At 71.7% G+C, this 57,316-nt stretch carries 51 protein-coding genes and 1 tRNA gene (2 of these 52 only partly in view); 16 read left to right on the top strand and 36 right to left on the bottom strand.

Going from position 1 to position 57,316, the window contains the following annotated elements; all coding sequences use genetic code 11:
* The 8 genes from BJ959_RS11900 to BJ959_RS11870 form a co-directional block, all read right to left on the bottom strand.
* On the bottom strand, positions 1–1,160 hold the 5' portion of the coding sequence (locus tag BJ959_RS11900; protein WP_341799985.1) for a DUF58 domain-containing protein. Its footprint begins 253 nt before the window's first position; only the first 1,160 of its 1,413 coding nucleotides appear in the window; its start codon is at positions 1,158–1,160; the stop codon falls past the left edge of the window.
* Positions 1,157–2,125, bottom strand: coding sequence for an AAA family ATPase (locus BJ959_RS11895; protein ID WP_153982420.1), 969 nt, complete (start codon positions 2,123–2,125; stop codon positions 1,157–1,159). Before BJ959_RS11895 ends, BJ959_RS11900 begins: the two co-directional genes overlap by 4 nt.
* Positions 2,122–8,016, bottom strand: a complete 5,895-nt coding sequence (locus tag BJ959_RS11890) for an Ig-like domain-containing protein (RefSeq protein WP_153982419.1) — start codon at positions 8,014–8,016, stop codon at positions 2,122–2,124. Before BJ959_RS11890 ends, BJ959_RS11895 begins: the two co-directional genes overlap by 4 nt.
* A 7-nt stretch (positions 8,017–8,023) precedes the next feature.
* Positions 8,024–9,397, bottom strand: a complete 1,374-nt coding sequence (locus BJ959_RS11885; RefSeq protein WP_341799984.1) for a serine/threonine-protein kinase — start codon at positions 9,395–9,397, stop codon at positions 8,024–8,026.
* Between the two features lie 77 nt (positions 9,398–9,474).
* Positions 9,475–10,260, bottom strand: a complete 786-nt coding sequence (locus BJ959_RS11880; protein ID WP_153982417.1) for a protein phosphatase 2C domain-containing protein — start codon at positions 10,258–10,260, stop codon at positions 9,475–9,477.
* Positions 10,257–10,850, bottom strand: coding sequence for an FHA domain-containing protein (locus BJ959_RS13040; RefSeq protein WP_153982416.1), 594 nt, complete (start codon positions 10,848–10,850; stop codon positions 10,257–10,259). The genes BJ959_RS11880 and BJ959_RS13040 overlap by 4 nt, the downstream gene beginning before the upstream one ends.
* Before the next feature lie 30 nt (positions 10,851–10,880).
* Positions 10,881–11,012: a hypothetical protein gene (locus BJ959_RS12890; protein ID WP_279535903.1), complete on the bottom strand. Its 132-nt coding sequence runs from the start codon at positions 11,010–11,012 to the stop codon at positions 10,881–10,883.
* Positions 11,013–11,147: 135 nt separating this feature from the next.
* Complete coding sequence (locus BJ959_RS11870) at positions 11,148–12,581, bottom strand: gamma-aminobutyraldehyde dehydrogenase (RefSeq protein WP_153982415.1); 1,434 nt, start codon at positions 12,579–12,581, stop codon at positions 11,148–11,150.
* Between the two features lie 123 nt (positions 12,582–12,704).
* On the opposite strand from BJ959_RS11870, the gene BJ959_RS11865 reads away from it, so the two are divergent.
* The 6 genes from BJ959_RS11865 (at position 12,705) to BJ959_RS11840 (ending at position 18,439) form a co-directional block, all read left to right on the top strand.
* Entirely contained in the window at positions 12,705–13,172 is a 468-nt protein-coding gene (locus BJ959_RS11865; protein WP_153982414.1) for an Lrp/AsnC family transcriptional regulator, read from the top strand.
* Between the two features lie 89 nt (positions 13,173–13,261).
* Positions 13,262–14,683, top strand: coding sequence for an aspartate aminotransferase family protein (locus BJ959_RS11860; protein WP_153982413.1), 1,422 nt, complete (start codon positions 13,262–13,264; stop codon positions 14,681–14,683).
* A 27-nt stretch (positions 14,684–14,710) separates the two neighbouring features.
* The gene (locus tag BJ959_RS11855) at positions 14,711–16,078 is read left to right on the top strand and encodes an FAD-dependent oxidoreductase (protein WP_153982412.1); all 1,368 of its coding nucleotides are present in this window, start codon (positions 14,711–14,713) and stop codon (positions 16,076–16,078) included.
* A 16-nt stretch (positions 16,079–16,094) separates the two neighbouring features.
* On the top strand, positions 16,095–16,634 hold the full coding sequence (locus BJ959_RS11850) for a TspO/MBR family protein (protein WP_153982411.1): 540 nt from the start codon (positions 16,095–16,097) through the stop codon (positions 16,632–16,634).
* 109 nt (positions 16,635–16,743) lie between these two features.
* A complete protein-coding gene (locus tag BJ959_RS11845) occupies positions 16,744–17,346 on the top strand; it encodes a TspO/MBR family protein (protein ID WP_153982410.1) in 603 nt (200 codons plus the stop codon).
* A gap of 28 nt (positions 17,347–17,374) precedes the next feature.
* On the top strand, positions 17,375–18,439 hold the full coding sequence (locus tag BJ959_RS11840) for a hypothetical protein (protein WP_153982409.1): 1,065 nt from the start codon (positions 17,375–17,377) through the stop codon (positions 18,437–18,439).
* Here the strand turns inward: BJ959_RS11840 and BJ959_RS11835 are convergent.
* Positions 18,436–19,410, bottom strand: coding sequence for an aldo/keto reductase (locus tag BJ959_RS11835; protein ID WP_153982408.1), 975 nt, complete (start codon positions 19,408–19,410; stop codon positions 18,436–18,438). The genes BJ959_RS11840 and BJ959_RS11835 overlap by 4 nt on opposite strands.
* Before the next feature lie 94 nt (positions 19,411–19,504).
* On the opposite strand from BJ959_RS11835, the gene BJ959_RS11830 reads away from it, so the two are divergent.
* Positions 19,505–20,005, top strand: a complete 501-nt coding sequence (locus tag BJ959_RS11830; protein ID WP_153982407.1) for a methylated-DNA--[protein]-cysteine S-methyltransferase — start codon at positions 19,505–19,507, stop codon at positions 20,003–20,005.
* Positions 20,002–20,586 (top strand): DNA-3-methyladenine glycosylase I, encoded by a 585-nt coding sequence (locus BJ959_RS11825; protein WP_153982406.1) that lies wholly within the window; start codon positions 20,002–20,004, stop codon positions 20,584–20,586. The genes BJ959_RS11830 and BJ959_RS11825 overlap by 4 nt, the downstream gene beginning before the upstream one ends.
* A 59-nt stretch (positions 20,587–20,645) precedes the next feature.
* Here BJ959_RS11825 and BJ959_RS11820 read toward each other — a convergent pair whose 3' ends face one another.
* The 12 genes from BJ959_RS11820 to BJ959_RS11765 form a co-directional block, all read right to left on the bottom strand.
* Positions 20,646–21,464: a peroxide stress protein YaaA gene (locus BJ959_RS11820; RefSeq protein ID WP_153982405.1), complete on the bottom strand. Its 819-nt coding sequence runs from the start codon at positions 21,462–21,464 to the stop codon at positions 20,646–20,648.
* A gap of 25 nt (positions 21,465–21,489) precedes the next feature.
* The gene (locus BJ959_RS11815) at positions 21,490–21,750 is read right to left on the bottom strand and encodes a F0F1 ATP synthase subunit epsilon (RefSeq protein ID WP_153982404.1); all 261 of its coding nucleotides are present in this window, start codon (positions 21,748–21,750) and stop codon (positions 21,490–21,492) included.
* A 2-nt stretch (positions 21,751–21,752) separates the two neighbouring features.
* On the bottom strand, positions 21,753–23,216 hold the full coding sequence (gene atpD, locus BJ959_RS11810) for a F0F1 ATP synthase subunit beta (RefSeq protein WP_153982403.1): 1,464 nt from the start codon (positions 23,214–23,216) through the stop codon (positions 21,753–21,755).
* Positions 23,217–23,239: 23 nt separating this feature from the next.
* On the bottom strand, positions 23,240–24,139 hold the full coding sequence (locus tag BJ959_RS11805; RefSeq protein WP_153982402.1) for a F0F1 ATP synthase subunit gamma: 900 nt from the start codon (positions 24,137–24,139) through the stop codon (positions 23,240–23,242).
* An 83-nt stretch (positions 24,140–24,222) separates the two neighbouring features.
* Positions 24,223–25,857, bottom strand: a complete 1,635-nt coding sequence (atpA, locus tag BJ959_RS11800; protein ID WP_153982401.1) for a F0F1 ATP synthase subunit alpha — start codon at positions 25,855–25,857, stop codon at positions 24,223–24,225.
* Between the two features lie 62 nt (positions 25,858–25,919).
* Positions 25,920–26,711, bottom strand: coding sequence for a F0F1 ATP synthase subunit delta (locus BJ959_RS11795; protein ID WP_153982400.1), 792 nt, complete (start codon positions 26,709–26,711; stop codon positions 25,920–25,922).
* A 2-nt stretch (positions 26,712–26,713) separates the two neighbouring features.
* Positions 26,714–27,268 (bottom strand): F0F1 ATP synthase subunit B, encoded by a 555-nt coding sequence (locus tag BJ959_RS11790; RefSeq protein WP_153982399.1) that lies wholly within the window; start codon positions 27,266–27,268, stop codon positions 26,714–26,716.
* 10 nt (positions 27,269–27,278) lie between these two features.
* Entirely contained in the window at positions 27,279–27,515 is a 237-nt protein-coding gene (atpE, locus tag BJ959_RS11785; RefSeq protein ID WP_153982398.1) for an ATP synthase F0 subunit C, read from the bottom strand.
* Positions 27,516–27,574: 59 nt separating this feature from the next.
* Entirely contained in the window at positions 27,575–28,414 is an 840-nt protein-coding gene (atpB, locus tag BJ959_RS11780) for a F0F1 ATP synthase subunit A (RefSeq protein ID WP_153982397.1), read from the bottom strand.
* Positions 28,415–28,553: 139 nt separating this feature from the next.
* A complete protein-coding gene (locus BJ959_RS11775) occupies positions 28,554–29,036 on the bottom strand; it encodes a Cg1360 family ATP-synthase-associated protein (RefSeq protein WP_153982396.1) in 483 nt (160 codons plus the stop codon).
* A complete protein-coding gene (locus tag BJ959_RS11770) occupies positions 29,033–30,277 on the bottom strand; it encodes an MraY family glycosyltransferase (RefSeq protein WP_153982395.1) in 1,245 nt (414 codons plus the stop codon). Before BJ959_RS11770 ends, BJ959_RS11775 begins: the two co-directional genes overlap by 4 nt.
* Positions 30,274–30,942 (bottom strand): L-threonylcarbamoyladenylate synthase, encoded by a 669-nt coding sequence (locus tag BJ959_RS11765; RefSeq protein WP_153982394.1) that lies wholly within the window; start codon positions 30,940–30,942, stop codon positions 30,274–30,276. Before BJ959_RS11765 ends, BJ959_RS11770 begins: the two co-directional genes overlap by 4 nt.
* Positions 30,943–30,976: 34 nt before the next feature.
* On the opposite strand from BJ959_RS11765, the gene BJ959_RS11760 reads away from it, so the two are divergent.
* Positions 30,977–31,600 carry an HAD family hydrolase gene (locus BJ959_RS11760; protein ID WP_341799977.1) on the top strand — a complete coding sequence of 208 codons (624 nt, stop codon included), beginning with the start codon at positions 30,977–30,979 and terminating at the stop codon, positions 31,598–31,600.
* 400 nt (positions 31,601–32,000) lie between these two features.
* Here the strand turns inward: BJ959_RS11760 and BJ959_RS12485 are convergent, their stop codons facing one another.
* The 9 genes from BJ959_RS12485 to lysA form a co-directional block, all read right to left on the bottom strand.
* Entirely contained in the window at positions 32,001–32,399 is a 399-nt protein-coding gene (locus tag BJ959_RS12485) for a ribonuclease HepT family protein (RefSeq protein WP_221234922.1), read from the bottom strand.
* A complete protein-coding gene (locus BJ959_RS11750; RefSeq protein WP_341799975.1) occupies positions 32,399–32,869 on the bottom strand; it encodes a helix-turn-helix domain-containing protein in 471 nt (156 codons plus the stop codon). The genes BJ959_RS12485 and BJ959_RS11750 overlap by 1 nt, the downstream gene beginning before the upstream one ends.
* A 47-nt stretch (positions 32,870–32,916) precedes the next feature.
* Positions 32,917–33,780 carry a peptide chain release factor N(5)-glutamine methyltransferase gene (gene prmC / locus BJ959_RS11745; protein ID WP_153982393.1) on the bottom strand — a complete coding sequence of 288 codons (864 nt, stop codon included), beginning with the start codon at positions 33,778–33,780 and terminating at the stop codon, positions 32,917–32,919.
* Between the two features lie 13 nt (positions 33,781–33,793).
* Entirely contained in the window at positions 33,794–34,876 is a 1,083-nt protein-coding gene (gene prfA, locus BJ959_RS11740; protein WP_153982392.1) for a peptide chain release factor 1, read from the bottom strand.
* A gap of 7 nt (positions 34,877–34,883) precedes the next feature.
* A complete protein-coding gene (rho, locus tag BJ959_RS11735) occupies positions 34,884–36,821 on the bottom strand; it encodes a transcription termination factor Rho (RefSeq protein ID WP_153982391.1) in 1,938 nt (645 codons plus the stop codon).
* Positions 36,822–37,000: 179 nt separating this feature from the next.
* Positions 37,001–37,954, bottom strand: a complete 954-nt coding sequence (gene thrB / locus BJ959_RS11730; protein WP_153982390.1) for a homoserine kinase — start codon at positions 37,952–37,954, stop codon at positions 37,001–37,003.
* Positions 37,951–39,033, bottom strand: a complete 1,083-nt coding sequence (gene thrC, locus BJ959_RS11725) for a threonine synthase (RefSeq protein WP_153982389.1) — start codon at positions 39,031–39,033, stop codon at positions 37,951–37,953. The genes thrB and thrC overlap by 4 nt, the downstream gene beginning before the upstream one ends.
* The gene (locus BJ959_RS11720) at positions 39,033–40,355 is read right to left on the bottom strand and encodes a homoserine dehydrogenase (RefSeq protein ID WP_153982388.1); all 1,323 of its coding nucleotides are present in this window, start codon (positions 40,353–40,355) and stop codon (positions 39,033–39,035) included. Before BJ959_RS11720 ends, thrC begins: the two co-directional genes overlap by 1 nt.
* Positions 40,356–40,371: 16 nt before the next feature.
* Positions 40,372–41,820, bottom strand: a complete 1,449-nt coding sequence (gene lysA, locus BJ959_RS11715) for a diaminopimelate decarboxylase (protein ID WP_153982387.1) — start codon at positions 41,818–41,820, stop codon at positions 40,372–40,374.
* Between the two features lie 292 nt (positions 41,821–42,112).
* Between lysA and BJ959_RS11710 the strand changes: the two genes are divergently transcribed.
* The gene (locus BJ959_RS11710) at positions 42,113–43,486 is read left to right on the top strand and encodes an MBL fold metallo-hydrolase (RefSeq protein ID WP_153982386.1); all 1,374 of its coding nucleotides are present in this window, start codon (positions 42,113–42,115) and stop codon (positions 43,484–43,486) included.
* 24 nt (positions 43,487–43,510) lie between these two features.
* Here BJ959_RS11710 and BJ959_RS11705 read toward each other — a convergent pair whose 3' ends face one another.
* From BJ959_RS11705 to BJ959_RS11695, 3 genes are read right to left on the bottom strand one after another with little or no spacing between them, the layout of a single operon-like run.
* Positions 43,511–44,395, bottom strand: a complete 885-nt coding sequence (locus BJ959_RS11705; RefSeq protein WP_153982385.1) for an LmeA family phospholipid-binding protein — start codon at positions 44,393–44,395, stop codon at positions 43,511–43,513.
* Positions 44,396–44,397: 2 nt separating this feature from the next.
* Positions 44,398–46,065 carry an arginine--tRNA ligase gene (gene argS, locus BJ959_RS11700; RefSeq protein WP_153982384.1) on the bottom strand — a complete coding sequence of 556 codons (1,668 nt, stop codon included), beginning with the start codon at positions 46,063–46,065 and terminating at the stop codon, positions 44,398–44,400.
* 45 nt (positions 46,066–46,110) lie between these two features.
* Positions 46,111–46,968 carry a transglutaminase-like domain-containing protein gene (locus tag BJ959_RS11695; protein WP_165879012.1) on the bottom strand — a complete coding sequence of 286 codons (858 nt, stop codon included), beginning with the start codon at positions 46,966–46,968 and terminating at the stop codon, positions 46,111–46,113.
* A gap of 54 nt (positions 46,969–47,022) precedes the next feature.
* Between BJ959_RS11695 and BJ959_RS11690 the strand changes: the two genes are divergently transcribed.
* Positions 47,023–47,095, top strand: a tRNA-Arg gene (locus BJ959_RS11690).
* Positions 47,096–47,195: 100 nt separating this feature from the next.
* Here BJ959_RS11690 and BJ959_RS11685 read toward each other — a convergent pair.
* Together BJ959_RS11685 and BJ959_RS11680 are read right to left on the bottom strand one after the other, a co-directional pair.
* A complete protein-coding gene (locus BJ959_RS11685; RefSeq protein ID WP_166194845.1) occupies positions 47,196–48,419 on the bottom strand; it encodes an IS256 family transposase in 1,224 nt (407 codons plus the stop codon).
* 474 nt (positions 48,420–48,893) lie between these two features.
* Complete coding sequence (locus BJ959_RS11680) at positions 48,894–49,385, bottom strand: putative ATP-dependent zinc protease (RefSeq protein ID WP_153981993.1); 492 nt, start codon at positions 49,383–49,385, stop codon at positions 48,894–48,896.
* Positions 49,386–49,410: 25 nt separating this feature from the next.
* On the opposite strand from BJ959_RS11680, the gene BJ959_RS11675 reads away from it, so the two are divergent.
* The gene (locus BJ959_RS11675) at positions 49,411–50,601 is read left to right on the top strand and encodes a RimK family alpha-L-glutamate ligase (protein ID WP_153981992.1); all 1,191 of its coding nucleotides are present in this window, start codon (positions 49,411–49,413) and stop codon (positions 50,599–50,601) included.
* A 52-nt stretch (positions 50,602–50,653) separates the two neighbouring features.
* Here the strand turns inward: BJ959_RS11675 and BJ959_RS11670 are convergent, their stop codons facing one another.
* Positions 50,654–52,093 (bottom strand): helix-turn-helix domain-containing protein, encoded by a 1,440-nt coding sequence (locus BJ959_RS11670; RefSeq protein WP_153981991.1) that lies wholly within the window; start codon positions 52,091–52,093, stop codon positions 50,654–50,656.
* A 112-nt stretch (positions 52,094–52,205) separates the two neighbouring features.
* Here BJ959_RS11670 and BJ959_RS11665 point away from each other — a divergent pair, with 112 nt between their 5' ends.
* The 4 genes from BJ959_RS11665 to BJ959_RS11650 form a co-directional block, all read left to right on the top strand.
* The gene (locus tag BJ959_RS11665) at positions 52,206–54,065 is read left to right on the top strand and encodes a phosphoenolpyruvate carboxykinase (GTP) (protein ID WP_153981990.1); all 1,860 of its coding nucleotides are present in this window, start codon (positions 52,206–52,208) and stop codon (positions 54,063–54,065) included.
* A gap of 115 nt (positions 54,066–54,180) precedes the next feature.
* Positions 54,181–54,708 carry a sigma-70 family RNA polymerase sigma factor gene (locus BJ959_RS11660; protein WP_153981989.1) on the top strand — a complete coding sequence of 176 codons (528 nt, stop codon included), beginning with the start codon at positions 54,181–54,183 and terminating at the stop codon, positions 54,706–54,708.
* On the top strand, positions 54,692–55,501 hold the full coding sequence (locus tag BJ959_RS11655; protein ID WP_153981988.1) for a hypothetical protein: 810 nt from the start codon (positions 54,692–54,694) through the stop codon (positions 55,499–55,501). Before BJ959_RS11660 ends, BJ959_RS11655 begins: the two co-directional genes overlap by 17 nt.
* 125 nt (positions 55,502–55,626) lie before the next feature.
* Positions 55,627–57,316, top strand: the 5' portion of a protein-coding gene (locus BJ959_RS11650) for a TPM domain-containing protein (RefSeq protein ID WP_153981987.1). 422 nt of this gene lie beyond the right edge of the window; the window shows 1,690 of its 2,112 coding nt (coding positions 1–1,690); the start codon lies at positions 55,627–55,629; its stop codon lies beyond the right edge, outside the window.

Below are 57,316 nucleotides of genomic sequence, written 5' to 3'. Positions count from 1 at the left end.
ATGCCGAGCGCCGCAGGACTGTGCTCGACGACGGCGAGGTCGTCGAGCAACCGGGTAGGGGTCAGGGTGGCGAGCGGGCGCAGGGCCACGACAGCGCGCTTCGCGAACTCGGGGGTGACGGCGCTGACGACCACCGAGACGTCGCGACCGTCGCGGATCGCGCGGCTGCCGAGGCTGCCCGTGACGCTGACCGCGAGCTCGAACTCGGCGTCGGAGCCGAAGTCGATGCTGGCGACGCTGAGTGCGACGATCAGGTGGCTGCGACGGGTCTCCTCGAACTGGCGCACCATGTAGGTGCCGGTCTTGGCGGTCGACTTCCAGTGGATGTGCCGGCGGTCATCACCGGGCACGTACTCGCGCAGGGCGTGGAAGGCGATGTCGGCGGGCGTGAGATCGCGGGTCGGCTGCCCGTCGAGGTCGCGCAGGAGGCCGCTCGAGGTGGAGGGGATGTCGATGGTGCGCGGGTGCACGATGAGCTCGAGGGCGTCGGTGAACTGGAGCTCGCGGCGCACGAGCCCGACCGGGTCGGCCCGCACCGAGCGCACCGGCCCGAGCGCGAGCCGGCCCCGGCGCGCGGTCGGGATGGTCAGCTCGCGATCGAGCTCGCCCTTCGCGGGCAGGCCGGGGATGCTCACCGGCACGATCTCGCTGCCGACCGGCACGTCGGCGACGAGGCTGAAGGTGCGCCGGCCCGCGGGATTGCGCACGTGCAGCATGGCGGTCGCGGGGTCGCCGACCGCGACGCGGCTGGCGGGCGGCACGAGCTCGGCGACGATGCGGGTGCGGCCGATCAGGTAGAGGGCCGCGACGACGGCGAGGGTGGCGCCCAGCGCCCCGAGAACGATCAGCTCGCTCCAGCCCCAGGCGTAGCCGGCGAGAAGCGCCAGGGGCGCGCCGGCCGCGATCGTCCAGCCAAGGGGGGTGACGACGCCGGAGACCGTCGAGAGGCCCCGCGCGAGAGCTGCCCGGAGGCCGCGGCCGAGACGCACAGCGGCGACGATTGCGTCGGCCAGCCATCCAGTGCGCTCCCCGACGATGCGGGTGCGCGCCGTTGTGACGGTCGAGCCGATCGTCGTCTCGTCGATGGCGCGCCGGGCGCGGTGATCGCTGCCGCCGGGCGGTGCGGTACCCGACGACATCGAGGGCGGGATGCTCGTCACACAGCGATCCGCTCGCTCGGGGGCGGCGTCTCGACCACGAGCTGCGCGACCACGCTCGTCGTCGTCACGCCGTCGAACTCCGATTCGGGGTCGAGCACGAGACGGTGGGCGAGCACCGGCTCGGCGAGCGCCTTCACGTCGTCGGGCACGACGTAGTGCCGGCCCTGCAGCGTCGCGAAGGTCTTCGCGCAGCGGATCAGCGCCAGGGCGCCGCGCACGCTCGCGCCCATGCGCACGTCGACGTGGGTCCGCGTGGCTTCGACCAGGCGCGCGACGTAGTCGGTGATCACCGGGTCGACGTGCACCGTGCGGGCCAGCGCGATCATGTCGCGCACCGTGTCGAGCTCGACGACGGGCTCGAGCACCTCGGCGCGGGGGCCGACGGCGCCCTCGAGGATCCGCACGGTGGCCGCGTGATCGGGGTAGCCGATGGCGGTCTTCATGAGGAACCGGTCGAGCTGGGCCTCCGGCAGCCGGTAGGTTCCGGCCTGCTCGATGGGGTTCTGCGTCGCGATGACGAGGAAGGGTGCGGTGACGGGGTGGGTCACGCCGTCGACCGTGACGTGCCCCTCCTCCATCACCTCCAGCAGGGCCGACTGAGTCTTGGGGCTCGCGCGGTTGATCTCGTCGGCGAGCACCACGGTTGCGAAGACCGGCCCGGGGTGGAACTCGAAGGTGCCCGACCGCTGGTCGTAGACCGTCATGCCGGTGATGTCGCCGGGCAGCAGGTCTGGGGTGAACTGCACGCGCGTCGTGGTGCCGCGGATGCTCTGCGCGAGCGCCCGGGCGAGCGAGGTCTTTCCCGTCCCGGGCACGTCCTCCAGCAGCAGGTGGCCCTCGCTGAGCATCGCGGTGAGCCCGAGCCGGATCACGTAGGCCTTGCCGAGCAGCACGCGCTCGACGTTCTCGACGATGCGGTCGGCGATGCCACTGAACCCGGTGGCCTGTTCGGCGGTCATGGTCATGGTCGGTACTCCCGGGTGTAGGTGGTGCTGTTGACGGAGACGGTGACGGCGAGCCTCGGGTCGTCGCCGGGCGCGGCGGTGATGAGGCAGGTCGGGCCGGTCGGGCTGTCGATCGGGTCGCCGCCCAGGCAGACCTGCTCGACCGCGGAGTAGGCGCCGACCGCGAGCGGCGTCCAAGTGATCTCGACGGTGCGGGTGTCGGGAACCTCACCGGTCACCACGAAGGTCGGCTGCAGGTCGATGCGCACGGCGACCCCGAGCGCGAACGGCTCCGACCACGGCCCGCAGAGCAGCTGCTCGTACTGGCGGCAGGCGCGCACCTCGACCTGGAGGCTGCGACCGTAGTGGCTGGTGCCCGCGGTCAGCAGGGTCGGCAGTGCCGCGGGCGCCGACTCGGCCGGGTCGACCTGGTCGCCGATCAACCGGTACTGCACCGAGTCCGCACCGCCCGCGACGGTCACCGCATCGAGGCGGAGATCCCACAGGCCCTCGCCGTTGGGCACCGAGTCGACGACATCGATGGCTGTGATGGCGGGCGGGCGCTCGCGCGGGGTGGCGGTCAGCTCGACGCTGGCGGTGCATCCCTGCCCGTTGTAGGCGTACACGACCACGCGGTACGTGATGTCGGCGGTGAGGCCGCCGATGACCGTCGAGGTCGACGAGCCGGGCACCGTCGTCACGCCGGGCGGCGGGGTGTGCTCGGGGGCGCCGTCGGCGACGCCGGTCACGGTGCAGGCCGGAGCCGTTCCCGAGTCCGCGACCCAGACGTAGAAGCTCTGCAGGGGCCGGCCGTTGGCGCCGAAGGCTCCCGCCCAGTTCACCGAGACGGTGCCGCCGCCCCCGGCGTCGGCCGTCGAACCGAGAGCAGTCGGTGCGGCGAGCGCGAGCGGGGCGCCCGCGGGCACGCCCGTCGTCGTGGCGGTGTTCCAGGTCGTCAGCGGGTCGAAGGCATCATTGCGCGGGCTGACGCCGACGCTGTACGAGGTGCCGTTGGCGAGCGCCCCGGCGTCGACCACCGCGACCCAGTAGGTCGTGCCGACCGGGTCGTCGGCGGGAACGCTGATGGTGCGGACGACGGGGCCGACGGTCACCCGGTAGCTGCGGATCGGCGAGGCGGCAGAGTCCTGCGCCGGCTTGGTCCAGCCGATGCGGAGACCGCGGTCGAGCGGGGTCACACCCAGAATCGTCGGAGCGGGCGGCACGAGATCGCTCCAGGCGGCCTCGGCGAGGGTGGTGGCCGCAGAGGGCCCCTGGGCGTTGACGGCGACGACGGCGATGCGCACGCGGTTGTCGGGTCCGTTACCGGCCGTGGGCACGGTGCAGGGCGATCCGGGGCAGGAGGTGGTGGCGGTGACGCCGTCGGCGACGCGGGTCGTGGTCACCTCGAACCGCTCGATCGGGGCGTTGTTGGCCGGGCCGGGCGACCAAGCGACGGTCAGGCTGCGGTTGGCGAAAGCCTGCACCCGCAGGTTCGTGACCGGGTCGGGGACGTCCTGCACCGAAATGCGCACCGCGCCCCAGACGCGGCGCTCGGGATCGTCGGTGGCATCGGCCACCTGGTACTCGAGGTTGGTGTCGAGCGGCTCGGCGCTCGGGGAGACCGTGACGAGCAGGGTCTGACCGTCGGCGCTGGGCACGATGGTCACCCCCGCCGGCAGGTCAGCGCTGTCGAGGCCGCGCACCGCCACGACCCGCAGCGGTTGGCCCGGGAACGGGTTGGCCGCCTGGTCGTTCTCGAGCACGCGCACCGTCGTGGTCTCCCCCCGGGGCGCGATCACGACGTCGGGGGCGGGCCGGGCGAGCGGCCGGGTCGACGGCACGACGGTGACCTGGATGCGGCCGGGCGTTCCCTGGGCGGCGTCGTCGCGCACGCCAAGTGTCACCCCGGTCGTCGTGCCCCGCGGCGTACTCTCGAGGACGCGCACGCGCAGGGTCTGCCCGCTGAGCTCGACCTCGAGCCCCGGCGAGGCCGGGTCGACGATCGTGTACGCGAGCTCGTCCACGTCGTCGGGGTACGGGTAGGAGGTGACGCGGACGAGGTCGAGCACGCGCTCCTGACCGGGTTCGAGCTCGAGGGCGGCCCCGATCAGCACGGGCGGCTGGTTCTTGCGCGGGGTGACCTCGATCGGCAGCACGATGGTCGCCACCCGGCCCGCCGGATCATCGGGGGTCGCGCCGTCTGTGACCTCGAAGGTCAGGGATGCGGGCCCGAAGTACAAGTCGGCGGAGGTGAAGCGGAGCGTGTCGTCGTCGACGACGAGCGGCTCACCGTTCGACTGGCTGGCACTGACGCGCGCGGTGTCGGTGAGCCGCACCGGTGTCCCGCCCACCGCGACGACGTAGTCGTTGATGTCGATGGTCACGGTCTCCTCGCTGACCACCTGGATGCGCGGAGCGCGCCGGTCGAGCTGCGGCAGCGCATCGTCCGTGCCCGGCACCCAGATGAAGGCCGTGGACCGCACCGCGGGGTCGGCCGGGTGGACCACCTGGAAGGGGATGATCTGGCGCTGCTCGCCCACCTGCACCCGCACCCGGCCGTCGGGCTGGATGCGGGCCCCCGACTCGTATCCGGGCACCAGCTCGAGACCGAGGTCGCTCACCTCGCCCTCCGCGAAGAACACCCGCGCGAGCACGTCGACGTCGAGCTCGTCGCGATCGAGGATGTCGGTGAGCGAGAGCACGGTGTCGCGGGCGACGGGCGGGGCGAGCGGAGCATCCGTTCGCACCGTGACGGTGATGAAGGCCTGCGACGCCCCGGCGAGCGCGTTCTCGATCGTGTAGACGAGCCCGTACTGACCGGGCACCGCGGGCGGGATGACGCGCACGTACCGACCGTCGACGATCTCGGCGGTGAGGCCATCGGTGTTGGGCTCGACCGCGGTGACGATCAGGTCGGAGCCGTCGGGGTCGGTGTCGTTGTCGAGCACCGGGACGAGAACGGTGAACCCTGGACGGATGAGCACCTGGTCGTCGTTCGCGACGGGGTTGCGCGCGCCATCGAGCCGCGGGCTGATGCCGACGCGCACCACGCCGGAGGCCCGCGCTCCGAGCGCGTCGACCACGGTGTAGCGGAACTCGTCGGTACCGGCCGCGTAGCTGCCTGCCTGGTAGTCGATGGAGTCGAGCCCGGTGTCGACGACGATGCCCCGCTGCGGCGCGACCTCCTGGCCGATCACCTGCACCGAGTCTCCGTCCGGGTCCATCCCCTCGACCGGGATGCGGATGCGGACGGTGTCGCCGGCGATGACCCGGGCCGTCACCGTGCGGGTGATCGGCGCCTGATTGGTGGCCTCGTCGACCTCGCGCACGCTGATGCGCACGCTCGCCTGGGCGCGCTGCTCCCCGAGCGGTCCGAGCACCTCGTAGACGGCCGTGAAGTCGCCGGGCTGGTCCGGCGCCAGGTAGCGCAGGCGGTCACCGGCGACGAAGAGCAGACCCGACTCGCCCGTGAGCCCCTGCACGAGCGCGGGGGCGAGTGTGATCGGCTCGTCATCGGGGTGCTCGTCGTTGGCGAGGACGGGGATGCTCACCGCGTCGCCCACGCGCACCGTGATCGCATCGTCCACGGCGACGGGCGGCTGCAGCCGCTGCGGGCGCGGGATCTCGATGACCGTGATCTGCCCCGTCGACTCGGCGAGGCCGTTGCTGATGCGGTAGCTGACGGTCTGGGGGCCGTCGAGCGGCCGGGTGAGCGTGATGCGGATGTCGCGCTGCTCGAGCACCTCCGCGCGGATCCCGCTGCCGGCTCCCAGGCCGACGACCCCGGTCACGACGAGCACACCCCCGCCCGGGTCGATATCGACCGTCGCCACCGAGACGGTCGCGCTGCTCAGAGTGCGGACGAACGCAGTCTTCGGCACGGTGATCGGGGCGGACCCGGCGGCGGGTGGCGCTGCGACATCCACACGGATGAGGCCGGTCGCGGTGGTCGCGCCATCGGTCACCACGTACTCCAGGTAGTGGGTCCGGACCTCCTCGCTCACGAACCGGAACACGCCGCGGTCGAACGCGGGAGTGATCGTCACGCCGGGCTTCTCGGGGACGGCGCTGAGGCGGATCGGCCCCGAACCGCCCCGCACGTGGACGAGGGGCTCGACGCGCACCTCCTGGCCGGCGTAGGCGAGCACGACGAAGGGCTCCGCGATGATCGGCGCCTGGCCGGCGGGCCGCACGGTGACAGCCAGCTCGCCGATGCCGCTCGCCCGTCCATCGGTGACCGTCAGCGCGACGATGCGGAGCTCGCCGACCCCGCCCGCCTCGGCCACCGTGACGCGACCGTCGGGTCGGAACGTGACGACGTCAGGCGGCGGGATGCTCGCGGCCTGGAGGTAGATCGGGTCGCCGTCGGGGTCGACCCACTCCCCGAGCACCGCGGCCGTGGTCGAGGAACCCACGGCGACGGTCGTGCGGCTCGGGCGCACCTGCACGGGCGGCCCGTTCTCCCCGGCGGCGCGCACGGCGACCCGCACGACGGCGGTGTCGGAGCCGCCGCGGCCGTCGGTGATCGTGTACTCGAACGCGATCTCGCCACGGGCGGCACTCGTCAGGGTCAGCTGAACCTGCTGCGACTGCCCGATCAGGTCGATGCGCCCGATCTCGGGGTCGAGCGGTGTGGTCTCGGCGATGACGAGCACATCGCCGTTCGGATCGGTGTCGTTGAGCAGCACGGGCAGCACGCTCGCGCGACCCGGGCGCGCGCCGAACACGTCGTCGACGGCGACCGGGGGCTGCTGCACCCGCTCGACCTCGGGTGGGGTGTCGAGCTGATCGAGCTGCTCCTCGCGCTGGTCCTCCTCCTCGCTGATGAGGTCGTCCCAGTTGTCGATCAGCCGGCCGTCCTCCTGCACGGCCCAGGCCGCTCCCCCGCGCCGGTCATTGAGCACGACGCGATCGTCGCGCACCGAGAAGGTGAGCTCCGCGGCCGCCGCGACCTGTGCGAGCGGCAGCTCGCGCACCTCCTCGGCGCAGCGGCGCCAGCCGACGCCGTCGGTCCAGGCGGCGAAGGCGCAGGCGCCGACGACCACGGGTGCGGCGGCGGATCCCTGACGACCGGTGACCAGCTCGGTGATTCGACCACCGTCGAGGGCGACGGCGACCAGGCCTCCCCGGTGCGCGACGAGCAGCTCCGGGCTGCTCGCGCTCGGGGCCGCCAAGCGCGGCTCCCCACCCGCGGCGATCACCCCCGAGAGGTCGATCGTGCCGCTCTCGGTGTGCAGCAGCCGGGTATCGGCATCGAGCACGGCCCAGCGGTCGCCGGCCACCGAGATCTGCAGCGCGGCATCCGTCTCGACGGGGATGCTCCACGTCTGCTCGACCGCGAGCGAGAGTGCGGGGTCGAAGCGGTAGACCTCGCCGAGCCCGGGTGACACGGCGACGACCCCGTACCCGTCGAGCGCGGCGATCGCGCTGTCGGGACCGAACTGGAAGGCGGCGACGCCCGCCGGGTCGAAGTCGGCCAGCAGGGCGCGCGGGGTGACCCAGGTCTCGCCCGTTCCGCCGCTGTGCACGACGGCGCTCTGCCCGGCGAGCAGCAGGGTGGGAGCATCCGGCGGCAGCGGCACCGACTCGACCACCTCGGAGCGCGCCGTGTCGACGACCTCGGCCGTGGCATTGGCAGCGTCGACCACGACGACATCGGAACCCTGCTGGACCACCGAGAGCTGCGAGCCCTCGCCGGGGATCACGGCGTCGAGCTGACCGACCTGCAGGTTCGCCCGGCCGACCGCCTGGCGCTCGCCGCTGACGACCCACACCGAACCGTCGTTGAGCTCGAGGCGCTGCGACTCGAAGCCCGGGTAGACGACGGCGACCGTCACGACCACCGCGGCGACCACCGTCGCGCCGAGAGCGGTCGTGACCGTGGAGCGGTGGCGCGCGAGCCAGTGGCGCATCAGTCGCTCACCCCCCGGAGACCTCGGCGCACTTCTCGTCGCTCGCCGGGCCCAGACGGCCCTCGCGCGCGACGCGCACCGTGATGCAGACACGGTCGCCCGGTGCGGCGGCGGCGGCGAACTCCGCGGAGCGCTGGAAGGTCTCCCGACCGTCCGCCAGCACGACCTGGTACGAGTCGCCGGCGGCGAGGCCCGGGTCATCCCAGGAGAACACGACCGTCGTGCCGTCGAGCGCCGCCTCGACGTTCGCGACGCGCGGGAGGTCGCGGTCGCCGCCCTGGATGGCGAGGATGGTGGCTGTCGCGCCGAGGCCGATCACGGCGAGCGCGACCACGACGAGGCCGACGGCGAGCAGCCGGGTGCGCGACGCGGTGCGGGCCGCCGTCGAGGAGATCGGCGAGGCCACGCTCTCGACGGGCACGGGCGCCCCGTCGACAGCGCGGCGACGACGGCGGGTGCCCGGCACACCCGGCGCCCGTGGTGAGACCGCCCGCACGATCGTGCGATCGCCGGGGTCGCCGATGCTCGCGAGCGCCCAGTCGTCCATGGCGACATCGGCCTGCGTGGTCACGAGGCCGAGCTCGGCCTCCACCCGCTGCAGGTCGCGCACGAGCTCGAGCACCGACTGCTGCCGCTTCCCTGGGTCGCGCGACATGGCACGGGCGAGCACGGACATGAGGGATGCCGGCACATCGTCGCGGTCCATGCCGGGCAGCCGGGCGCGGGTGATGCGGCCGATCAGCTCGCTCGAGCCGTTCGCGCCGTCGAGCACCTCGAAGGGAGATCGGCCCGCGAGCAGCGTGTAGATGGTGGCCGCGAGCGACCAGACCTCGCTCGTCACCGTGCCGGCAGTCTCGTCGAGGAGCACCTCCGGCGCCGACCACGGGATCGACATCCCGACCACCTCCGTGCTCTCGACGGTGCCCAGGCTCGACGCGATGCCGAAGTCGCTGAGCACGGGATGCCCGTACACGGTGGTGAGGATGTTCGAGGGCTTGATGTCACGGTGCAGCACGCCGCTGCGGTGCGCCGTCTCGACCGCACTGCCGATCTGAACGCCGACGCGGAGCACCTCGGCGACGGGGATGCGCTCGACCCGGTAGCGGCCCGCCAACTGGGAGGAGCAGAGCTCCATCACCAGGTACGGCCGGCCATCGGCCGAGATGCTGGCCTGATACACGGTGAGGATGCCCGGGTGCGATGACAACTGCGCCATGAGGTTGGCTTCGACCTGGAACATCTGGCGCACATGCTCGGTGACGACATCCGCGAGCATGACCTTCACTGCGACCTGACGCCGCGGCATGTTCTGCTCGTAGAGGAAGACATCGGCGAACCCGCCGCTGCCGAGCAGCCGCACATGGCTGAACCCGGGTAGCACGGGGGGTTCCGACGGTCGACGCCGCGACATGGTCCCCCTCCCGCACGATGTCCCCCCAGTGTAGGGAGTCGGGCGGATCAGGGTGCGGGGGCGCGCACCACGTCGACGACGATCACGGTGATGTTGTCGCGCCCGCCCTGCGCGAGCGCCGCATCCACGAGCGCATTGGCGGTCTCGCGGGCGCTGAGGCGGGCGGCGAGGTGCAGCCGGAGCCGCTCCGCCGGGACCTCCTTGGTCAGCCCGTCGGAGCAGATGAGCAGCCGCATGCCCTCCACGATGGGCAGGATGCTGAGGTCGACCTGGGGCTCGATCGAGAACCCGATGGCGCGCGTGATGACGTTCGACTCGGGGTGGTTCTCCGCCTGCTCGGCGGTGAGCTGCCCCGCGTCGACCATTTCCTGGACGATCGAGTGGTCGGTCGTGACCTGGGTGAGCTCGTTGCCGGCGAAGCGGTAGACGCGGGAATCGCCGACGTTGAAGCAGACGAAGCGCGGGGCCCCGTCGACAAGGGTCAGGGCCACGCCGGTGACGGTCGTGCCGATGCCGCGGTCGGCGTCGTCGAGCTGGTGGATGTCCCACGTCGCCTGGTTGAGCGCCTCGACGATCGCCTCCGGCTCGATGAGGTCGCCGTCGACAGCGGCCTGCAGGCGCCGCACGACCGCGTCGCTCGCCCGGTCGCCGTGCGAGTGCCCGCCCATGCCGTCGGCGACCGCGAAAAGGGGCACATCGGCGAGGTAGCTGTCCTCGTTCGCCGTCCGGCGGTAGCCCGTGTGGGTGACGCCGTGCCAGGAGAGCGCGAGGGTCGCCCCGTGGTCGGGAACGGAGACGACATGGCGCACGCTGCTGCGGCCGAGGGCGGTCACGATGGCGGCTCCGGGGTCGGGGTGGCAGGGAGGAACTCGAGGATCAGACGCTCGCCGAGCTCGATCACCGCGTCGGGGAGAACGGCGGTCGACTCGCCCGGTCGCAGGCGGAGCGGGGCGCCGCTCGACCAGTGTACGACGGTGCCGTTTGTCGACCCGAGGTCGACGACGACGAGCGTCTCTCCCAGCTGCTCGATGCGCGCGTGCCGCGCGGAGACGTCGGCGCAGTCCGCGGGCACGACGAGTCGACGCGGTTCGGGATGCTCACCCGGGCGCGGCGGACCCGGGCGCCGCCCGACCACGACCGGACGGTCGAGCTGCACGACCGGCGTGGCGCCGCGCACGCGCACCGCCCACCCGGCGCCGGTCGGCGCGGGCTCGGCCGCCGCCGGAGGAGGAGGGGTGGGGACCGACGTGCGCCGCTCGGTCGGCAGCGGAGCGCGGGGCGCCGGCGGGCGCGGCTCGATGAGCCGGATGACGGTGGCCTCGGCATCCTCGAGCTCGGCGCCCGACGGCACACCGGGGCGCGACGGCGCGTCGGAGCGCCGCGGCCGGATGACCGTCGCCTCGTCATCGTGCTGCTCCGTCACGGTCCCCCTCCGCCGTCGAGCCGATACTGCCTACTCGCCGATGTCCCGGCGGCCCTCACGGGCCGCCGGAAAACACAGCGCCATCGTGTCGTACATCGGCTCGCCGATGTCCCGGCGGCCCTCACGGGCCGCCGGAAAACACAGCGCCATCGTGTCGTACATCGGCTAGCCGATGTCCCGGCGGCCCTCACGGGCCGCCGGAAAACGCAGCGCCATCTTGTCGTACATCGGCTAGCCGATGTCCCGGCGGCCCTCACGGGCCGCCGGAAAACGCAGCGCCATCTTGTCGTACATCGGCTAGCCGATGTACGACATCACATGCTTGAGGCGCGTGTAGTCCTCGAAGCCGTAGTGCGAGAGGTCCTTGCCGTAGCCGGAGTGCTTGAACCCGCCGTGCGGCATGTCGGACACGAACGGGATGTGCGTGTTGATCCAGACGCAGCCGAAGTCGAGGTCGCGCGAGAACCGCATCGCACGGCCGTGGTCGCTCGTCCAGACCGACGAGGCGAGCGCGTACCGCACGCCGTTGGCGAGGGCGAGCGCCTCCTCCTCGGTCCGGAACGTCTGCACGGTCAGCACCGGCCCGAAGATCTCCTCCTGCACCGCCTCATCCTCCTGGCGCATGCCGGTGACGATGGTGGCCGGGAAGAAGTAGCCGCGGTCGCCCTGGCGCGCCCCACCGGCGACGATCTCGGCGTGCGCGGGAAGCCGGTCGACGATGCCCGAGACCCGCTCCAGCTGGGCAGCGTTGTTGAGCGGGCCGTAGAACACGCCCTCCTCGCGCGGGCCGCCGGTCACGGCGTGCGTCGCGGCGCGGGCGACGAGCGCGGCGACGACCTCGTCGTGCACCGACTCGTGCACGATCACGCGGGTCGCGGCCGTGCAGTCCTGGCCGGCGTTGAAGTAGGCGGCGAGCACGAGGCCCTCGGCGACCGTCTGCGGGTCGGCGTCGGGGAACACGATGGCCGGAGCCTTGCCCCCGAGCTCGAGGTGCACGCGCTTGAGGTCACTGGAGGCGGCCTTCGCGACCTCCATGCCAGCGCGCACCGAGCCGGTGATCGCGACCATCTGGGGGGTCGGATGCTGCAGCAGGGCCGCGCCGGTGGTGCGGTCGCCCATCACGACGTTGAGCACCCCCGCGGGGAGGATCTCGGCGGCGAGCTCGGCCAGCCGGACGGTCGCGAGGGGGGTCGTGTCGGAGGGCTTGAGCACCACGGTGTTGCCCGCGGCGATGGCCGGCGCGATCTTCCACACCGCCATGTTGAGCGGGTAGTTCCAGGGCGTGACCTGGCCGATGACGCCGATCGGCTCGCGGCGCACGTAGGAGGTGTGGCCGGCGAGGTACTCGCCCGCGGACCGGCCGTTGAGGTCGCGCGCGGCCCCCGCGAAGAAGCGGAGCTGGTCGACCGACTGGTCGATCTCGTCGGCGACGAGGGTGGCGCGCGGCTTGCCGGTGTCCTGCGACTCGAGGTCGGCGAACTCGTCGGCGCGCTCGGCCATCGCGTCGGCGAGGCGGAACAGCGCGAGCTGGCGCTCGGCCGGCGTGGTGCGGCCCCAGTGCCGGAACGCCGACGACGCGGCCGCGTAGGCGGCGTCGATCTCGGCCGCCGTGCTGACCGGCGCACGCCCGTAGACCTCCTCGGTCGCCGGGTCGATCAGGTCGAGGTACGTGTCGGTGGCGCTCTCGACGGACTCGCCGCCGATGACGTTGCGCAGGATGCGGTCGCTCATGGCGCCACTGTATCGCGGCTCGCGGTGAGCATCCAGCCCTATGGCGACGGATTCAGTGGTGAAATGCGGCGCATCGATTCGGATTCGCTTGTATTCCTGGCGCATCACTGTCAGAATCGGCCCATGGCACCGCGCAGCAAGCCTCTCCACCTCGACGAGGTGTCGAAGGCCATCGTCGAGCAGCTGCAGACCGATGGCCGCCGCTCGTACGCCGAGATCGGCAAGGCCGTGGGCCTCAGCGAGGCCGCCGTGCGCCAGCGGGTGCAGAAGCTGACGGAGGCGGGCGTCATGCAGGTCGTCGCCGTGACCGACCCGATGCAGCTGGGCTTCTACCGGCAGGCGATGATCGGGATCCGCGTGAGCGGCGACACCCGGCACGTGGCGGATGAGCTCAGCCGCCTCCGCGCCGTCGACTACGTCGTCCTCACCGCCGGCACTTTCGACATCCTCGCCGAGGTCGTCTGCGAGGACGACGACGACCTCATCGAACTGCTCAATACGAAGATCCGCGGGATCGACGGCGTGCAGTCCACCGAGACCTTCGTCTACCTCCGCCTGCACAAGCAGCACTACAACTGGGGAACCCGATGAGCATCTTCCGCAAAAAGGCAGCGACCACTGCGACGACCGCCGAGCACACGACGCACGGAGCGCCGCACCACCATGAAAGAGAGCACACCATGACCATCGACGCCCCGATCGCGCCCGTCGGCGCGGCGCTCGACGCCGCCACCGAGGCCGATCTGCAGCAGAAGGCGAAGGACCACCTCTGGATGCACTTCGCACGCCAGAGCGGCATGGAGGCCGGCAACGGCGTGCCCATCATCGTGCGCGGCGACGGCCACCACATCTACGACTCGCAGGGCAAGAAGTACATCGACGGCCTCTCGGGCCTGTTCGTGGTGCAGGTCGGCCACGGCCGGGAGCGGCTGGCGGAGGCGGCGCGCAAGCAGGCGGAGGAGCTCGCGTTCTTCCCGCTCTGGTCGTACGCGCACCCGACCGCGATCGAGCTGGCCGACAAGCTGGCCGACTACGCCCCCGGCGATCTCAACCGCGTGTTCTTCACCACGGGCGGCGGCGAGGCTGTCGAGTCGGCCTGGAAGCTCGCGAAGCAGTACTTCAAGCTCACCGGCAAGCCCATGAAGCACAAGGTCATCTCGCGCGCGATCGCGTACCACGGCACCCCGCAGGGCGCCCTGGCGATCACGGGTATCCCCGGCATGAAGGAGATGTTCGAGCCGCTCACGCCCGGTGGCTTCCGCGTGCCGAACACCAACTACTACCGCGCCGAGGAGATGGGCTTCCACGGCTCGCTTGAGGAGTTCGGCCAGTGGGCCGCCAACCGCATCGAGGAGGCGATCCTCTTCGAGGGCCCCGACACGGTCGCCGCCGTCTTCCTCGAGCCCGTGCAGAACTCGGGCGGCTGCTTCCCGCCGCCCCCCGGCTACTTCCAGCGCGTGCGCGAGATCTGCGACCAGTACGACGTGCTGCTCGTCAGTGACGAGGTCATCTGCGCCTACGGCCGCATCGGCGAGATGTTCGCCTGCACGGCCCTCGGCTATGTGCCCGACATCATCACCTCGGCGAAGGGCCTCACCAGCGGCTACTCGCCGCTCGGCGCGATGATCGTCAGCGACCGCATCTACGAGCCGTTCAAGCACGGCCAGACGGCGTTCTACCACGGCTACACCTTCGCCGGGCACCCGGTGTCGGCGGCTGTCGCGCTCGAGAACATCGCCATCATGGAGGAGGAGGGCATCCTCGCGCACGTTCGGGAGAACTCTCCGAAATTCCGTGCGGCGCTCGAGCGGCTCCTCGACATCCCGATCGTCGGCGACGTGCGCGGCGAGGGCTACTTCTTCGGCATCGAGCTGGTGAAGAACAAGGAGACCAAGGAGACGTTCAACGCTGACGAATCGGAGCGCCTGCTGCGCGGCTTCCTGTCGAAGGCACTGTTCGACGCCGGTCTCTACTGCCGTGCGGACGACCGCGGAGACCCCGTCATCCAGCTCGCGCCGCCGCTCACCATCGGTCCGGCCGAGTTCGACGAGATCGAGCGCATCCTGCGCGCGGTCCTGACCGAGGCCTCCAACCGGCTCTAGCCGGCACGACCTCCCCGGGAGCACGCACTGAGCGCCGAGCACGACTACCGCGGACTGAGCTTCTGGCACGCGACGGTCGACGATGAGCTGACCCCGCGCCCGGCCCTCGATGGCGACGTCGACACCGACGTCGCCATCGTCGGGGCCGGACTCACCGGGCTGTGGACCGCCTACGAGCTGCAGCGCCGCGACCCGACGCTGCGGATCGCGCTGATCGAGAAGCGCATCGCCGGCTTCGGCGCGTCCGGTCGCAACGGCGGCTGGGCGAGCGCCCTGTTCCCGGCCTCCGCGGCCTCGCTCGAGAAGCGCTACGGGCGCGAGTCGGCGATCGCCATGCGGCAGGCCATGATCGACACCGTCGACGAGGTCGGTCGCGCGGCCGCCGAGGCGGGAGTCGCCTGCGACTACGCGAAGGGCGGAACCATCGTCTACGCGCGTTCGGAGCCCCAGTGGCGCGCCGCCCAGGATGAGGTCGCCGCGGCACAGCGGCTCGGCGTCGACCGGCTCGAACTGTGGGGCCCCGACAGCGTGCACGCTCGAGACGCCCGCGGTGCCGTCTACGACCCGGCGTGCGCGCGGGTGCACCCCGCGGCCCTCGTCCGCGGTCTCGCCCGCGCTGTCGAGCAGCGCGGAGCGACGATCTACGAGCACACCACCGCGGAGCACTGGGAGACGGGCCGGGTGCGCACCGACCGCGGTACGGTGCGGGCGCGTCACATCGTTCTCGCCCTGGAGGGCTACGGCGCGGCCACCGCGCAGCTCAGGCGGCGCATCCTTCCCCTGTACTCGCTCATGATCGCGACCCAGCCCCTCGACGAGGCGGTCTGGGACGAGCTCGGCATCGAGCACGGCCAGACGTTCTCCGACGGCCGCCATCTGATCATCTACGGTCAGCGCACCGCCGACAACCGCATCGCCTTCGGCGGCCGCGGCGCCCGCTACCACTGGGGCAGCACGATCCGCGACGAGTACGATCGGGTCGATCGGGTGTTCGCGCATCTCGTCGCGACGCTGCAGGAGATGTTCCCGCAGCTGCCCCCGCTGGAGGCCGAGCACCGCTGGGGCGGCCCGCTCGGGGTTCCCCGCGACTGGCATGCGAGCGTGCAGTACGACCCGGCGACCGGCATCGGCTATGCCGGCGGCTATGTCGGCGACGGCTTGTCGACGACGAACCTGGCCGGCCGGACCCTCGCCGACCTGATCACCGGGCAGGACACCGCGCTCACGCGCCTGCCCTGGGTCGGCCACCGCTCCCCCGACTGGGAGCCCGAGCCGCTGCGCTTCGCCGGAGCGAACGCGGGGCTCCTGGCGATGACCGCCGCCGACGCCGAGGAGCGCGCGACCGGCCGATCCTCCCTCATCGCCCGCGCGATGAGTCCGCTCATCGGCCACTGACAGGGCGGGCACGGACATGACAGGCACGGTGACGCCGGGCACCGCCCCACGCGGCGGCACCCGGCCGATCGCGCTCTCAGCGCTGGTGCTGAGCATCATCATCGGTGTCAACGTGCTGTCGGCGCAGCTCGGCTCGGCCATCTCGCAGCCCTCCATCCAGGGCTGGTACGCGGCAACGGCGAAGCCCGCCTGGACCCCGCCCAACGAGGTGTTCGCGGGTGTCTGGACCGTGCTCTACCTCGCCACCTCGGTGGCCGCGTGGCTCGTCTGGCGCGAGCGCCACCGGCGGCGCATCGACCGGGCCCTCACCCTGTACGTCGTGCAGCTCGTGCTCAACGCGCTATGGTCGCCGCTGTTCTTCGCCCTCTACCCCGCGATCGGCGTGACCGCGATGTGGCTGTCCCTCACCGTGCACCTGCTGCTGCTGGTCGCCATCACGACCACGATCGTCGAATTCTGGCCGATTCACCGGGTCGCCGCGCTGATCATGGTGCCGTACCTCGTGTGGGTGGTCTTCGCCGCCTCGCTGACGGTCAGCATCGCGGTGATCAACTGAGACCGCCTCCCCGGCCCGCACCGGGACCGCACCGATGAAGCGTGCAGGACGCGCGCAGGCTGCTCGGAGGTAGGCCCTCTACTCTCGCCTGGTTGCGGGAGGAGGGTTCATGACGGCGACACGACCGGGCGCGCGTCCGGATGCGGCTCGCACGCCCGCCGCGGCTGCAGCCTCCGCATCCGTCGTCGACCGCTCGGCGCGCACCGCGCCCGACCGCAGGGGAACCCGCTCGGCCGCCGTGCTGGTGACCCTGCTCGCGATCGCCGCCGCCGTCGGGAGCCTGGGCGGCCTCATCTCGGCCGGACCGATCGAGGGCTGGTACGCGGCCGCCCCCAAGCCGATGTTCGCGCCACCGGACGCGGTCTTCGGGCCCGTCTGGGCGGTCCTCTACGTGCTGATCGCCGTCGCCGGCTGGCTCGTCTGGCGAGCGCCCGACTCGGAGGCCCGCACACGCGGCCTGCGGCTGTACGTCGCCCAGTTCGCCCTCAATGCGCTCTGGACCCCCGTCTTCTTCGGGCTCGGCGAGCTGGTGGGCGCGCCGGGGCTGTGGGCCGCGCTCGTGCTGGTCGTCGTGATCGACATCGTGATCCTCGCCACGATCATCCGGTTCGGCGATGTCAGCCGCGCCGCCGCTGCACTGCTGCTGCCCTACTGGTTCTGGTCGCTGTTCGCCACGACGCTCAACGCCGCGATCGCCGTCCTCGCCGGCTGAGCGGTCGGTCGCCGGTAGCGTGGAGGCCATGAGCGAGCCCGACCGGAACCGGCGCCCGCCCGGCCGTGCGGGCCGAGCCGTTCTCCTCGTCGTCGCCGGGATCTGCATCGCGGCACAGGCGGTGCTGCTCGGCGGGCTCGCCTGGGCGGCGGCCAACCCGCGCCTGGTCAGCGACACCCTCACCGTCTGGCAGTACGAGCCGACGCCGGCCATTGCCGGATACGCGAGCCGGGCCGCGATGAGCGACGAAGGCCGCTTCCTGTTCTACGCCAGCCAGCCCCGCGTGCTGAGCGAGCTCGACTTCGACCAGGTCTGCGGCGGTCGCGAGCCGGGGGTCGGGGTGCTCGGCTGCTACACGCTCGCCGACGGCCGCATCGCGCTCTTCGACATCGTCAACGTCGACCTGCAGGACTTCGAGGTCGTCGTCGCCGCGCACGAGATGCTGCACGCGGCGTGGGACAGGCTCTCCGAGGCGGAGCAGGCCGCGCTCGCGGCACCCCTGGAGGAGGTCTTCGCCGGCATCGCACCGGACAGCGAGCTCGCCGAGCGCGTCGCGGCCTACGAGGCGGCGGATCCCGCGTCGCGCATCCCGGAACTGTACGCGATCGTCGGCACGGAGATCGCCGACCTGTCCCCCGTGCTCGAGGCGCACTACGCCCGGTGGTTCGACGACCGCGGCCAGGTCGTCGCGCTGTGGCAGCAGGTCGAGGCGATCTTCGTGGAGCTCGAGGCCGAGCTCGAGCGGCTGAACGCCGAGCTCGAGCGGCTCGCCGCGGAGATCGCGACCGAGCAGGATGCGGCGGAACGGGTCGCCCGACGGCTCGAGGCAGACATCGAAGCGTTCAACGCGCGCGCCGCCCGCCCCGGCGGCTACACGAGCCAGGAGGCCTTCCAGCGCGACCGGCGCGCACTCATCCAGCGGCAGGACGCCCTCACCCGCTCGATCGACGCCACCAACGCGAAGGTCGACGAGTACAACACTCTCGTCGAGCAGTTCGAGGCGCTGAACGCCCAGGCGGCCGCGCTGGGCAAGGAGCTCAACATCGATCCGGAACCGCTCGAGCCGGGTGCCGAACCGCCCGCGGAACCCTAAGCGGTCGGCACCGGGAAGAGGGCGTCGATGCGGGCCAGGGCCTCCGTGTCGGGCGTCCACGCGGTAGCGGCGGCCGCGTTCTGGGCGACCTGCTCGACCGTCGTCGCGCCGGCGATCACCGAGGCCATCGCCGGGCGGCTGAGCAGCCAGCCGACCGTCGCCTCGAGCATCCCGATGCCCTGCTCGGCTGCGAGCACGCGGTAGGAGTCCAGCGCATCCCAGGGCGCGTCGGTGGCGACGTGCGGGCGCTGGCGCATGATGCGCGAGTCGGCGGGCCCGCCCTCGCGGCTGAACTTGCCGGTCAGCAGGCCGTTCGCGAGCGGGTAGTACGGCAGCAGACCGATGTCGCGGCTCTCGAGTAGCGGCAGCAGCTCGGCGTCGAGCCCGCGGGCAAGAAGGCTGTACTCGAGCTGGGCCGACACGAACCGGGGGTGGCCACCAGCCCGTGCCGCGTCGTCGGCCTCGATGGTCTGCGCGGTGTCGAGGTTCGAGTGCCCGATCGCGCGCACGAGCCCGGCGTCGACGAGCTCGTGCAGGGCCGCGAGCGTCTCGTCGATGGGCGTCTGCGGGTCGGGGGTGTGCAGCTGGTACAAGTCGAGGTAGTCGGTGCGCAGGCGCCGCAACGAGCCCTCGACGGCCGTCCGGATGTACGTCCGTGAGCCGTGCGGCACATCCCGCAGCTCGGGATTCTTGAAGTCGGCGTTGCCGAACTTGCTCGCGATGACGACCCGATCGCGGCGTCCGGCCAGCGCGACGCCCATCATCGCCTCGCTGCGGCCGTGCTCGTAGCCGTACATCTCGGCCGTGTCGAGCAGCGTGATGCCGTGGTCGATGGCGGCGTGCAGCACCCGATCGGTGCCGCGTTGGTCCTCCGTTGCGGACCCGGGACGGCCGAAGTTGTTGCAGCCCAGTCCGACGGCGGAGACGAGCAGGTCGGAGTCGCCCAGCGGGCGCAGCGGCATCGCGGTCATGCACCCATCCTCCCGTGCCACGGCTGAGGGCGCGCCCATCCTCGTGTCCGAAAACCGCCGGTGCCGGATGCTCGCCGCGGGCTAGCCTCGGAGCATGTCTCCTCTTCCCGCCCCCTCGGGGCTGCTCGTCATCGACTCTCCCCTCGGTCGCATCGCCCTCCGCGGCGACGACACGGCGGTCACCGGGCTCGAGATCGCGGCGGCCGGGCGCCTCTCCAGCGACGGCGCGCCGGATCACCCGACCCCGGTGCTCCAGCGGGCGGCCGCGCAGCTTGCCGAGTACTTCGCCGGCCGGCGGCGCGACTTCGACGTCCCGGTGCGGGTGAGCGGCACGCCCTTCCAGCAGGCGATCTGGGAGCAGCTCCGAGCCATCCCGTTCGGCGCCGTGCGGGGCTATGGCGAGCTCGGGCGAGCCACCGGGCGGGCCACCGCGGGCCGCGCCGTGGGCGGCGCGGTCGGCGCGAACCCCGTCCCACTGCTCATCCCCTGCCACCGCGTGCTCGCCGGCGACGGGCGCATCACCGGCTACAGCGCGGGCGACGGGGTCACGACGAAGGCCTGGCTGCTCGACCACGAGGGCATCGCGCACCGATGAGCGCCGCCGTGCACATCGGCGACGACGGACGGGCCCGCTGCGGCTGGGTCGGCCGCGACCCGGAGTACCAGCGCTACCACGACGAGGAATGGGGCGTCCCGCTGCGGGGCGATCGCGCCCTGTTCGAGAAGCTCAGCCTCGAAGCCTTCCAGAGCGGACTGTCGTGGATCACGATCCTGCGCCGGCGCGAGGGCTTCCGCCGCGCCTTCGACGTTTTCGACTGGCGGCTCGTGGCCGACTACGGCGACGCCGACATCGCCCGGCTCCTCGGCGACGAGGGCATCATCCGCAACCGCGCCAAGGTGGAGGCGACCATCGCGAACGCCCGTGTGCTGCGCGACTGGCTCGCCCTCGAGCCGGGCGCGCTCGACAGCCTGATCTGGAGCCACCGGCCCGAGGGCTCGCGGCCCCGGCCCCGGACCCTCGCGGAACTGCCCGCGCAGACCCCGGAATCCGTCGCGCTCGCGCGCGCCCTGAAGGCGCGCGGGCTCCGGTTCGTCGGCCCGACGACCGCCTATGCGCTCATGCAGTCGGCCGGGCTCGTCGACGACCACGTCGAAGGCTGCTGGCGCGCGGCCTGACGCGGCGGGCGCGGCGGCGGGCCCAGCGGCCGGCACGGTCGGCTAGCTCAGCGACAGGCTCAGCGGGCGGGCGCGCGGGGCGCCCTCGTCGGGCGCGGAGGCAGGGTGCCCGGCACGACAAGCTCGAGCTCGTCTCGACCGGAGACGGACCTCGACGCCTCGATGCGGGCGAGCGGCCAGCCGAGCGCCGTGGCTCGCGCGCACAGCTCGTCCACCGTCGACGGCACCGGGCCCGCCGACAGCAGGGCCCGGAGAAACTCCCCCTTGCCCTTCTTGTTGAAGTGGTTGAGCGCGCGCGCGACCCCGTCGTCGCCGATCGCGACGACGCGCACGAACAGCGCGTCGGGGCGGTCGGGCAGCGGGCCCAGCTCGGCATAGCCCTCCGACCGCAGGTCGATCAGCGGGCCGGGCAGCGACTCCAGCACGGCCGCGGCGGCCGCGGCCCAGTGGGCGCGCAGACGCAGGCCCGGCAGCCGCGAGTCGTGCGAGAGGCGGTAGGCGGGCACGGGGTCATCGGCGCCGAGCAGGCCGAACAGGGCGGAGTGCACCAGGAGGTGCTCCGAGGCGCGCGCGCGGGCATCCGTCGCCCAGTCGGCCACGGCGAGGGCGTCGTACAGCACCCCCGTGTAGCGCTCGATCGCGGGCATCGTCGGACTGGTGCGCAGCGCGCGGTTGCGCGGCACCTCGGCTGCGGCGGCCTTCGCACTCAGCTTCAGAGCGCGCGCCGCTGCCTCGGGGTCGCGGGCCAGCGCCTCGACGGCTTCCAGCACGGTGCGCCGCGCATCCGTCAGACCGGCGAACGACAGGCGCTCGAGGGCGAGTGGTCCGCCTGCTCCCCCGTCGCGCTTCGTCTCCGACGGGGGCAGCAGGAATCTCACGGCCGAGCCGTCCGGCCGCACGCGGCTAGATGAGCGCGGCGGCGCCGGCGACGATCGTGACGGTGTTGTTCTCGACCGAGAGGAAGCCGTCCTCCGCCTGGGCGATGATGACGTCGCCCTCGGTCGGGGTGATGCGCACCTCGCCCGCGCTCAGGATGCCCAGGAGGGGCTCGTGGCCCGGCAGCACACCGATCTCGCCCTCGGTGGTGCGCGCCACGATCTGCTTGGCGCGCCCCGACCAGACCTCGCGGTCGGCCGAGACGACGCTCACCGTGAGCTCGGCCATGGCTAGGCGTTCTCCTTCTGGATCTGCGCCCACTTCTCCTCGACGTCGCTGATCGCGCCGACGTTGAAGAAGGCCTGCTCCGCCACGTGGTCGAACTCGCCCTTGGCGATCGCGTCGAACGACTCGATGGTGTCCTTCAGCGGAACGGTCGAGCCCTCGACACCGGTGAACTTCTTCGCCATGTAGGTGTTCTGCGAGAGGAACTGCTGGATGCGGCGCGCACGCGACACCGTGATCTTGTCCTCCTCCGACAGCTCGTCGACACCGAGGATCGCGATGATCTCCTGCAGCTCCTTGTTCTTCTGGAGGATCTGCTTGACCGTCGTGGCCACGCGGTAGTGGTCCTCGCCGATGTAGAGCGGGTCGAGGATGCGGCTGGTCGAGGTCAGCGGGTCGACGGCCGGGTAGAGACCCTTCGACGCGATCTCACGGCTGAGCTCGGTCGTCGCGTCGAGGTGCGCGAAGGTCGTCGCCGGGGCCGGGTCGGTGTAATCGTCGGCCGGCACGTAGATCGCCTGCAGCGAGGTGATCGAGTGACCGCGGGTCGAGGTGATGCGCTCCTGGAGGATGCCCATCTCGTCGGCGAGGTTCGGCTGGTAGCCCACGGCGGAGGGCATACGGCCGAGCAGCGTCGACACCTCGGAACCGGCCTGCGTGAAGCGGAAGATGTTGTCGATGAAGAGGAGGACGTCCTGGTTCTGCACGTCGCGGAAGTACTCGGCCATCGTCAGGGCCGAGAGCGCGACGCGGAGACGGGTTCCCGGGGGCTCGTCCATCTGGCCGAAGACGAGGGCGGTCTTGTCGAAGACGCCGGCCTCCTCCATCTCCTTGATGAGGTCGTTGCCCTCACGGGTGCGCTCACCGACACCGGCGAACACCGACACACCACCGTGGTCCTGCGCCACGCGCTGGATCATCTCCTGGATGAGGACGGTCTTGCCGACACCGGCGCCGCCGAAGAGGCCGATCTTGCCACCCTGCACGTAGGGGGTGAGGAGGTCGATGACCTTGATGCCGGTCTCGAAGAGCTGCGTCTTCGACTCGAGCTGGTCGAAGGCCGGGGGCTTGCGGTGGATCGGCCAGCGCTCGGTGACCTCGATGGTCTCGCCGGGCTCGGCGTTGAGCACATCACCGGTGACGTTGAACACCTTGCCCTTGGTAACGTCCCCGACGGGCACGGTGATGGGCGAGCCGGTGTCGCGCACCTCCTGGCCGCGGACGAGACCGTCGGTGGGCTTCAGGGCGATGGCGCGGACAAGGTCGTCACCCAGGTGCTGGGCGACCTCGAGGATGAGCTCGCTGCTCGTGTCGCCGATCGTGATGGTGGTCGAGAGCGCGTTGTAGATGCCGGGGATGGCGTCGTGCGGGAACTCGATGTCGACGACCGGGCCGGTCACGCGGGCGATGCGGCCCACCCCGGCGGTCGCGGCCTGAGCGGCGGGCTTCTTCTTCGTGGTCGTGGCCATGGGTGCTTTCCCTTTTCCTGTTCCTAGTTCGCCGAAGACAGGGCGTCGGCGCCGCCCACGATCTCGGAAATCTGCTGGGTGATCTCGGCCTGGCGGGCGTTGTTCGCCAGGCGGGTGTAGTCGAGGATGAGCTTGTCGGCGTTGTCGCTGGCCGACTTCATCGCCTTCTGGCGGGCGGCGTGCTCGGAGGCGGCCGACTGCAGCATGGCGTTGAAGATGCGGCTCTCGATGTACACCGGCAGCAGCGCGTCGAGCACCTTGTCGACCTCGGGCTCGAACTCGTAGAGCGGCAGCACGTCGGAGGAGCCGGGCTCCTCGACGCCGTCGACGACCTCGAGCGGCAGCACGCGCACGATCTCGGGCGTCTGCGTGACGAGGCTCACGAAGCGGTTGTAGACGATGTGGATCTCATCCACGCCGCCCGCCGCGCCGCCGAGCACGAAGGCGTCGACGAGCGTGTCGGCGATCTCCTTCGCGGTCGCGAACTCGGGCTGGTCGGTGTTACCGGTCCACTGCTTCTCCGCCGCGCGGCGACGGAAGGCGAAGTACGAGACCGCCTTCCGGCCGATGAGGTAGTTCACGACCTCGCGACCCTCGTCCTCCAGGCGCGTGCGCAGCTCGTTCGCCTCGCGGATCACCTGCGAGCTGAACGCGCCCGCGAGACCGCGATCGGAGGTGAACACGACGACCGCCGCGCGCGTGGGGTTCTCGCGCTCGGTGGTCAGCACGTGGTCGACGTTCGAGTAGGTCGCGACGGCCGACACGGCACGCGTCACCGCGCGCGCGTACGGGCCCGAGGCCGCCATCCGCGCCTGCGCCTTCTGGATCCGCGAGGCCGAGATGAGCTCCATCGCGCGCGTGATCTTCTTGGTCGTCTGGGCAGAACGGATCTTCTGCCGGTAGACCCGAAGTTGCGCTCCCATGTGCTGGTTCCGTTCCTTGGTCGTTTCGGGGGTGTGGTCGTCGCCGAGGCGAGCAGGATGCCGGGCGCGGCGCGCCCGGAGCCCTACTTCTTGCGGCGGACGATCTTCTCCTGGTTGATGTCCTCGGCCTCGGTCGCCTCGAACTGCTCGTTGCCGGCGTGCACGCCGCCCTCCTCGCCGCCCTGGAAGGCGACGACGAAGGCGTCGACGGCCTTCTCGAGCTCGGCCTCGGTGGCGTCGTCGAGAACGTTCGTCTCGCGCAGCGTGGTGAGGATGCTCGTGTTGCGGCGGAGGTGGTCGAGCAGCTCGGCCTCGAAGCGCAGCACGTCGTCGACGTCGATCGTGTCGAGCTTGCCCTTGGTGCCGGCCCAGATCGAGACGACCTGCTCCTCGACCGGGTACGGCGAGTACTGCGGCTGCTTGAGCAGCTCGGTCAGGCGGGCGCCGCGCGCGAGCTGACGACGGCTGGCGGCGTCGAGGTCGCTCGCGAACATCGCGAAGGCCTCGAGCGAGCGGTACTGGGCCAGCTCGAGCTTGAGCGTGCCGGAGACCTTCTTGATGCTCTTGACCTGGGCGTCGCCACCGACGCGCGAGACCGAGATACCCACGTCGACCGCGGGGCGCTGGTTCGCGTTGAACAGGTCGGACTGCAGGAAGATCTGGCCGTCGGTGATCGAGATCACGTTGGTCGGGATGTACGCCGAGACGTCATTGGCCTTCGTCTCGATGATCGGCAGACCGGTCATCGAGCCGGCGCCCAGCTCGTCCGAGAGCTTGGCGCAGCGCTCCAGCAGGCGGGAGTGCAGGTAGAAGACATCACCGGGGTACGCCTCGCGCCCCGGCGGGCGGCGCAGGAGGAGCGACACGGCGCGGTAGGCCTCGGCCTGCTTCGACAGGTCGTCGAAGATGATCAGGACGTGCTTGCCGCCGTACATCCAGTGCTGGCCGATGGTCGATCCGGTGTAGGGGGCGAGGTACTTGAAGCCGGCGGGGTCGGAGGCGGGAGCCGCGACGATGGTCGTGTACTCCATCGCGCCGGCCTCCTCGAGGGCGCCCTTCACCGCGGCGATGGTCGAGCCCTTCTGGCCGATGGCGACGTAGATGCAGCGCACCTGCTTGGTGACGTCGCCCGACTCCCAGTTCGCCTTCTGGTTGATGATCGTGTCGATCGCGATCGCGGTCTTGCCGGTCTGGCGGTCGCCGATGATCAGCTGGCGCTGGCCGCGGCCGACGGGGATCATGGCGTCGATGGCCTTGATGCCGGTCTGCAGGGGCTCGTGCACGCTCTTGCGCTGCATGACGCCAGGGGCCTGGAGCTCGAGGGCGCGGCGGCCCTCGCTGGCGATCTCGCCGAGGCCGTCGATCGGCGCACCGAGCGGGTCGACGACGCGGCCGAGGTAGCCGTCGCCGACGGGCACCGAGAGGACCTCGCCGGTGCGGGTGACCTCCATGCCCTCGACGATGCCGGTGAACTCACCGAGCACGACCACACCGATCTCGTTCTCGTCGAGGTTCTGGGCGAGGCCCAGGGTGCCGTCGGCGAAGCGGATGAGTTCGTTGGCCATGACGCCCGGCAGGCCCTCGACGTGGGCGATGCCGTCGGCGGCGTCGATGACGTGACCGACCTCGGTGGCGACAGCCTTGCCGGGGGCGTAGGACTTCGCGAAGTTCTTCAGCGCGTCGCGGATCTCGTCCGGGCTGATCGTCAGTTCTGCCATGTTCTTCCCTTATTCGTTCGAGCACCCGTGCGGCTGCTCGTCTGGTTGTCGGTGAGCTGCGCCTAGCCGGCGAGCTGAAGTCTCACATCCGCCAGGCGCGACGAGATGCTGCCGTCGATGACCTCATCGCCGACCTGCACCCGCACTCCGCCGACCAGGGCGGCGTCGACGACCTGGTTGATGACGTGCTCGCGGCCGTAGCGGCGCGCGATGCTGGCGGTGACCGCGGCGAGCTGCGACGCCGAGAGCGGCCGGGCGACCGTCACGGTCGCGACGCCCTTGCCGCTGGTGTCGGCGACCGTGGTGACCGCGCTGCGCACCAGCTCGCCGATGCGGCGGCCGCGCGGCTGCTGCACGAGGTGCTCGGCGATCGCGACCGTCTGCGGCAGCGCGGCGCCGCCGAGGAGGCCGGTCACGAGCGACCGCTTGCCCTCGGCCGAGCCGCGCTTGCTGCCGATCGCGAGCTCGAGCTCGGCATCCGAGGTGATCGCACGACCGAGCTCGAAGAGCTCGGCCTCGATGCGGCCGGCCTCCGACGCCGAGGCGGCGATGGCGCGGATGCCCAGCTCCTCGATGCCGGCGAGCAGGTCGTCGCCGCTCGACCAGCGGCTGCTCACCACGACGTCGAGCAGGCCGCGAGCCGTGGCACCGAGCTTCGCGAACACCGTCGCGACAAGGGCCCGGGTACCGGCGGCATCGGCGGACGGATTGGCGAGCGCGCTCAGCAGCTGCGGCGAGGAACCGATCGTGCGGGCGGCGGCGAGCAGCTGCTCGCCGGCCGACAGGTCGACGCCCTTCGCGGCGGCCAGCGCGGTGCGGGCCGTCTCGAGAGCGCTGCGCGTCGCGGAGCCCATCGTTACTTGGCCGCCTTCTTCGACGCGGTGTCGCTCTCGAGCTCGGCGAGGAAGCGGTCGACGAGGGCGCTCGCGCGCTTGTCGTCCGACAGGGTCTCACCGATCACGCCGCTGGCGAGATCGAGCGCGAGCGAGCCGACCTCGGCCCGCAGCGAGACGAGCGCCGCCTGGCGCTCGGCCTCGATCTGCAGCTGAGCGTTCGCGGTGATGCGCGCTGCCTCGGCCTGCGCGCTCTCCTTGAGCTCAGCGAGGATCGCCGCACCCTCGGCGCGGGCCTGCTCGCGGATCTTCGCGGCCTCGGCACGCCCCTCGGCGAGCAGCGCGTTGTACTGCTCGAGGGCCGCCTGGGCCTCGGCCTGGGCCGACTCGGCCTTCGCGATCCCGCCCTCGATGAGCGCGGCGCGCTCGTCGAGCGTCTTCTGCATGCGCGGCAGGACGACCCGCCAGAACAGCAGCAGGACGAGGATGAACGGGATCAGCGAGTAGACGATGTCGTACCACGCCGGAAGCAGCGGGTTCGGGGTCTCCTCCGCCGCAACGATGAGCTCTGCGAGCATGTGCGGATTCCTAGTTCGTGAAGATGAAGTACGTCGCGATACCGATGAACGCGAGCGCCTCGGTGAAGGCGATACCGATGTACATGAGGACCGTCAGGCGGCCCTGGAGCTCGGGCTGGCGCGCGACCGACTCGATCGTCTTGCCGACGACGATGCCCACACCGATACCGGCACCGATCGCCGAGAGGCCGTAGCCGACGGTGGCGATGTTGCCGCTGATCTCGGCGAGAACCGTGTTTGCGTCCACGAGGGGTTTTCCTTCCGTATCGAAACCGGGCGTGCGGGTGCGCGCTCGGAGGGTCGTTGCTAGTGCTCGTCTGCCAGCGCGAGCTGGATGTAGACGGTGGTCAGGAGGGCGAAGACGTAGGCCTGCAGCACCGAGACCAGGATCTCGAAGAAGGTGAAGGCCGTGCCGAACGCGAGGGTCACGGCGCTCGCGGCGATCCACCAGCCGCCGAGCTCGACCATGAAGAAGGCGGTCGCCGAGAAGAACAGCACCAGGAGCAGGTGCCCGACGATCATGTTCATCAGGAGTCGGAGCGTCAGCGTCACGGGCCGCAGCACGAACATCGAGACGAACTCGATGGGCGTGACGATGATGTACAGGAAGGGCGGGACCCCGGGCGGGAAGAGCGCGTTGCGGATGAAGGTCCACGGGTGCTTGCGGAGGCCGGCCCAGATGAAGGCGATGTAGGCGGCGATCGCGAGCACGAGGGGCATGCCGATCACGGAGTTGGCCGAGATGTTGATGCCCGGCACGATGCCGGTCAGGTTCATGAAGAGCACGAGGAAGAAGATCGTCGTGATCAGCGGCAGGAACCGCTTGCCGTCCTTCTGACCGAGAAGGTCCTCGACGATGCCCTTGCGCACGAACTCGAGGCCCATCTCGATCGTGCCCTGGAAGCGGCCGGGGACCAGCTGCATCTTGCGGGTGCCGAGCCAGAACAGGATGAAGATCAGCGCGACGATGACGAGCCGGAGCAGCATAATGCGGTTCAGCTCGAAGGGGGTGCCCTCGAACAGGATCGCCGGCGGAAAGAAGTCCATGATCGACGGACCCTTGAATTCCGGGGTCTCCGTCGCCGGAGTGGTCGCAAGAGCGAGGATGGGGATCAGGGCAGCAGCGCTCAGGGGAGTCTCCAGCATCGGGGCGGGGCGTGAGCCATCGCGGCGATCGGCGGCGGTGTCACCACCCTACCAAGAGAACGGGGGCCCGCCGAACGCGAAAAGGGGTCGCGACCGGGCCTTCCAAGCTTTCTCTTAGCCGAGGCGGGCCGGACACCGTTCAGAGGTCGGGGATCTCGTCCTTGCCGGGCAGGCGGACGTCGCTCACATAGGGCACGCGCGAGCGCGTGACGGCGACGATGTCGATCACGAGTCCGCCGAGCACCGCCGCCACGAGCGTGAAGAACAGCACCGTCGGCTCGACGAACGCGGCGTCGCGCAGCGAGAAGACGAGCACGAGGAAGACGATGAACTTGATGATCCAGGCGCCGATGACGATCCCGAAGTACGCGGGCGAGAGCAGGTCGCTGCCGGTCACCCGATCGGCCAGCAGGATGCTCGCCGCGGTCAGCCCGAGGAACACGAAGCCCATGCCCGCGCCGATGAGCGCGCTCAGCATGCCCTCGAGCTCGGCCACGAGCGCGCCGACGACGCTGCCCACGATGGCGATGGCGAACGACACGCCCGCCCCGTAGACCAGGGCGCGGCGCAGGACGGGGGCGGCGGTGGACGGGCGCTCGGCGTTGGAACGGGCGGCGGTCATCGGGTCTCCTCCGGTCGGGCTTCGGCGAGGTGCTCGGGCGCGGGCGCGTCGAGCTCGTCGCTCAGGGGGTCGGGGGCGGCAGCATCCAGCGGATCGAAACGGGCCAGTGCCGCCTCGCCCTCGGGTGCCGACTGGGCGGCGGCCTCGATGCGCTTGCGGCGGCTGAGAGGCGCGAGGGTGACCGCGGTGCAGGCGATGAGGCCGACCACGACCGCCGTCAGCGCCCACCACCAGGGCCAGAACAGGAAGAGCAGGGCGCCCACGGCGACCACGGCCGTCCAGGCGTAGAAGATCAGCACGGCGTGGAAGTGGGAGTGCCCCATGTCGAGCAGGCGGTGGTGCAGATGCTTGCGATCGGCGCTGAACGGCGACTTGCCGGCTCGAAGCCGCCGCAGCACCGCGAGGCCGAAGTCGAGCAGCGGCACGATCAGCACGGCGAACGGCAGGGCCAGGGGGATGAACGCCGGCACCAGTTGGCTGCGGTCGATGCCGGGGTCGATCTGGCCCGTCACCGAGATCGTCGACACGGCCATGAGCATGCCGACGACGAGGGCTCCCCCGTCGCCCATGAAGATCTTGGCGGGGTGCCAGTTGAACGGCAGGAAGCCGGCGGTCGCCCCCAGCAGCACCGCCATCACGAGCGAGGCGAGGTTGAACGCCGTCTGCGCGGTATCGATCGACAGCAGGTAGCTGTAGATGAAGAACACGGTGCCCGCGATGATCGTCACCCCGGCCACGAGGCCATCGAGGCCGTCGATGAAGTTGACGGCATTCATCACGAGCACGACCGCGAGCACGGTGACGATCAGCGACAGGGTGGGCGAGAGCACCGTGATGCCGCCGTCGGGCCCGATCGGCAGCGAGGTGAGCTGCAGACTCGACCAGGCGAGGAAGCCCGCGATGAGCAGCTGCCCGGCGAGCTTCGTCATCCAGTTGAGGTCGTAGAGATCGTCGACCACCCCCAGGCCGAGCATGACCAGCGCGGAAGCCACGATCGCGATGATCGGGAATGGGTCGGCGTAGACCAGGTCGAACCAGCTGATCTGCGAGGCGATGACGAGGGCAGTGACGATGCCGATGACGATGGCGATGCCGCCGAGGCGGGGCGTGGGCGTCGTGTGCACATCGCGATCGCGGATGCCCGGGTAGAGCTTGAAGCGGTGGCTGAGCCGCAGCACCGCCCACGAGGCTCCGAAGCTCACCACCCCCGCGATCAGGGCGACGAGCAGGTAGAAGGTCACGCCGCCCGATCCGCGCCCGCGACGCGGAGGATCTCGGCCTCGGGGATCGCCCCCTGGCGCAGGATGCGGAGCGTGCCCTCGGGCAGGTGCAGGCTCGTCGCATCGACGATGGTGGAGACCCGCTCGGCGGCGTCGCCCTCGAGCGCTCCCCCGTCGAGGACGACCGAAACGCGGTCGCCGAGCATCGCGAGCGCCTCCTGCGCGGTGGTCGCGGCGGGCATCCCGCTGATGTTCGCGCTCGTGACGGCGAGCGGGCCGGTGTCGGCCAGCAGGTGGCGCGCGTGGCGGTTGTCGGGCATGCGGAGCGCGACCGTGCCGCGCGACTCGCCGAGATCCCAGGCGAGCGACTCGCGGGCCTCGACGACGACCGTGAGCGCGCCCGGCCAGAACTCCGCGACGAGGGCCTCGATCGGGGCGGGAACGCTCTCGGCGAGCGCGTTCAGGGTCGGGATGCCCGGGATGAGCACGGCGGGCGGCGCCTCGCGGCTCGCCTCCTTCGCCGTGAGGAGGCGCTCGACCGCGGCGGGGCGGAAGGCGTCGGCGGCCAGGCCGTAGACCGTGTCGGTCGGGATCACCACGAGCTCGCCGCGCCCGATGGCCCCGCGCGCGGCCCGCAGGCCCTCGAGAAGCTCGCTCTCGACGGAGCAGTCGTACACGGCGGTCATGGTGCGTTCATCGTAGTGGGGCAGACTGTGGGCCGTGACCCTGCTCTACGTGTTCGACATGGACGACGTGCTCTACGACTACGACTGGCGCACGCGCATGGCCGACCTCACCGCGCTGACCGGCCACGACCTGCACGAGCTGCGCCGCCGCTGGTGGATCAGCGGCATGGAGTGGGAGGCCGAGGCCGGCGACCCGAGCGACCCCGACGAGTACCTGCGACGCGTGACGGGCATCATCGGGGCCGAGATCTCGCGGGAGGAGTGGGTGCGCATCCGCTCGGAGGCGACGCAGCCGCGCCCCGCGGCCCTCGCCGCCGTGCGCCGCGCCGCCGAGCTGGGCCGGGTCGCGCTGCTGACCAACAACGGGATCCTCATCCACGAGCACCTGCACGAGGTCGCGCCCGAGCTCGTGCCGATCATGGGCCGCGAGAACATGCACGCCTCGGCCGCGTTCGGCGCCCGCAAGCCCGACCCGCTCGTCTACGAGCGCATCCTCGCCCACTACGGGGCCGCTGCCGCCGACACCTTCTTCACGGATGACCGCATCGAGAACATCGAGGGCGCCGAGTCGATCGGCATCACCGGGCACCTCTACGTCGACGAGGCATCGCTGCTCGCCGCGATCGAGGCCTTCGCGGCGGAGGCGCGCGCCGCATAGGGCCGCACTGCGCCATCAGACACCTCGGCGTCGTGGAGTTTTTTCAACGGTTCGAGGTCTCATCACACCGAATCGGACAACTCACATTGTTCTGAGGGTGCGAAGTGTCCGAACCAGTGTGAGTTGGCGAAAGTAGTGGTAGGGAGTGTCTTGTTCACAGCCCGCTCGGGTGTGCAGGCGCGTCACGCGCGATCACCGGGGAACACTCGGCGGTGAAGCATGACGGTCACTGGTAGGAACACCAGACACACGATAAGCGCGAGTAGCCAGCGGCCGAACCCTCCCCACACGCTCACGGGCACGATAAGCAGAAATGAGGCGGGAGCAACGATCAGGATGCACGCCACATACGAGACTCGAACCCGCCAGGAAGGGCTCGCAGGCAGCCTGCCTGGTTCGGTCACGACCGTTCGCTCCGAAGAAGTCGTTCAATGATTGCAGGGATGCGCGCCGTCACGGCGACCCAGAAGAGGTCGTCATTTATGCCGACGTAGCCAGCGTGCGCGGCGATGTTGCGGGTGGCCTTGATCGCGGTGATCTCGTCCTCGGTCAGTGACTGGGCGAAGGGGGCGAATTCGGAGCGTTCGAGTAACGCTGCGAGCCGAATGACGACCATGCTTGCCACGTCGTAGTGCGCCGAGCCTTCGGAGAGCGTCTCTCGCCCACCGGCGACGACAGACTCGCACCGTCGAAGGATGCGCTGCAGCTCTGCCCGAATGTTCTGTCGATCGGTGCGGTCGCGGTGGGCTCCGTCGCTCCGGGGCCGCGGCTCGAACCGTGGCACGTCGCCCATGCCCATCACAGGCCGACCGCTTCGCGAGCGGCGTCGATGACCCGGGGAGCGTCGGAGGTGTCGGCGACCACGTCGACCGGGAAGCCCGTCATGACACGCACCTCCTCCGCGAACAGCGCCAGATCGAGCAGGTCGACGTGGGGACGGGGCGAGACGAGAAGGTCGATGTCGCTGTCGAAGTGGTCCTCACCCCGGACGATCGAGCCGAACACCCGAACCCGCTCGATGCCGCGCTTCGCCGCAAGCGCCGAGATCTGAGACGCGAAGTCGGCGAGGGGCAGCGAGGGTCGATAGTCGGCCGCGCGCAACACGCGCTCGAGCATCTCGTCCGAGGGCGTGCGCGTGTCCCTCTCCATCTGCGCGAGGCTCGGCTGACTGATGCCGGCCCGGCTGGCTAGCTCGCTCTGCGTGAGGCCAGCATCCAGCCGCGCCCGGCGGATGAGTCGGCCGGGTTGCCTCGTCGAGAAGCGAGCCACGCGGTGACTATATCACCGCGCAATATTGACGCCGAAGGTGCAACGGCTCAGCGGTGGGCGGTCGTCGCGCGGTCGCGGCCGAGCAGGTCGCGGTGGGTGGCGATGGCCGTGAAGCCCGCCGCGCGCACGATGGCGGCGATGGCCGCGCCCTGCAGCTCGCCGTGCTCGATGACGAGCGTGCCGCCCGGGCGCAGCAGCCGGCGCGCGGTGGCGGTGAGGGCGTGCACGGCGTCGAGCCCGTCCGCTCCCCCGTAGAGCGCGGCGGGCGGGTCGAACAGCCGCACCTCGGGGTCGCGCGGCACGGCGCCCTCGGGAATGTACGGCGGGTTGGAGGCGACGACGTCGACGGTGCCGTCGAGCTCGGGCAGCGCATCCGCCAGATCGGCGACGACGAGGCGCACGCGCTCGTCGCCCCAGCGAGCGACGTTGCGGGATGTCCAGGGCACGGCCGCGACCGAGTTCTCGACCGCGATCACCCGGGCGTGCGGCACCTCGACCGCCATCGCCAGCGCGATCGCCCCGCTGCCGCTGCCGAGGTCGACGGCGAGCGGCTCGGGGCTCGGCACGGCGGCGAGCGCGTCGATCGCGAACTGCACGACGAACTCGGTCTCGGGCCGCGGCACGAAGACACCCGGGCCGACCGCGAGCTCGAGGGTGCGGAACGGCGCGAGCCCCGTGATGTGCTGCGCGGGTTCGCGCGTCGCGCGCCGCTCGATGTACTCGGTGATCGTCATGACCTGCTCGGCGTCGACGGGCGCGCCGATCAGGGCCTTCGCCTGCACCTGTCCACGGCTCATGCCGAGCACGTGCCCGATCAGCAGGTCGGCGTCGGCCTCCGGGCTGGGCACGCCGGCCTCCGCGAGCACACCGATGGCGTGCGCGCGCAGGGCGGCGAGGTCGGGCTTCGACACGGGATGCTCGGGGCTAGGCCGCGCCGTCGCCGAGCGCGGCGAGCCGGGCCTCCTCGTCGGCCTGGATGCACGACTCGACGACCGGCCCGAGCGCCCCGTTCATGACGGCGTCGAGGTTGTAGGCCTTGTAGCCGGTGCGATGGTCGGCGATGCGGTTCTCCGGGAAGTTGTACGTGCGGATGCGCTCCGAGCGGTCCATGCCGCGGATCTGGCTCTTGCGCGCGTCGCTCGCCGCCGCGTCCAGCTCCTCCTGCTGCTTGGCGAGGATGCGGGCACGCAGCACGCGCATCGCCGCCTCGCGGTTCTGCAGCTGGCTCTTCTCGTTCTGCATCGACACGACGATGCCGGTCGGCAGGTGGGTGATGCGCACGGCCGAGTCGGTGGTGTTGACGCTCTGGCCGCCGGGGCCGCTCGAGCGGTAGACGTCGATCTTGAGGTCGTTCTGGTTGATCTCGACCTCTTCGGGCTCATCGACCTCGGGGAAGACGAGCACGCCCGTCGTCGAGGTGTGGATGCGGCCCTGCGACTCGGTCGCCGGCACGCGCTGCACGCGGTGCACGCCGCCCTCGTACTTCAGGCTCGCCCAGACGCCCTCGGCCGGGTCGGCCGAGGAGCCCTTGATGGCCACCTGGACGTCCTTGTAGCCGCCCATGTCGCTGCGGGTGGCGTCGAGCAGTTCGACCTTCCAGCCGCGCGACTCGGCGTAGTACGAGTACATGCGCAGGAGGTCGGCGGCGAACAGCGCCGACTCCTCGCCGCCCTCACCGCCCTTGATCTCCATGATCACGTCGCGCCCGTCGTCCGGGTCGCGCGGGATCAGCAGGCGGCGCAGCTTCTCGGCGCGCTCGCCGATCTGCTGCTCGAGCGCGGGGATCTCGTCGGCGAACGCCTCGTCGTCCTTCGCGAGCTCCTTGGCCGCGGCGAGGTCGTCGGTGGCCTGCTGCCACTTGGCGTGCGCATCCACGATCTGGCTCAGCTCGGCGTAGCGCCGGTTGAGCTTCTTCGCGCGGGCGGCGTCGGCATGCACGGCCGGGTCGCCGAGCTGCTCCTGCAGAGCCTCGTGCTCGGCGACCAGGGCCGCGATCGAATCGAACACGGCGTTCCTAGCCGTCGACGTGCGACGGCGCCTGCGGCAGCGACTTCTGCACGGCGACGAGGAACTCGACGTTCGAACCCGTCTCCTTCAGCTTGCCGAGCACGAGCTCGAGCGCCTGCTGGGTGTCGAGGCTCGCGAGCGCGCGGCGCAGCTGCCAGGTGACGCGCACCTCGTCGGCGCCGAGCAGCATCTCCTCGCGGCGGGTGCCGGAGGCCGAAATGTCGACGGCCGGGAAGATGCGCTTGTCGGCGAGCTGGCGCGAGAGGCGGAGCTCCATGTTGCCGGTGCCCTTGAACTCCTCGAAGATCACCTCGTCCATCTTCGAGCCGGTCTCGACGAGCGCGGTCGCGAGGATGGTCAGCGAGCCGCCATCCTCGATGTTGCGCGCGGCACCGAAGAAGCGCTTCGGCGGGTAGAGCGCGGCCGAGTCGACCCCGCCCGAGAGGATGCGCCCGCTCGTCGGCGCCGTCACGTTGTACGCGCGGCCGAGGCGGGTGATCGAGTCGAGCAGCACGACGACGTCGTGGCCCAGCTCGACGAGGCGCTTCGCGCGCTCGATGGCGAGCTCGGCGACCGTCGTGTGATCCTCGGCGGGGCGGTCGAAGGTCGAGGCGATGACCTCGCCCTTCACCGAGCGCTGCATGTCGGTGACCTCCTCGGGGCGCTCGTCGACGAGCACGACCATGAGGTGCACCTCGGGGTTGTTCTTCGCGATCGCGTCGGCGATGGCCTGCAGCACGAGCGTCTTGCCGGCCTTGGGCGGCGAGACGATGAGGCCGCGCTGGCCCTTGCCGATCGGTGCGGCGAGGTCGATGATGCGGGTCGACAGCGTGGCCGCGTCGGTCTCGAGGCGCAGTCGCTCGGTCGGGTACAGCGGCGTGAGCTTGCTGAACTCGACACGGGCGGCGGCCTCGTCGATGGTCTGGCCGTTGATCGAGTCGACGCGCACGAGCGCGTTGTACTTCTGGCGGCCCTGGCTCTCGTTCTCGCGCGGCTGGCGGATCGCGCCGACGACCGCGTCGCCCTTGCGCAAGCCGTACTTCTTGACCTGGCCGAGCGAGACGTAGACGTCGCTCGGGCCGGGCAGGTAGCCGGTGGTGCGCACGAAGGCGTAGTTGTCGAGCACGTCGAGGATGCCCGCGATCGGGATCAGGATGTCGTCGTCGCTGATCTCGGGCTCGATCTCGTCGCCGCCCGGGCCGCGCTTGCGGTCACGGCCGCGGCCGCGGTTGCGGCCGCGCCCCTCGGCGTCCTGCTCGGCGCGGTCGTTCTGCGGGCCGCGGTTCTGCTGGCCGTTCTGGCCGTTCTGGTTCTGCTGGCCGCCCTGCTGCTGGCGGGGCTCACCGCCCTGCGGGGCCTGGCCGTTCTGGCCGTTCTGGCCGTTCTGGCCGCGACCCTCGCCGCTCTCGGCACGGTCGCCGCCCCGGCGGTTGCGGTTGCGGCTGCGACGGCTGCCGGATGCGGCGCCGTCCTCGCCCTCGGCGGCGGGCTCGGCGCCCTGCTCGGCGGGCTCGGCGGGCTCAGCGGCGGCGCTGGCGGTGTCGCCGGCGGTGTCACCAGCGGTCTCCCCCGCGGCGACGGGCGCCGGGGTGAGGGTGTCGGTGGTGGCGCGGCGCGAGCCGCGGCGGCGCGGGGACTCGGCGACCGCGGTGTCGGTGCTGGCGGTGTCAGTGCTGGCCGTGTCGGTGCTGGCCGTGTCGGTGCTGGCGGTGTCAGTGCTGGCGGCCCCGGCGGCGATCTCGACGGCAGGAGCCTCGGCGGCGGGGGCCTCGGCGCCCTCGGCGTTCTGGGTCTGGGTGATGGCGTCCACAAGCTCTCCCTTGCGAAGTTTGGACACGCCGACGACGCCGAGCTCGGTGGCGAGCTGCTGCAGCTCGGCGAGCTTGAGGGCGCTCAGGTCGGCGGGGACATCCGCACTCGAGGCACGGACGGTGGGGTCAGTCACGGGTTGGTTTCCTTTCGGCTCCGGGCGCAGATCGCCACGGAGAGGGCCCGCTGCCTCGCGATCGCGACGCCGAGGCGGGTGCGCGGATGAGACCGGAAACTGCGGAATCGACCGCGCGAACGCTGGTGGCGCGAGGGGAAGCAGCGGGGCTGCTGGTGAGTGCTCGGGCTGAGGGCGGGCTAGGCCACGACCTCGGCCGGATGCGCCACCACTGTAGCACCCTTGAAATCGACGGCCAGCATGTGCACGGTCCACGGCGTGGTGGACTGCCGCTCGATGACGGCCGCGGCCTCGACGCGCTGCGCCGGGTCGCTGCACAGCACGAGCACCGAGGGGCCGGCGCCGGAGACGACCGCCGCGAAGCCCTCCGCCCGCAGCTGCTCGATGAGTGCGCTGGTCGCCGGCATCGCGCTGGCCCGATAGGTCTGGTGCAGCTTGTCCTCCGTCGCCGCGAACAGCAGCTCGGGACTCTGGATGAGCGCGGCGATGAGCAGCGCGGAGCGCGAGACGTTGAAGATCGCGTCCTCGTGGGGCACCGACTCGGGCTGCAGCGAGCGGGCGAGCGCCGTTGAGACGGTCACGCTGTCGGGCGCCGCCACGAGCAGCGAGACGCCGCGGTGCACGGTCAGCCGCTTGTGGCGCGGGCCCTCGGGCGTGGTCCACGCGATCGTGAGTCCGCCGAAAAGGGCGGGGGCGACGTTATCGGGATGCCCCTCGAGCTCGGTCGCGAGCCGCAGGAGCTCGTCGCCGTCGATGTCGACGATGCCGTCGAGGAGGCCGCGTGCCGCCATGAGACCGCCGACGATCGCCGCGGCCGAGGAGCCCATGCCGCTGCCGTGCGGAATGACGTTGCGGGCCACCAGATCGAGACCGGGCAACTCGATGCCGCGGTCGGCGAAGAGGTGCGCGATGGAGCGCACGATGAGGTTCGAGGCATCGGTCGGCACCTCGCCCGCTCCCACCCCGTGCACCTCGACGGTGGCGCCGGGCTCGTCGCGGACGGCGACCTCGAGCTCGTCGTAGTAGGCGAGCGCGAGGCCGAGGGTGTCGAATCCCGGCCCGAGGTTCGCGGAGCTGGCGGGCACCCGCACGGTGACGCGACGACCCCGCAGGCGCGCATCACCTCCGGTCACGCGCCGACCCTCTGCAGCCCCAGCACCGAGGCGACCTCGGCGGTGTCGACCGGCACGACCGTCGGCGAGACCTCGGAGCCGTCTTCGCGGCGGAGGGCCCACTGCGGGTCCTTCAGACCGTGCCCGGTGACCGTGAGCACGACGGTCGATCCCGCGGGGATCGCGCCGGCCTCGGCCCGCTCGAGCAGGCCGGCGACCGAGATCGCCGACGCGGGCTCGACGAAGATGCCGACCTCCTGCGAGAGCAGGCGGTGGGCGACGAGGATGCCCTCGTCGCTGATGGCGCCGAAGAAGCCGTTGCTGTCGTCCCGGGCGGCCAGCGCGAGCTCCCATGACGCCGGGTTGCCGATGCGGATGGCGCTCGCGATGGTCTCCGGCTTCTTCACCGGCTCGCCGAGCACGATCGGGGCGCTGCCGGCCGCCTGGAAGCCGAACATGCGCGGCAGCTTCGTGGTGACACCGCGGTCGAGCTCCTCGCGGTACCCGCGGTGGTAGGCGGTGTAGTTGCCGGCGTTGCCGACGGGGAGGATGTGGAAGTCGGGCGCATCACCGAGCACCTCGACGACCTCGAACGCGGCCGTCTTCTGGCCCTCGATGCGGTCGGGGTTCACCGAGTTGACGAGGTGCACCGGGTAGTTCGCCGACAGGTCGCGGGCGATGTCGAGGCAGTCGTCGAAGTTGCCCTCGATCTGGATGATCTCGGCCTTGTGGGCGACGGCCTGGCTGAGCTTGCCCATCGAGATCTTGCCCTCGGGCACGAGCACCGCGGCGGTGATGCCGGCGTGGGTCGCGTAGGCGGCGGCCGAGGCCGAGGTGTTGCCGGTCGAGGCGCAGATGACGGCCTTCGCACCGTGCTCGACGGCCTTCGAGATCGCCATCGTCATGCCGCGATCCTTGAACGACCCGGTCGGGTTCATGCCCTCGTACTTCACGAACACCCGGGCACCGGTGCGCTCGCTGAGAAAGCGGGCGGGGATCAGCGGCGTGCCGCCCTCCCCCAGGGTGATGATCGGGGTCGCGTCGCTGACGTCGAGACGATCGCGGTACTCGTGCAGGAGCCCGCGCCACTGGTGCGCCATCAGAGTCCTTCTCCTCGCAGAACGCTCGTCACCGCGGTGACGACGCTGCTGCTGCTCAGGGCCGCGACGGTCGCGGCCAGATCGGCTTCGACCGCTTCGTGCGTGCCGATGACCAGGGTAGCCTCGCCGACCGAGCCCGAGCCGACGGGCGCGGAGACGGCCTGCTGAATCGTCTCCACCGAGACGCCGTGCTGCTGCAGGATGCCGGCGACCGTCGCGAGAACGCCCGGCTCGTCGGCGACCGTCAGCGAGATCTGGTAGCGCGTGGTCGCCGCGCTGATGGGCAGCACCGGCAGGTCGGCGTGCGTGCTCTCGGCCACGCCGGGGCCGCCGACGACATGCCGACGGGCCGCCGAGACCACGTCGCCGAGCACGGCCGACGCGGTCTGGATGCCGCCCGCCCCGGCGCCGTAGAACATGAGCGGACCGGCGGCCTCGGCCTCGACGAAGATGGCGTTGTTGGCGCCGTGCACCGCGGCGAGCGGGTGCGCGAGCGGGACGAGCGCGGGGTGCACGCGCGCAAGAACGCCGGGCTTGCCCGTCACCGGGTCGTCGAGCAGCTCGCAGATGGCGAGCAGCTTGACGACGTACCCGGCCTTGCGGGCGGCGACCACCTGCTCGAGGGTGATGTCCGTGATTCCCTCGCGGTGCACCGCCTCGGCCGGCACCAGGGTGTGGAAGGCAAGGCTGGCCAGGATCGCGGCCTTCTGCGCCGCGTCGTAGCCGCCGACGTCGGCGGTCGGGTCGGCCTCGGCGTACCCGAGGGCGGTGGCCGTCGCGAGCGCCTCCTCCATCGACTCCCCGTGGCTATCCATGCGGTCGAGGATGAAGTTCGTCGTGCCGTTGACGATGCCGAGGATGCGCTGCACGCGGTCGCCCGCGAGCGAGTCGCGCAGCGGGCGGATGATCGGGATCGCGCCGCCGACGGCCGCCTCGTAGTAGAGCTGCGCGCCGACCTGCGCGGCAGCCTCGAAGAGCTCGGGGCCGTGCGTGGCGAGCAGCGCCTTGTTGGCGGTGACCACGTCCGCGCCGGAAGCGAGAGCCTGCAGGATCAGCGTGCGGGCCGGCTCGAGGCCGCCCATGAGCTCGACGACGATGTCGGCTCCCACGATGAGCGTCTCGGCGTCGGTGGTGAGCAGCTCGCGCGGGATCGCGGTGTCGCGCGGGGCGTCGAGGTCGCGGACGGCGACGCCGATCAGCTCGAGCCCGGCGCCGATGCGGGCGGCGAGCTCATCGCGATGCGTCAGCAGCTGGTCGGCGACCTGGGCGCCGACGCTGCCGGCGCCGAGCACGGCGACGCGGAGGGGTCGGTAGTCGATCACGGCGGGATGGGTCCTCTCAGGAGAGCGGGCTCGGGTGAGCGTCCGCCGCGGGAGCGACGGCGGGGGTGGGAGTCAAGAGGGTATCGCGGCGCAGGAGGTCGGCCTCGGTCTCGCCGCGCACGATGACGCGGGCGGCGCCGTCGCGCACCGCGACGACGGCGGGCCGCGCCAGATAGTTGTAGTTGCTGGCGAGCGAGAAGCAGTAAGCGCCCGTCGCGGGCACGGCCACCAGGTCGCCGGGCCCGACGTCGGCGGGCAGATAGGCGTCGCGCACGACGATGTCGCCGCTCTCGCAGTGCTTGCCCGCCACGCGGACGAGCACCGGCTCCGCATCCGAGGCCCGCGAGGCGAGCGCGACCGAGTAGTCGGCGCTGTACAGCGCGGGGCGGGCGTTGTCGCTCATGCCGCCGTCAACGCTGAGGTAGCGGCGTACGGCCGAGGTCTGCTCGTCGAGCGCGACGACGACGTCCTTGAGCGTGCCCACGGCGTAGAGCGTCACGCCGGCGGGGCCGATGATGGTGCGGCCCGGTTCGACGGCGATGCGCGGCATCGGGATGCCCAGCTCACCGCACACCCCCGCGACCGCCTCGACCAGCGCGTCGGCGACCTGCTCGATCGCGGGCGCCTCGTCCGACTCGACGTAGGCGATGCCGAAGCCGCCGCCGAGGTTGAGCTCGGGCACCTCTCCTCCGGCGCGCAGCTCGGCGTGCAGGGCGAGCAACCGGCGGGCGGCCTCGAGGAAGCCGTCGACGGCGAAGATCTGCGAGCCGATGTGCGAGTGCAGGCCGAGGAACGACAGGCTCTCGTGCGCGCGGATCGCGGCGACTGCGTCGGGCGCGTCGGCGAGCGGGATGCCGAACTTCTGGTCTTCCCGGGCCGTGGCGAGGTACTCGTGGGTGTGGGCGTGCACGCCCGAGTTGATGCGCAGACGCACCGGCTGCACCCGGCCGTGGCGCTCCGCCGCGGCCGCCACCCGCTCGACCTCGAGGAGCGAGTCGATGACGATCGCGCCGATCCCGGCCGCGACGGCCCGGTCGATCTCGGCCAGCGACTTGTTGTTGCCGTGCAGCCCGAGACGGGCGGGCTCGACGCCGGCGGCGAGCGCGACCGCGAGCTCTCCGCCGCTGGCCACGTCGAGGTTGAGGCCGGCCCCGACCATCCAGCGGGCAACCTCTCCGCTGAGGAACGCCTTGCTGGCGTAGTAGACGGTGGCGCGCGTGCCGTGACGCTCGGCAGCCGCGGCGAACGCGGCCCGGGTGCGGGCGGCGCGGGCGCGGGCATCCGCCTCATCGATCACGTAGAGCGGGGTGCCGTGCTCGGCGGCGAGCGCCGTGAGCGGCACGCCCCCGAGCGTGATGGCGCCGTCGGCTGCGCGATGGGCGCTCGCCGGCCACACGTGCGCGGGCAGCGCCGCGGCATCGGCCGGAGGCGCGAGCCACGACGGGGCGAGCGGGTTGGCGGACACGGACGACCTCACGACGGCGTTCGATGGCGGACGTGCTGCCGCGCGGTGCGGCAGCCGGTGCGACAGGGAGGGTGAGGCGAGCGAACCCGGCTTGGTTCCTGAAGCCGGAGCCAGTTTAGCCGCGCGCGACGCGGCGATTTATGCGCAGGGTGCCGCGCGCAGCAGGGCGATTTCTGCGGGGGTGCCGCGCGCGGCGCCGCGCCCCTCCGGGCCATTCGCCCCTGGCGCTCGCCGACGGAGGCGAGCAGACTCGCGTCGGGCGCGCGACGGCGGCGCAGAGCGGGAGGTCGGCATGTCGGACATGACGCTGCAGTTCTGGGGGGCGGCCGAGACGGTCACCGGCTCGCGCACGGTCGCGGAGGCCGGCGGGCGACGGGTGCTCGTCGACTGCGGGCTCTTCCAGGGTTGGAAGACGCTGCGGCTGCGCAACCGCGCGCCCTTTCCGGTGCCGCCGGCGAGCATCGACGAGGTCGTGCTCACCCACGCGCACCTCGACCACAGCGGCTACCTGCCGGCGCTGGTGCGCGACGGCTACGCGGGCCCGATCCGGGCGACGGCGGGCACGGCTGAACTGCTGGGTCTGCTGCTGCCCGACTCGGCGCACCTTCTCGAGGAGGAGGCCGAGCACGCCCGGAAGAAGGGTTACTCGAAGCACGAGCATCCGACCCCGCTGTACACGGCGCAGGATGCGGAGCTCGCCCTGCAGCGTGTGACGCGCCACCCGACCGACGTCGCGGTGCCGCTCGGCGCGGGGCCCGACGCCCCGACGGCGACCTGGCTCCCCGCCGGGCACATCCTCGGCGCGGCGCAGGTGCGGCTGCAGCACGGCGGACGCTCGGTGCACTTCTCGGGCGACCTCGGTCGCATGGACGACCTGCTCATGCAGCCGCCCCGGCCGCTCGAGCCCGCCGATGTCGTCGTCGTCGAGTCGACCTACGGCGACCGCGCGCACCCCCACGTCGACCCCGAGGCTGAGCTCGGCGCGGTCGTCGACCGCGTGCTGCGCCGCAGTGGCGTCGTGATCATTCCCGCGTTCGCGGTCGGCCGGGCGCAGGCGCTGCTGCTCCTGCTCGCCCGGCTGCGGCGGCGGGAGGCGATTCCCGACGCTCCGATCTACCTGAACAGCCCGATGGCGGTCGACGCGACGGCGATCTACCGGGCGCACCGCGATGAGCTGCGGATCGCGGACGACGACTACGACGCGATGCAGGACGTGGCGCGCATGGTGCGCACTGTGGACGATTCGAAGCTGCTGAACCTGCGCGGCGGCCCCATGGTGATCATCTCGGCGAGCGGCATGCTGACCGGCGGGCGGGTGCTGCACCACCTCCTCGCCTACGGCGACGACCCGGCGAACGCGATCCTGCTCACCGGCTACCAGGCGGCCGGGACCCGCGGCGCCGCGCTCGCGGCCGGCGAGGACCACCTGCGCATCTTCGGCCGCGATCGTCCGATCCGCGCCGAGGTGGTGCAGCTCAGCAGCATGTCGGCGCACGCCGACGCCGACGCGATCATCGACTGGTTGCGACCCGGCCTCGGGGCGTCGACACGGATCGTGCTGAACCACGGCGAGCCGGAGTCGCTCGACCGGCTGCGGCGGCGCATCGCCGACGAGCTGGGGCGCGAGGCGATCGTCGCCGAGCAGGGCATGACGCTGCCGGTCTGAATAGGGCCCGAGCGGTGCGCGCCGCTACCCGCAGGTGCCGAGGGTCGAGAACTCGGGGCCGTCGAGCGCGACGTCGGCGGCCTGCAGCACGACGACCAGCTGCTCGTCGCCGACCTGCACGGCCGTCAGCTCGAGCGCCCGGGGCAGGTACTGCGCGACGCAGAACCGCTGGCCGGCGAGCAGCGGGTCGACGATGCCCCCGAACTGCTCCTGCAGGTCGTCGACGGGAAGGCGCTCGTCGCCGAGCACCACGCTCGAGGGTGTGAACAGCAGTTCACCGTCCTCGACGGTCGGGGTCAGGCCGAGGCCGATCGTGAACGGCACCCCGAAGAGGTCGAAGCCGACTTCGAAGCGGACCTCGCGCTCGTCGAGGCGCACATCGGTGGCGATCGCGCCGGAGAGAGCGCCGACGACGGCCGCGACATCGGCCTCGGAGACCTCGAAGACCGCCTGCACCGCGTCGGTCGGCTGCGTCGGGTCGAGCGGCGTGCCTTCGACGACGAGCGAGAGGTCTCCGCGCAGCTCGCCGACGGCCAGGTCGGGCACCGCGACGACGACGCGCTCGAGCTCGCCTCCGATGGCCTGCAGCAGCACGGGGCCGCCCTCGATCGCGACATCCACCGGATGCTCCGCCTCGAGCTGCAACGACTGGCGCACCTGCTCGGCGATCAGCGCCTGCGCCTGCGCGCGCGCGACGTTCTCGGCGATCACGGCCGCGACACCGAGCACTGCGACGACGCCCACCACGACGATCGCGGCGATGAGACCGCGGCGGCGCGGGCGGGCGGGAGCGGGCGCGGCGGCGACCGCCTCGGCCTCGGCGGTGCCGGCCTCGGGCGCGCCGGCCTCGGGGACATCGGGCGGCGTCCCGGCTTCGCGCGTCGGGTCGCTCGCGGTCGGGTCGGCCATGGTCACATCCGTTCGGGAGCGGAGACGCCGAGCAGGCTCAAGCCGTTGCGCAGCACCTGGCCGGCGGCGTCGTTGAGCCACAGGCGCGTGGCGTGGATCGGCCCGACCGGCTCGTCGCCCTGCGGGGTGACCCGGCAGGTGTCGTACCAGCGGTGGTACGAGGCAGCGAGCTCCTCCAGGTAGCGGGCGACCCGGTGCGGCTCGCGCAGCACGGCCGCCTGGGCGACGATGCGCGGGAACTCGGCCAGCGCGCCGAGCAGCACGCTCTCGGTCTCGTCGGTCAGCAGCTCTCCGCCGAAGACGCTGCGGTCGACGCCCGAGGCGGCCGCGTTGCGCGCCACCTGGTGCGTGCGGGCGTGCGCGTACTGCACGTAGAACACCGGGTTGTCGTTGGTGCGCTTGCGCAGCAGCTCGGGGTCGAGGGTGAGCGGCGAGTCGGCCGGGTACCGCGCGAGCGAGTAGCGCAGCGCGTCGGTGCCGAGCCACTCGCGCAGGTCGTTGAGTTCGATGATGTTGCCGGCCCGCTTCGACAGGCGAGCTCCGTTGATGCTCACCAGCTGGCCGATGAGCACCTCGATGTCGCGCTCGGGGTCGTCGCCCGCGGCACCCGCGAGCGCCTTCAGGCGGTGCACGTAGCCGTGGTGGTCGGCTCCGAGCAGGTAGATCTTGCGGGCGAAACCGCGGTCGCTCTTCGAGAGGTAGTAGGCGGCGTCGGCGGCGAAGTACGTGTAGATGCCGTTGCCGCGCTTGATGACGCGGTCTTTGTCGTCGCCGAAGTCGGTCGTGCGCACCCAGATCGCGTCGTCGGCATCGAACACGTGGCCCTGTGCGCGCAGCCGGTCGACCGCCTCGTCGATGCGGCTCTGGCCGGTCGCGGTGTCGATCGCGTGCAGCGTGCGCTCGCTGAACCACACGTCGAAGTGCACGTTGAAGGCGGCGAGCGACTCGCGGATCTCCTCCAGCTGCCAGCCGTAGCCGAGCTCGCGCGCGATCGCGACCGCCTCGCTGCGGGGCAGCGTGGCGAGGTCGGGGCGCTCGGCGAGAGCGCGCATCCCGAGCACCTGGATGTACTCGCCCGGGTAGCCGTTCTCGGGGCCCGGCTCGCCGAGAGCGGCCGCGAGCACCGACTCGCCGAAGACGTCCATCTGCGCGCCCGCGTCGTTGACGTAGAACTCGCTGACGAGGGTCGCGCCGCTGGCCTTCAGCACGCGGGCGAGCGAATCGCCGAGCGCCGCCCAGCGGGTGTGGCCGATGTGCAGGGGCCCGGTCGGGTTGGCCGACACGAACTCGAGGTTGATGGTCTGCCCCAGCAGCGACTCGTTGTGACCGTAGGCGTCGCCCTGCTCGACGACCGTGCGGGCGAGCTCGCTCGCGGCCGCGGCGTCGAGAGTGATGTTGAGAAAGCCCGGGCCGGCGACGTCGACCACCGCCACGCCCTCGATCTCGCGGATGCCCGCCACGAGCTCGTCGGCGAACTGGCGCGGGGGCATCCCGACCGTCTTCGCGGTCTTGAGCGCGACCGAGGTCGCCCAGTCGCCGTGGTCGCGGTTGCGCGGGCGCTCGAGCGCGATGTCGCCCACGGTGAGCGCCGCGGCCGCCGCCGCGTCGCGTCGCTCGACCGCGCTGACGACGACGGCGAGCAGGGCGGCGGCGAGCTGGTCGGGGTTCACGAGGGTCGATCCTATCGGCGCGGCGCGAGGCTCAGCCGAGGCGGCTCAGCCGAGTGCGATGAGCGCCTCGACCTGCTCGTCGAGCGGCGCATCCGCCTCGGCGTGCACGAGCAGCCGGTGCAGCGTCAGCGACGAGCCGTCGTTAGCGAGGAAGGCCGTGTCGGCGGCGTCGCGGCCCGTCGCGATGCGCAGCATGCCCGCGCGCGGGGCGAGGCCCGTCGCGTCGACCACCACCCAGCGGTCGTCGACGACCGTCTCGACGACGGCATGGAAGTCCATCGGCTGCAGCTCGGGCGCGTACACCGACACCACGCGCGCCGGCAGGTCGGTGGCGCGCAGCAGCCCGGCCAGCAGGTGCGCGAAATCGCGGCACACCCCCTGACCCGTCTCGAGAATCTCGGGCAGCCCGTCGGTCGGCGCCGTCGAGCCGGGCGTGTAGGTGAGCAGCTCGCGCGTGAGGGCGCGGGCGGCCGCGACACGCGCGCGCGGCGGCAGCGTGATGAGCCGCTCGACCGCGGCGGCGTCGACGAGCGGGCCGGCGAGCTCGTCGGATTGCACGTAGCGGCTGGGGCGCACGGCCAGGATGCGCTCCGCATCCTGCACCGCCGCCGGCGTCGCCCGCCCGCGGGCCGTGGCCTCGTAGCGCACCGCGAGCTCGCCCGCCGGCAGCGCGGCCGTGTGCCAGCGCGTGCCCGCGGGCCCGATCGTCTCGATGACCCCGACCGGCGAGCCGTCGAGCGAGACCCGCAACGACTCCTGCAGGGCGAGACCCGGCGCGTGCGCCACCGCGACGGCGAGCACGATCGTCGTCGGCTCGCCGAGCGTCGCCTCGAGGGCGCTGCTCACCCGGCGCGTGAGCGTCGCCGCGGCGGCGGTCTCGGCGTGCGGCGCGACGGTCGACATGGCGCCAGCCTGGCACGGCACCGCGACCCACGCGAGACCCGCTAGGCTGAACGAGCCTCCGTAGCTCAGGGGATAGAGCATCAGTTTCCGGTACTGAGGGTCGCAGGTTCGAATCCTGTCGGGGGCGCTGTTCCTATTGCTGCGCCGCCGCTTCTGCGGCGCAGCGTCCGGGTGACGTCCCGCTGAGTGGTGGAGTTTCTCAACACCGTGCGGGTCAGCTGTTGTGATTATGCCGCAGCGAGTTCCGGGATCGCGACCTCCTCTTCGGTGACGTTCAGGAGCTTCATGGAGTGCTCGCTGAAGTAGCGGCGGTCAGCGCCGTCCCATTCGTCGTGTTGCTCGATCAGGACGTGTCCGGCCAGGCGCAGCAACGCGGCGGGGTTGGGGAATGTGCCGACGACGTCGGTGCGGCGTTTGATCTCCTTGTTGACCCGCTCGAGCGGGTTCGTGGACCAGATCTGCCGCCAGTGTGTGGCGGGAAACTGACAGAACGCGAGGATGTCGTTCTGCGCGTCCTCGAGCATGCCGGCGATCTTCGGGTGCGACCTCGAGAGCATGCGGACGACTTCGTGGAATTGGGTGAACACGTGCTCGGTGTCTGGCTGGGCGAAGATCGTGCGGATGATCGACGCGACCATCGGCCCAGCGGTCTTGGGGACGTTGGCAAGCACGTTGCGCATGAAGTGGACCCGACACCGCTGCCATGACGAGCCTTGGAAGACGGTGTCGATCGCCGCGATCAGCCCGGTGTGCGCGTCGGAGATCACCAGCTTCACTCCGCCCAGCCCGCGGGCCTTCAGCGAGCGAAGGAACGCGGTCCAGAACGGTTGCGATTCGGTGTCCCCGACCTCGAAGCCGAGGACTTCCCTGCGCCCGTCGGCGGCGACACCGACCGCGACGACGACGGCTTGGGAGACGACCCGCCGGCCGACGCGGGCTTTGCAGTAGGTCGCGTCGAGGAACACGTACGGGTACGTGCTGTCCGCGAGCGGCCGATCGCGGAACGCCGCGACGTCCTCGTCGAGGTTGCTGCAGATCCGCGACACCTCCGACTTGCTGATCCCGGTGTCGGCACCGAGCGCCTTCACCAGGTCGTCGACCTTGCGGGTGGAGACGCCGTGGACGTACGCCTCCATCACGACCGCGAACAGGGCCTGATCGACCCGGCGGCGGCGTTCCAGCAGCGACGGGAAAAACGATCCCTGCCGCAGCTTCGGGATCCGCAACTCCAGCTCCCCCGCGGTGGTGGTGAGGGTCCGCAGCCGGGTCCCGTTGCGCTGCGTCGTACGGTCCGGGGAGCGTTCGAACGGGGCAGCGCCGATGAACGCAGCTGCTTCCGCGTCGATCAGCTCCTGGTAGAGCGTCTCGGTCGCGACCCGGATCCGGTCGTTCACATCGGTGAGTTTCAGTTCCCCGAGTAGCTCGAGGAGGGCAGACTGGTCAAGAGCCATCGTGCGTTTGTGTCCTTCCGTGAGATTCCTAGACAGTTCTCACTGACCATCGCACGATGGCTCACCACGTCCACGACGTGACACCCGAGCCGGGAAACTACACCAACCCAGGGGACGCCACCAGCGTCCGCTTCCGCGGCACGAGCGCGGTCGCGCCGCTGCGCGGTCTCGGCCCCCCGTCGCCCGGACCGCCGCTTCTGCGGCGCAGCGTCCGCTTCCGCGGCACGAGCGCGGTCGCGCCGCTGCGCGGTCTCGGCCCCCCGTCGCCCGGACCGCCGCTTCTGTGGCGCAGCGTCCGCTTCCGCGCGATGAGCGTGGTCATCGCGCTGCACGGTCTCGGCTCACGTAGCTCGCAGGTCGCTCCTGCGGCTGTGGCCCGACCAATGGGGCGGTTTGTGTCGTGGGGCGTGGAAAGTTCCGCCCCCCATGACACTTTCCGCACTCCGTGCGAAGAGGTCGACGCTGGGCCGCGGACTAGGAGGGCTCGGCGCCGCGGTTCTGGCGGCGCACGGGCTTCGGCGCGCGGCCTCCAAGGAACGACCTCCGAGGGTCGACCACGAAACCCTGCCGCAGCGCTTGACGGCCGATGAGCATCCGGAAGCCCATCGCGTCGCGGTTGCTCAGCGTCATCTCGGTGGTGATCGTGCGGCCGATGAGCGTGATGTCCATGAGCACGACGATGCGCTCCTCCGCGTGACCCGACGAGCTGCGCACCATGCGGCGGTCGTGAATCGGGCACTCGACGGTCACGATGTCGGCCGCCGACTTCTGCCAGGGGTGCAGCCGGAACCGCACGCGCTCGACCCCGTCGGCGCCCGCCGGCAGCGGCTCGATGTCGAAGGCGTGCACGCTCGACGAGCGCGCGCCGGTGTCGAGCTTCGCCTTGATCCAGGGCACGCCCGCCGAGGGCAGCGCGACCCATTCGCGCCACCCCGCGATGGTGGTTGAATGGGCGGGCTCAGTCACACCCTCATCTTGTCAGGGGCGCTCCATGAAACTCGCCATTCTCTCGCGTGCCCCGCACTCGTACTCGACCGGACGCCTGCGATCCGCCGCCGAGCAGCGTGGCCACCGCGTGAAGGTGCTCAACACCCTCCGGTTCGCCGTCGACCTGACCGGGCCCGAGCCCGACCTCAACTACCGCGGCAAGCCGCTGTCGACCTACGACGCGATCCTGCCGCGCATCGGCAACTCCATCACCTACTTCGGCACGGCCGTGGTGCGGCAGTTCGAGCAGATGGACGTCTTCACGCCCAATACTGCGAACGGCATCAGCAACGCCCGCGACAAACTGCGGGCCACGCAGATCCTGAGCCGCCACGGCATCGGGATGCCCGCCACCGCCTTCGTGCGCAACCGCGCCGACGTGCGCCCCGCCATCGAGCGCGTCGGCGGCGCACCGGTGGTGATCAAGCTGCTCGAGGGCACCCAGGGCATCGGCGTGATCCTCGCCCCGCAGGCCAAGGTCGCCGAGGCGATCATCGAGACGCTCCACTCGACGAACCAGAACGTGCTGATCCAGCAGTTCATCGCTGAGAGCCGCGGTCGCGACATCCGCGCCCTCGTGGTCGGCGACCGCGTCGTCGCGGCGATGCGCCGCACCGCGGACGGCGACGAGTTCCGGTCGAACGTGCACCGCGGCGGCTCGGTCGAGCCCGTCTCGCTGAGCCCTGAGTACGAGCGCACGGCGGTGAGGTCGGCGCAGATCATGGGCCTGCGGGTCGCCGGTGTCGACATGCTCGAGGGCAACGACGGGCCGCTCGTCATGGAGGTCAACTCCTCCCCCGGCCTCGAGGGCATCGAACGGGCGACGAAGCTCGACGTGGCCGGCGCGATCATCGACTACATCTCCAACGAGGTGGCCTTCCCCGACATCGACGTGCGCCAGCGGCTGTCGGTGTCGACGGGCTACGGCGTGGCCGAGCTCGTCGTGCACGCGGGGGCCGACATCGTGGGCAAGCCGCTCGGTGAGGCGGGCATCCTCGACCGCGACATCACGGTGCTGACGCTCAATCGCGGCACGACCGTGATTCCGAACCCGCGCCGCTCGCAGGTGCTGCAGGCGGAGGACCGTCTGCTGTGCTTCGGCCGCATGGAGGAGATGCGGTCGATGACCCCGAGTCGGCGCCGCCGCCGCGCCGCCGTGCGCAAGCTGCCGAAGGACGCGGCGCCCAGCGACTGAGCCCGTCGCGACTCCGAGCCCTCCGGGTCGCGGTCACCCCTCGACGCCGCGGTCACCCCTCGGTGTCAGCCGCGTGGGTCTCGAGGAAGCGGTACAGCTCGAGGTCGTCGACACCCGGGAAGGTGCCGCTCGGCAGCGGCGACAGGATGTGCGCGTGGAGCTTCGCGCTCGTCCACACCTTGCCCCTCCAGCGGCCGGCGAGGTCGCCGTCCGGCCGCTTGCAGCACGAGGGGTCGGGGCAGGTCGAGCGGTGCCGGTTCGCCGTGTCGCGGCCGCGGAACCACTTCGAGTCGGCGAACGGCACCCCGACGGTGATAGAGAACTCGTCGCTCGCGCTCGTGCCGATCTGCGTCGACTCCCAGAACGTGCCCTCGGGGGTGTCGGTGTACTGGTAGTACTCGGTCGTGCGGTTGGTGCGCGCGAAAGCCGCCCGGCTGCTCCACTTGCGGCACACCAGCTGCCCCTCGGTGGAGCCGGTCACGTCGACCGGCAGCCGCAGCCCGTCGTTCTCGTAGGCCTTGTAGACGGCCCCGTCGTTGCCGACGCGGAGGAAGTGCACGGTCAGGTCGAGGTGGCTGGTGGCGAGGTTCGTGAACCGCAGCGCGGCGGCCTCATGGGTGACGCCGAACGCGTCGCGGAAGTCCTCGACCGCGATGTTGCGGTCGGCCTTGGCCTGGCTGAGGAAGGCGACCGACTGCTCGCGCGGCATGAGGCAGGCGGCGGCGAAGTAGTTGATCTCGAGGCGCTGGCGCAGGAACTCGGCGTAGCTCGTGGGCACCTCGTGCCCGAGCAGGCGGTGGGCGATGGCCTGCAGCGCCATCGAGCGCAGACCGTGCCCGCCGGGGATCGACGCCGGCGGCAGGTAGATGCGGCCGTTGTCGAGATCGGTGACCGACCGGGCCGAATGCGGCAGGTCGTTGACGTAGACCAGCTCGAAGCCGAGCTTCTGCGCCATCAGGCCCACCTCGCGGTGGGTCAGCGCGCCGCTGGTGTGCCCCGACTCGCGCACCACCTGCTGCGCGAGCTCCTCGATGTCGGGCAGGTAGTTGTCGAGAGTGCGCATATGCAGGCGCTGCGCGGTGTTCGCGCGGCGGGCCTCCTCGGGCGTCGCGATGGCCTGGCGCTCGCGCTCGAGGAGGGCGCGATGCAGGCCCACGAGCGACTCGAGCACGTCATCCGGCATCGACCGACCCGCGCGCACCACGGGCAGGCCGAGCCCGGTGTAGTGCGGGCTGCGCTGCGCGCGCTCCAGCTCGATCTCGAGCGCGGCCCGCGGCGTGGGCGGCGTGGTGTCGAGCAGCTCGGCGAGGGTGACGCCCAGCTCGGTGGCGATGCTCGTCAGCAGGGTGACGCGAGGCTCGCGCCGTCCGTTCTCCATGAGGGAGAGCTGGCTGCCCGCCACGCCGACCCGGTCGCCGAGCTGGTCGAGGGTGAGGCCCGCCGCGGTGCGGAAATGACGGATGCGCTGCCCGAGGGTCACGAGGTCGCTCATGCCTTGACCATATCGAAAGAATGCGCATTCTTTCCCCTCGATTCGTGCCGAACCCCCGCCGGGGAGGGGACAGCATGGGGATATCGCAGGAAATCTCGTGAGGGAGACCACCATGACTCTGCTCGACCGCCCCCGCACCACCGGCCCCGTGCCCGTCGTGACCCCCGAGCGCGTCGCTGTGCGTCCCGCCGAGGTGCAGGCCTGGGTGACCGAGCAGGCCGCCCTCCTTGAGCCCGCCGACATCGTCTGGGTGACCGGATCGACGAGCGAGCGCCACGAGCTGCTGCAGCTCCTGGTCGCCAACGGCACCATCGAGCAGCTCAACCCCGAGCTGCGCCCCTACTCGTTCATCGCCCGCTCGGCCGAGAGCGACGTCGCCCGGCTCGAGAGCCGCACCTTCATCTGCACCGACGACCCGGCCGACGCCGGGCCCACCAACAACTGGCGTGAGCCGGCCGCCATGCGGGCCGAGCTCGACGGCGTCTTCCGCGGGGCCATGCGTGGCCGCACGATGTACGTCGTGCCGTTCGCCATGGGCCCCATCGGGTCGCCCATGGCCCGTTTCGGCGTGCAGGTCACCGACTCGCCCTACGTCGTCGTCAGCATCGGCACCATGACCCGCATGGGGGATGCTGCGCTCGAGGCGATCGCGCGCGGAGCATCCTGGGTGCCCGCCGTGCACAGCGTCGGTGCTCCGCTCGCTCCGGGCCAGGAGGACGTGCCCTGGCCCTGCAACGACACCAAGTACATCGTGCACTTCCCCGAGACCCGCGAGATCTGGTCGTACGGCAGCGCCTACGGCGGCAACGCGATCCTCGCGAAGAAGGCCTACGCCCTGCGCATCGCCTCGGTCATGGCGCGCGAGGAGGGCTGGCTCGCCGAGCACATGCTGCTCATCAAGGTGACCTCGCCCGAGGGGCGCAGCTACCACTTCGCGGCCGCCTTCCCGAGCGCCTGCGGCAAGACGAACATGGCGATGATGACCCCGAACCTGCCCGGCTGGACGGTCGAGACCATCGGCGACGATATCGCCTGGCTCTGGATCGGCGCCGACGGCCGCCTGCGCGCCATCAACCCGGAGGCTGGATTCTTCGGGGTCGCCCCCGGCACGGGCCTGCGCACCAACCCCACCGCCGTCAGCGCGCTGTGGGGCAACACGATCTTCACGAACGTCGCCACGACCCCTGAGGGCGACGTGTGGTGGGAGGGGCTCACCGATGAGAAGCCCGCGCGCCTGACGGACTGGCGCGGCGAGGAGTGGACCCCCGCCAGCGGCCGTCCGGCCGCCCACCCGAACTCCCGATTCACCGTGTCGGCCCGGCAATGCCCCTCGATCGCTGAGGACTGGGACGACCCGGAGGGCGTCGTGATCGACGCCATCATCTTCGGCGGCCGCCGAGCCAGCAACGTGCCCTTGGTGGTAGAGGCGCGCGACTGGGATCACGGTGTCTTCATGGGCGCCACGATCGCTTCCGAGCAGACGGCGGCCGCCGAAGGCACCGTCGGCGAGCTGCGCCGCGACCCGTTCGCGATGCTGCCCTTCGCCGGCTACAACATGGCCGACTACTTCGCGCACTGGCTCGACTTCGGTCGCCGGCTGCGGCGGTCGGCCCGGGTGCCGCGCGTGTTCCAGGTCAACTGGTTCCGCAAGGGAGCCGACGGGTCCTTCCTGTGGCCGGGCTTCGGCGACAACGCCCGCGTGCTCGAGTGGATGGTCAAGCGCATCGACGGGCAGGTCGGCGCGATCGACTCGCCCATCGGCTCACTGCCGACCGCGGGCGGGCTGAACGTCGAGGGTGTCGAGGTCGACGAGGCCGCGCTCGAGGAGCTCTTCCGGGTCGACCCCGAGGCCTTCCTCGCCGAGGCCGACGACGCCGAGCGCTTCTTCGCGAGCTTCGGTGACCGCCTGCCGGCCGAGCTGCAGCGACAGCTGACCCTGCTGCGCGGGCGCCTCGAGGCCGCGCGCACCTGAGCTCCGCCCCAACGTTCTCGCCCACCCGCTCGTCTGAGGGGGTGAGGGTTGCGCTGCCGCGCGATTCTGAGAGTCTGAGTCCGCCGCGCACCCGCGCGGCGGGAGGAGCAAGGCGATGGCGACGCAGCAGGCCGAGTGGGAGCGCACCCTCGCGACGCTCGTCGCCGAGCGGGGCGACGCGCTGAACCGCTACGCCTACGTGCTGTGCGGCAACGCCGACGATGCGGCCGACCTCGTTCAGACCGGACTCGTCGCCACCTTCGGCCGCCTCCGCAACGGGTTCGCCATCGACCACGCCGAGGCCTACGTGCGGCGGGCGATCGCGAGCGCCTGGCTCGACCGCGGCCGCCGTGCTGCGCGCTGGCGGGCCGCGGCGCCGCTGCTCGCACGCCCCGAGCTCGCCGACGCGGCCGACACGGCGACGGATGCCCGCATCGACCTGCGCGCCCAGCTCGACGGGCTCAGCCCGCGCGAGCGGGCGTGCGTCGTGCTGCGGTACTACGGCGACCTCAAGGTCGACGACATCGCCGCCGACCTCGGCATCAGCGCCGGGGCGGTCAAGCGGTACCTGAGCGACGGGCTCGCGAAGCTCGCGACCGCGCTCGCCGAGCCCGGAGGGGGTCGCAATGTCCGGCTTGGATGACCTCGGACGCGCGTTGCGCGACGATGCGGCGGCGAACGCGCCGCGCGCATCCGTCATCGATGTGGAGGCGGTCGCCCGCGCCGCGCGCGCCCGGCGCCGCCCGCGCGTGATCGGGCTCGGCGCGGTCGCCCTCGTCGGCGGGCTCGGACTCGGCGGCATCGCCGTCGCGGCCGTCGCCCCTCCGGTGCTGATCGCCGCGGGCGAGACGACCACGGGCGCCGAGGATGCGCCCGCCCCGGAATCGGTCGACCTGCTGGGTGGAGAGCACGGCGGCGAGGAGGGTGAGCGGGACGGCGGCGGCGCGACCGGGCAGGCCGGCGGCGCACCCGCTGCCGAGAACGGGCAGCCGACGTGCGGCGAGCCGGCGTCAGCGGCCGTCTCGACCTCCGAGGGGCTTCGACTGGAAGCGTTGCTGCCCGCGATCGCGCCTGCCGGGAGTTCCCAGCTCGGATCCGACGCGACCGCCGTCGGGCCGAGCGGCACGGTCCGCATCATCAACACCGGCGCCGAGCCGCGCGCTGTGCTCACCCGCCCCGAGGCGGTCTCCGTGCTGCTGCGCGACGGCATCGTGGTCGGTGCCGCCAGCATCGTCGGCGACGCCGGGCTGAGCACGACGCTCGACCCGGGCGCGGTGCTCGAGCTGCCGGTGCGCCTCGTCACCGTCGCCTGCACCGACGGGGCGCCGCTGCCGCCCGGCGACTACACCGTGCAGCTCAGGGTGTCGCTGCGGAGCACGAGCGACGGACCGACCACGATGCTCGTCTCCCCCGCGCTTCCGCTGCGCGTCGAGTGAGACGTTCGACGGATCGGGAGTCGAGAAGCACTCGACGCACGGCTACCCCCGCTGGCTAGAATCGCGGCACCAGCACCGCCGCTCTCCGCGGCGGCGCCGACACCCGAGACGGCGGAGGGCACGCGATGACCCACCAGGCACTGCGGTACCGGGATGCGCGCTCGCGCGGCCCGCGGGCGCTCACGATCAGCGCCCTCGCGGCCGGCCTGCTGCTCGGCACCCTCCCGCTCGGCGCCGTGGCGCCGGCCACGGCGGCCCCTCCGACCGACCTCGAGGGCGCCTACGTGCTCGACCAAGTCGGCGTGCTCGCGGGCGACGAGCAACGGGTGCAGGACGCGCTCGACGGGCTCTTCGAGGCGGGCGACGCTCCCCTGTTCGTGATCGTCGTCGACCGTTTCGACGACGCCCTCGACGGCCTGGCCTGGGCCGATGAGACCGCCGCGCTCTCGGGGCTCGGCGACCGCGACGCGCTCCTGGCGATCGCGGTCGAGTCGCGCGAGTACGCGACGAGCATCGGCGCTGCCTTCCCCGCGTCGGACGCCGTGCTCGCCGAAGCCGAGAACGCCCTCGTGGCGCAGCTGCGCGACGACCGCTGGGCCGACGGCATCATCGCCTACGCCGACACGCTGACCGCCGCGCTCTCGACCGTCGACGAGCCCGGCGGGACGCCCGGTGAGCCCGGCACGGATGAACCCGGAGTGCCGCCGGGCGGCGAGGAGGCTCCGACCGAGCAGGGCGGCGGCATCCCAATCCTCCCGATCGCGCTGGGCGCCGGCGGCATCGGCGTCGCCTGGTACCTGATCGCCCGCGCCCGTCGGAAGAAGGCCCCCGTCACCGCCGACGTCGACCGCCAGTCGATCGCCGAGCTCGACCAGACCGCCTCGCGGCGCCTCGTGCAGGTCGACGACGCGCTGACGACGAGCGGGCAGGAGCTCGGCTTCGCCGAGGCGCAGTTCGGCGCCGCCCCCACCGAGGGGTTCCGCACCGCGCTGACCCGGGCGAAGGAGCTGGTCGGCGAAGCCTTCCGGTTGCGCCGCGAGCTCGACGACGAGAGCCCCGAGACCGACGAGCAGAAGCGCGCGACCCTGCTGGCGATCATCACCGCGTGCGACGAGGCCGACGACCTGCTCGAGGCGCAGGAGGAGGCCTTCGAGGCCCTGCGCGACGTCGAGAGCGACCTGCCCGGCGCCATCGCCGAGGTGACGCGAGGCCGCGAGGCCGCACCGGCCGCGATCGAGGCCGCCGAGTCCACCGTCGCGCGCCTGCGCGGCGAGTTCTCGGCGAACGCCATCGCCAGCGTTGCGGATGCTCCCGCCCAGGCCCGCCGCCTGCTCGCCCTCGTCGACACCGAGCTCGCGGAGGCCGCGCAGAAGCAGCAGGCGGGCAGCACGAGCGAGGCCGCCATCGACGTGCGGTCGGCGCAGCTCGCGCTGGGGCAGCTGACCAGCGCCACCGCCGGCGTGCAGACGCTCGCCGACGACCTGGCGACCGCGCGGACCGCGCTCGCGGCGCAGCAGGAGGACCTGCGCGCGGGCATCGCAGCCGCGCAGCCGCTGCGCTCCGGCGCGGCGACCGGCTCCGCCCTCGCGAGCGCGCTGACCGCGGCCGAGGCCGCCCTCGCCGCCGCCCCGACCGACGACCCGATCGCCGCCCTCGAACGCGTCGTCGCCGCCGACCGCGTGCTCGACGCGCAGCTGGCAGGCGCGCGGGAGGAGGCCGAACGACGCGCGACGGCCGAGGCCGCCCTCGATCGCACGCTCGCGTCGGCGTCGGCCCGCATCCGCAGCGCCGGCGAGTACATCGCCGCACACCGCG

Source organism: Microcella frigidaquae, assembly GCF_014200395.1.
In the GTDB taxonomy this organism is placed as follows: Bacteria; Actinomycetota; Actinomycetes; order Actinomycetales; family Microbacteriaceae; genus Microcella; species Microcella frigidaquae.
Note: the sequence above shows the minus strand (reverse complement) of the source record. Positions and strands in the feature narration are given on the sequence as shown.

Coding starts and splice junctions, on each gene's coding strand:
- BJ959_RS11705 (WP_153982385.1), bottom strand. CDS start 44,395: ATGGCCGACCCGACCGCGAGCGACCCGACGCGCGAAGCCGGGACGCCG.
- BJ959_RS11890 (WP_153982419.1), bottom strand. CDS start 8,016: ATGCGCCACTGGCTCGCGCGCCACCGCTCCACGGTCACGACCGCTCTC.
- BJ959_RS12890 (WP_279535903.1), bottom strand. CDS start 11,012: ATGTACGACACGATGGCGCTGTGTTTTCCGGCGGCCCGTGAGGGCCGC.
- BJ959_RS11825 (WP_153982406.1), top strand. CDS start 20,002: ATGAGCGCCGCCGTGCACATCGGCGACGACGGACGGGCCCGCTGCGGC.
- BJ959_RS11870 (WP_153982415.1), bottom strand. CDS start 12,581: ATGAGCGACCGCATCCTGCGCAACGTCATCGGCGGCGAGTCCGTCGAG.
- BJ959_RS11795 (WP_153982400.1), bottom strand. CDS start 26,711: ATGGGCTCCGCGACGCGCAGCGCTCTCGAGACGGCCCGCACCGCGCTG.
- atpD (WP_153982403.1), bottom strand. CDS start 23,216: ATGGCCACGACCACGAAGAAGAAGCCCGCCGCTCAGGCCGCGACCGCC.
- BJ959_RS11710 (WP_153982386.1), top strand. CDS start 42,113: ATGTCGGACATGACGCTGCAGTTCTGGGGGGCGGCCGAGACGGTCACC.
- BJ959_RS11895 (WP_153982420.1), bottom strand. CDS start 2,125: ATGACCATGACCGCCGAACAGGCCACCGGGTTCAGTGGCATCGCCGAC.
- BJ959_RS11660 (WP_153981989.1), top strand. CDS start 54,181: ATGGCGACGCAGCAGGCCGAGTGGGAGCGCACCCTCGCGACGCTCGTC.
- BJ959_RS11805 (WP_153982402.1), bottom strand. CDS start 24,139: ATGGGAGCGCAACTTCGGGTCTACCGGCAGAAGATCCGTTCTGCCCAG.
- BJ959_RS11765 (WP_153982394.1), bottom strand. CDS start 30,942: ATGACCGCCGTGTACGACTGCTCCGTCGAGAGCGAGCTTCTCGAGGGC.
- BJ959_RS11675 (WP_153981992.1), top strand. CDS start 49,411: ATGAAACTCGCCATTCTCTCGCGTGCCCCGCACTCGTACTCGACCGGA.
- thrC (WP_153982389.1), bottom strand. CDS start 39,033: ATGGCGCACCAGTGGCGCGGGCTCCTGCACGAGTACCGCGATCGTCTC.
- BJ959_RS11790 (WP_153982399.1), bottom strand. CDS start 27,268: ATGCTCGCAGAGCTCATCGTTGCGGCGGAGGAGACCCCGAACCCGCTG.
- atpB (WP_153982397.1), bottom strand. CDS start 28,414: ATGCTGGAGACTCCCCTGAGCGCTGCTGCCCTGATCCCCATCCTCGCT.
- BJ959_RS11860 (WP_153982413.1), top strand. CDS start 13,262: ATGACCATCGACGCCCCGATCGCGCCCGTCGGCGCGGCGCTCGACGCC.
- BJ959_RS11670 (WP_153981991.1), bottom strand. CDS start 52,093: ATGAGCGACCTCGTGACCCTCGGGCAGCGCATCCGTCATTTCCGCACC.
- BJ959_RS11840 (WP_153982409.1), top strand. CDS start 17,375: ATGAGCGAGCCCGACCGGAACCGGCGCCCGCCCGGCCGTGCGGGCCGA.
- BJ959_RS11850 (WP_153982411.1), top strand. CDS start 16,095: ATGACAGGCACGGTGACGCCGGGCACCGCCCCACGCGGCGGCACCCGG.
- BJ959_RS11865 (WP_153982414.1), top strand. CDS start 12,705: ATGGCACCGCGCAGCAAGCCTCTCCACCTCGACGAGGTGTCGAAGGCC.
- BJ959_RS11655 (WP_153981988.1), top strand. CDS start 54,692: ATGTCCGGCTTGGATGACCTCGGACGCGCGTTGCGCGACGATGCGGCG.
- atpA (WP_153982401.1), bottom strand. CDS start 25,857: ATGGCAGAACTGACGATCAGCCCGGACGAGATCCGCGACGCGCTGAAG.
- BJ959_RS11830 (WP_153982407.1), top strand. CDS start 19,505: ATGTCTCCTCTTCCCGCCCCCTCGGGGCTGCTCGTCATCGACTCTCCC.
- BJ959_RS11695 (WP_165879012.1), bottom strand. CDS start 46,968: ATGTCGACCGTCGCGCCGCACGCCGAGACCGCCGCCGCGGCGACGCTC.
- BJ959_RS11775 (WP_153982396.1), bottom strand. CDS start 29,036: ATGACCGCCGCCCGTTCCAACGCCGAGCGCCCGTCCACCGCCGCCCCC.
- BJ959_RS11845 (WP_153982410.1), top strand. CDS start 16,744: ATGACGGCGACACGACCGGGCGCGCGTCCGGATGCGGCTCGCACGCCC.
- BJ959_RS11835 (WP_153982408.1), bottom strand. CDS start 19,410: ATGACCGCGATGCCGCTGCGCCCGCTGGGCGACTCCGACCTGCTCGTC.
- BJ959_RS11815 (WP_153982404.1), bottom strand. CDS start 21,750: ATGGCCGAGCTCACGGTGAGCGTCGTCTCGGCCGACCGCGAGGTCTGG.
- BJ959_RS12485 (WP_221234922.1), bottom strand. CDS start 32,399: ATGGGCATGGGCGACGTGCCACGGTTCGAGCCGCGGCCCCGGAGCGAC.
- BJ959_RS11665 (WP_153981990.1), top strand. CDS start 52,206: ATGACTCTGCTCGACCGCCCCCGCACCACCGGCCCCGTGCCCGTCGTG.
- BJ959_RS11685 (WP_166194845.1), bottom strand. CDS start 48,419: ATGGCTCTTGACCAGTCTGCCCTCCTCGAGCTACTCGGGGAACTGAAA.